Source organism: Streptomyces sp. NWU339 (assembly GCF_003143855.1).
Taxonomy (GTDB): Bacteria; Actinomycetota; Actinomycetes; order Streptomycetales; family Streptomycetaceae; genus Streptomyces.
In genome coordinates this window covers 114,217-171,887 of sequence record NZ_QFRK01000007.1, presented here as the reverse complement: position 1 = coordinate 171,887, position 57,671 = coordinate 114,217, and the positions used below count along the sequence as shown (strand labels likewise).

Sequence of the window (57,671 nt, the reverse complement as noted above, 5' to 3'; positions counted from 1 at the left end):
GCGGCTGGTGGATGGTCACGCGCAGGGCGCGAGTGCGCTCATCCCCCGCAACCATCCAGCTCACCGTGCGCTCGCCATGGCCGGGAATCTTCCCCGGGAGCACCGCTCGACCATCCTGGTTGAAGTCGGTCTCGGACGGCGCCGGTACACGGCCGCGGGCGCTGAGCCAGTCAGCGAGATGCCGGCGGAGACGTTCGTAGACATGGTCCGGCTGGTCCTGGGCGGACTGGACGTCGAAACTGACGGCATACAGTGCCTGCACGGTGGCCCCTCTCCCCGGATGCCCTGTGCAGCGGACCTCGTCCCCCACCGAACGCGGTCAGGGCACCGCTCGGAGAGCCACCGTAATACCGCCCCGCCGAAGTCCCCAATGCCCTGGGCACGCTCAGATCCGGCTGCTCAAGCAGGTGATTGCCGTGTGTCCGGGCTCAGAGGCCCTGGGTCTGTCAGGCTCGGGGAACCGTCGCGCACTCGGCCCACACCGTCTTGCCGGGGCCGGGGCGGTCGCAGACACCCCAGGCGGTGGCGAGGGCATCGACGAGAACCAGGCCGCGGCCGCCGTCCTCGTCCGAGTCGGGAGCTTTGCGCGTCGGCAGGGCGGGATGGGTATCAGCCACCTCGATCCGGACGGTGCCCTGGCCGGCGTCGTAGGACAGTGACAGGGCGAAGTCCCGTCCCGGGACCCGGCCGTGGAGAACCGCGTTCGCGGCGAGTTCGGCGACGATGAGGACGACGGTGTCGTGTGCCTCGGTGCCGTGCGGGTGGCCCCACTCGGTCAGTTGGTGGGCGGCGAGCAGCCGGGCGAGGCGCGCACCACGACGGGTGGCGGAGAAGCGCTGCGTGAACGTCGCGGCCGGGGCGGAGCTTTGTGTACGTGGGGCTGACATGTCGGCCACCCTGCCGGGAGGCGAGGATCCGTCGGCAGGTCTGCCACCGATACAGATCACGCTGTACTGGTTCACTCGCTGGACTGGGTCGGTCGCTGTACGTGACGATGGATGTGCCGAGCGTGGCGCAGCGCGCTCGGCACACAGTACGGAGGGTGCTCGGGCCCGGCACGGACACGGTCCGAGAGCACGTGGGCACAGGGGAAGGCGGCTGCGATGGCGGTGGACAACTGTGGCGGGGTGGGTGGAAGCGCCGGACAGGGCGGGGGCGGAAACTGCGAGCCGGAGCTCTCGGACAGCCTGAAGACGTTCGGCGCGGTACTCAAGGCCCTGCGTGAGGAGGCCCGCCTGACGCAGGAGCAGTTCGCGCCGCAGGTGCGGTACTCGGCTGCTTACATCGCCAAGATCGAACAGGGCAAGCGATTCCCGCCACGGGACCTGTTGGACCGGTCGGAAGAGGTGCTGGGTGCGGCTGCGGCGCGGATTCTGGGGGCGGCGGCACGGAGCCTGACGCGGAAGGCGGGGCTGGCCTCGTGGTTCCGGCAGTGGGCGGGGATCGAGGAGGAGGCGATCTCGCTGTATGCGTACGAGTGCCGGGTGATCCCCGGACTGTTGCAGCCCGAGCCGTACATCAGAGCCCTCTTCGACCGGCACCTGCCACCGCTCACGGAAGAGCAATCAGAGCGACAGGTAGCAGCGCGGTTGGCCAGGCAGCGTCTCCTCGTTGAACGCCCCAACACCACGTTCAGCTTCATCATCGAGCAGGCACTTCTGGAGCGCCGCATGGGAGGCGCAACCGTAACGAAGAGTCTCGTAGACCACCTCATTGCGGTTGGCCGATACCGCAATGTGGAACTGCAGGTCATGCCGCTGACTCAAGAGGAGCACGCGGGCTTCGAGGGCGAGATGTATCTTGCTGAAACGGCGGACCACCGCTGGGTCGGCTACGTTGAGGGGCACGGCACCAGCGTGCTCGCAAGCGATGCAAAAGCCGCGAGTCAGATGCTCCAGCGCTATGGCAAGATGCGCTCGCAGGCTTTGAGCCATCAGGCCACGGTGAGCCTGTTGGAGCAGATGCGAGGAGCGCTATGAGCACCAGCGAACTGGCCTGGTTCAAGAGCAGCTACAGCGGTGGCAGCGGCGACAACTGTGTCGAGATCGCCATGAGTACCGAGGCCGTTATCGTCCGGGACTCGAAGGACACGGACAGGCAAGCGGTGGCCGTATCCCGCGACGCCTGGTCGGCGTTCACGGCGCTGGCGGCCGACTCGCGCGTCTGAACATCCGGTGGGGCAGCGTCCACTGCTGCCCCACCGACCTCTACTGCTACTCGACGTCCAGCGCGGGCTGCTTCGCCACCGCTTTGCGGCCACGCGCCTTCCGTACCGGACGCCAGGCCTTCAGCTCCTCCACACCGACCTGGTGCTTGCGGAGCTGATTCTCGTACTCGGCCTCCAGCTCGTCCGCCGGTACGTCGCCCCACTCGTCGTCGTACTCTCCGTGCCACTGCTTGACCCACGGCATGACCTCGTGGAGGCCGGCGAGCAGCGGAACAATCCGCTCGGAACTCCAGCCGTCTCGCGTGGTCCGGGCGGCCAGTAGCTCGAAGAGGGCCTGTGCCTGATCCTTGTGGTCCCAGCCGGCCCACCCAAGCATCAGCGTCGAGTCGCTGTCGGGCCCGGCTTCAGGGTAGGAGATGAACCGCTCCTTGGGCACGTCGAGCTTGCCGCGATTCGACCAGTAGGAAGCCCGGGCGAAATCGGCGGACGTGTACTTGGGCGGCACGGGGATGTCGAGCCGTTGCCCTGTACGGTCCTCCTCGCGCTGCTGCCGCCAGACCTCCTCCCATTGCGCACGCTTGCGCAGGCCGGGGTCCTTATAACGCATCGCGGCGAGGTAGGGCACGTGTTCGTCGGCGATCACCTCGGTCAATATCTGCGCGAGGGGAAGGTCGGGCTTGCCGAGGTGGTCGGAGGCGTAGAACGCGGCGACGGCGGTGAAGTGCTCGTCCGTACTGAGCTGGTCGGCAAGGTAGTTGACGGTCATCGGGCGGGGACGCTTGAGCCCCTCCCGGAACTCGTACCACAGCTCGGACCTCTCGCACCGATCCAGCAACCAGTTCCGCAGCGCGGCGCGCTCCTTTTTCTCCCACGGCTCGGCAGCCCAGCGCCGCTTGCACTCGGGGCGCTCGATGAGAGCAATGTCCTTGCGGGAATTGATGATATCGATGCGCGCCTGAACGATCTCGCGGTACCAGTCGGGCCAGTGGGCGGGGATCTCATTGATGGGAATCGAGCCATGCCGACGGAACCACTGCTCGACGGCCTCGTCCCGCCTAGCGTTGGGAGCAATAACGAGCTCAAACGCACGTTGCCCCAACTCAATCTCGGGACAATCAGCCAGCTTTTCCGAAGGGATGGTGGTTCTAGCCACATCTGTCGAACTAAGCAGCCCATAGAGACCATAAACCTGCCAGTCCAACTCCTCCTGCAAAGCGATCATGCGGCATCGGGTACGCTCAAAGTTGACACGCGCACCACTAAGCACAGTCCGCAACGGCACTTGCTCCGCAATTACAGCACTGGGATCATATCGCGCAATCTCACTGGCCGCCGAATCCAACATACGTCCGAGCGTAAGCGGCAGTCGCTCAGGAAGGGGAAACTGCTGAAGCTTGGTACCAGTGAACTCATAGAAGCTTTCCCAAGCGTACCGTCCCGTGGACCGCTCACCCCCTCGGTTCCCCTTATCCTGACTGACTTGCTTCAGCCAGAAGCAAGCAGTCGAAGAATTCAGCACTGCCAAAAGTTCGAGATGCTCACGTACGCTCGCACCTTCGGGCATTTTCAAGACCGGGGCTGAGCGATTGAAAGCATCTTCATCCAGGCTCAGCACGAAGTGATTATGCGTCGAAACAAAAGCGAAAGCGATAGCGTACGCGCTCGCTTTATCATCTCGGGGCAGCTGATGCCAAGACCACCACAGTCTTCCATCGCGACGGTAGTTACTCCCGCCAAAAGTGCCACGCATCCACAATTCGGTACGGAACGGCCAAAAATGCCTAACAAAAGTGTCCCCGAGATCTTCATAGTCGAGAATTTTCCTGTCGCTTGAATACGGGATGACCGACAAGTCAAAACCGACGAAACCCCAATCGCGAGTTTGATCACCCCTGCGACTTACTCTCGCGTGAAGCTGTTCCGCGATTCTACTCAGTGGACCGTGCGCCGGAAGCGTGAATGCCTCGTCGGCATGACTGTCCCCATAGAATCCCACACGCGAAAGTCTGTCACCCAGCCTATGGGCGCACACGTTTAGCCGCTTAAAGACCTCTCCCGACTTACCGCCACTCAGCGACCAGGGGTGGGACGAAAAAGTATCGTAGCTCAGATCATCAACACTGACCCATTGAGTCTCGCTGCCCGGATCGCCGAGTTTGCCCACAATTGCATTCCATACACGCCCTTGCGAAGCAATTTCGGGTTGCTCCGACTCACCTTGAATTCCTAGCACGGCCCGCACTGTACGGCCAGGGTTCGGCACCCGATTTCGACCAATGAGGATGACGGTTGGCGTCCCATGGCCTGGAATATAAGCGCCCGACGTGTCAATCACATGCGACAGTTCGACCCGATTTCGAAAGACTACCTCAATGAGCTTCTTGCCGAATTCACGCTTCATGAAGGAATTCGCTGTGATTTGACCGACGAAACCACCACCGCCGCGTCGACCACCCGAACCCTTCACGGCCAACTCAAACAGCCGCTGAGCAAACGGAACTGAAAGCGCATAGGTTCCCGCACAGGCATCGAAGGCGGCGCGATAGTTCTCGTTCTCCTGCTTATCTTTGACCGTGATGTATGGCGGGTTCCCCACGACCACGTGATAAGAACCTCGCCCCAGCAGATCAACCCGCTTCGCGTACTCCCACACATCCTCCGTCGAGTACGCGAACGCCCCCTCTTCACGCCCGATCTGCACCTCTGCGAACAGCGTGTCCAGGTCGGTCTGAATGCCCGCCGCGTCCCGCCCGTGCAGCAGCGAGTCCCCCACCGCCACGTTAATGGGAAACGGCGGCGCGTCCTTCAGCCTCCGCGCCCCCGCCGCCCGCATCGCGGCCACCAACAACCGGAACCGCGCGATGCTCACTGCGTACGGGTTCTTGTCGCAGCCGTGCACTGACTCCAGGGACCGGCGCACCAACGTCCACACATCAGTCCCCGGCTCGGCGGCGCGCCACTTGTCCATCAACCGGTGGAAGATGCCCAGCAGGAAGTGCCCGGACCCGCAGGCCGGGTCGATGGTGCGCAGGCCCCGCCGTTCCTCTCCGTCCGGACCCTCCCACACCGGGTTCAGACCGAACGCGTCCGTGGAGACCGCGGGTTCCAGCGTGAGGTCGAGGATGAACTCCTCGACGAACTCCGGGGTCTGGAGCAGCGCGTACGTCTTGCGAGCGTGCTCGCTGAGGTCCTGGTACAGGTCACCGAGGAAGCGAGTGTCCCACTCAGGGTCGGTGAAGTCGTAACGGATGTCGCCCTCGGCGCCCCAGCGCCGCCAGAACGACAGCAGCTCGGTCGCCGCCTCGTAGCTGGGCTCAATGTCCCACAGCGGGTTGTGGGCCTCGTCGAAGAGGCCGGCCGCCGTGTCGTTCGCCTCGCGGATGGCGTCGAACGCGGCGAACAGCCAGTCACGGTTGTTCTTGGTCGGGTTGTCGCGGAAGAACGCCTCGTGCCGGGCCTCGGCCTCCGCGAGCCGCTCTCCCGGACCAGCGATGAACGGCTCGTCGATGAGGCCGTTGTCCTCGCAGAAGCGGACGAAGACGCAGGCCAGCACCCAGGCCGCGGCAGACTGGGTGACCCGTTCGTCGCGCCAGGCCCCGTATGTCGCTGCCGTGCGCCGGGCCTCCCGGGCGTGCCGGTACTCGGTCTCCAGACGAGCCTGGATCTCCTCCACGGACTCGGTACGCGCCCTCAGGTCGTCCTCCAGGGCCGTGACCTGCCGCTTCAGGTCCTTGAGCAGGGCCTCCGGGTCCACACCAGCCTTGACGTCCGTCACGTTCCGCTTCCTTCTCGATGCACTGCCTGCGCTGCGGTCCACCGCGGCCCCTTGCGCCGGAGCACCAATCCTGCCAGGTGGCGGAGGGCAGGCGGAGGCCACCCGGCATACCGAAACCGCTCCATTTCCCGCGATCACGCCGTTAAAGTGATCGTCGTGACGGCTCCCACCACTCCGAATGTGCCGCCGCCGGCGTTCAGGGCAGCGAGCAGGCACCACTACGACACCGCGCAGCTGGCCACCGGGAAACGGTTACGGACATCCGCCGACCACCTCGCGGGGCTGGCCGCCGAGTGTGCGATCAAGGCCATCCTGCTCGACTACCTCGGGTCCGCCCTGACCGGCAAGGGGCGCCCCTTCCACCCGGACCTGAAGCATGAGGCGAAGGAACGGATGGAGCGCGAGGGACTCGACAGACTCCCGCAGCAGGACTACATGCACGGGCACCTGCCGTGGCTGTGGGGCCAGTTGTGCGCCATCGCCGGGCGGCGGCGGGGCCGCGAAGTGGGTCCGCTGTTCACCCAGCTCATCGCCTCCAACCCGTTCCACGGATGGGCCGTCGAGGGGCGGTACTGCGACGGGACGTCCATCACCGAAGCCGACCTCGCCCGCCATCTGCAAGCCGCATACGACCTCATCGCCGCTCACGAGCAGGCCCGCACGCTAGGAACCGGCACCCTCGCATGACCGCTGAACCCACTCGCTTCGACGAGGCCTGGCAGATCGCCCTCGCCCACGCGGCACGGGCCGCCGAGGGCGGCCGGGACGTCGTCCTCGCACGTGACCTGCTGGGCCGGGTGTCCCTCCTCATCGACGACCGCGACGACCGGATGACGCCCGACGCTGCCGAACTGACGTCGCTGAGGGAAAAGTTCGCTGCGGCGACCCATCCGTTCACCGGACTCGATCCGGTGCAGATCGCCAGTGTCCTCTTCGCCCCCGAGCTGTTCTTCGACGTGCCGGAACTGACCGAGGTCACACCGCGGACGGACGGCGTCGGCAGAGTGGCCGTCCTCGAACGCACCGTCGTCGGCACGGACTGGCTGCAGGACACCGGACCGAACGGCGGGAGCGCCGAGGAGACGGTCGGGACCCGGCAGGACCGCCGCGTCGCGCTGTACGGGTTCAAGGGCGGCGTCGGCCGGTCCACCGCCACCACGGTGCTGGCCCGTCATCTGGCGGACCGGGGCCGCTGCGTCCTCGTCGTCGACCTCGACCTGGAGTCGCCCGGCGTCTCCAACCTGCTCGCCGACCCAGCCGGAATGCCCCGGCACGGCATCGTCGACCACCTCGTGGAGTCGGCCGTCGGCAACGCCGACGGCCTGGAGCTCGTCACCCGCACCTCGGTCCTCCCCTACAGCGGCAACGGCGAGGTGTGGCTGGCACCCGCCGGGGGCCTGCCCCTGGAGGGCAAGCCGTACGACTACCTCGCCAAGCTGAACCGCATCTACAGCGATCTCCCTCCGTCCGAGCCGGGCGGCGCCCCGCGCCCGTTCGCCGTGCGGCTGGAGGACGCCATCGCCGCCTGCGAGGACCAGGTTGCCGAGCTGTCGCGCAGGCCCGACATCGTGCTGCTCGACAGCCGTGCCGGCATCCACGACATCGCGGCGGTCGTGCTGACCCGACTCAGCGGGCTCGCCCTGCTCTTCGCGGTGGACAACCCCTCCACCTGGGAGGGTTACCGGATGCTGCTGTCCGAGTGGCAGCGGCGCCCGGACCGTGCCCGCGAACTGCGCGAGCGGATCCGGATCGTGGCCGCGATGTTCCACTCCGCCGGGGACATAGGGCGGCTGAGCACGCTGCGCAAGCACGCGCACGAGATGTTCACGGAGACCCTGTACAACCTACCGGACGACGGAAACGACGCCGAGCCCTTCCTCGCCCCGGACTGGCAGGAGGACGACAGGCCGTACGCCCCGATCCCCATCCTGTTCGGCAACGACCTGGTGGGGCTCGACCCGCTGCGCAGCCGGGCATGGCCCGAGCTGCCGTTCGTGGAAGCCGCGTACCGGACGTTCGTGACCTCTGTCGAGCGCCTTCTGCCGCCCCCGCACCAGGAGGAAGAGACGGCATGAGCGAGCCGACCGTCCACGACTACCGGACGCTGCTGACCCAGGCACTCGGGACACCGACCGACGCCGACACCGAGGCGCCGGACTTCCACACCCTGTTCACGCCCTCGTCGCACCGCCTCGCCCTGGATCCGGACGTCACCGTCGTGCGGGGGTTCCGCGGCACCGGCAAGACCTACTGGGCCAAGGCGCTCACCGACCCGGAACTGCGCGGGATCGCCGCCGACGCGTACATGATGCCTCGGCTGCGCCGCACCGAGGTGCGGACGGGGTTCGGGACGGACCGGAGCAACAGTCCGGCGTTCCCGGACACGCGCACCATCCGCGGTCTCGTCGACGCCGGTGTCCGCCCCGACGAACTGTGGCCCGCCGTCGTACTGAACGTCCTCGGCACACCCGCGGTACGACAGCTTCCCAACTGGACCGAGCGCGTCCGCTGGACCCGGGAGAACTTCGAGGCCTACGGCGACGCACTGCAACAGGCCGACCAGGAGACACGGAACCGGAAAGAGACCCTGGTCCTGCTCTTCGACGGGCTGGAGCACCTGCACCCCGACCGCAGGCAGGCCGACCTTCTGCTGTCCGGCCTCTTCCAGACGGCGCTGGAGCTGCGGCTCACCACCGGAACCCTGCGCGCCAAGATCTTCGTCCGCCCCGACATGTACGACAGCGCGCCCAAGGTGTTCGCGGACGCCTCCAAACTCGGCGCCAACGCGACCAACCTCGTCTGGAGCCGCGAGAACCTCTACGGGCTCCTCTTCCACAAACTGGGCAACCACGACGGTCCGGAAGCGAAGAAGTTCCGTGAGGCGACCGGGGACTGGCGTGCGGAGGGCGACGGACGGTATCTGCCCCCCGTGGCCCTCCTCGCCGACCAGGAGCAGCAGGAGAAGGTCTTCATCACCCTGGCGGGCCCTTTCATGGGCAAGGACCGTCGCAAGGGCCACACCTACACCTGGGTACCGAACCACCTGCAGGACGGCAAGGGCCAGGTGAGCCCGCGCACCTGGCTCTCCACCCTGGGCAAGGCCGCGCGCATCACCAGCGAGCGGTTCGCCGGTCACCCCGTCCCTCTGCACTACGACGCCATCTCCGCGAGTCTCAGCACCGCCGCGTCCGTCCGCGTGGCCGAACTCAAGGACGACCTCGGATGGGCCGCCCTCGCCGTCGAGCAACTAGAGGGGGAGCAGGTGCCCCTGCAGGCGACCACCGTGCACTACGCATGGCGTGCGGGATCGCTCGCTTCGAAGGTACGGGCACTGCTGGAGAGCGAGAAGGGCGGCAGCGGTCCCCGCAACCTCGACGATCCGGTGGCGCTCGTCCAGGAACTCCACGATCTCGGCGTGGTGACCAAGCGCGGCCCGGACTCCGTCGACCTACCGGACATCTACCGCCTCGCCTTCGACATCGGCCGCCGGGGCGGCGTCCCCCGGATGCCCGTCTGAGCGGAACCGCAGCCGCTTCCGGGGAGCGCCCTTCGCTCAGCGTGCCTGTCGGCGCTGCGCGTTCCGCTCCGCCTGCGGCGGCTCCTCCCCTCTCAGCGTGGCGAATACGAGGTTGCGCTGTCCGCTGAAGCTGCGGATGACCTGCTGGCGGACGAGGTCGGTGCTCGTGCCGGTGGTGCCGATTTGGCCCGTCTCCACCAGGCGTGTGAACAGCGTGTTGTCCAGGTAGGCCGGGACGTTCTTGTAACTGAACCGGACGCCTCGCCCGTCCTTCAGCCGGGCGTCGTCGCACAGCGATTCGAACTGCCGACGGGAGAAGTACATGCCGTGGATCATCTCCGTCGTGTGCGGCAGCACGGAACGCGGATGACAGAGCTTGATCCAGCTCGGGCTGGGATCCAACCGCTGCTCGTCGGCCAGACCGGCGTGCCTCTCCGCGTACCGGTCCAGGCTCCTCATCCGTACCAGTTCCTTGGCGAGGTTCCGATCGCTGTTCGGGTAGTAGACACCGCCTCGTTCGGCGTCGAGCTTCTTGTACTGCACGAGGACGAGGCTGTGGCGCGTGACGTTGTAGAAGATGATGTCGCAGCCCAGGGCCTGCTCCGCCGGGGTGCGGTTGGCGTTCGCGACCAGCAGCGTGCGGCCGTGTTCGCGGAACTCACGCCAGGCCACATGGTTCGTCGCCTCGCTGAGCCACCCGAGCATCGCACGGGTGTCATGCGTGACGAGATGGTCCTCGAGTGCCGGCTGGTTGCTCAGCGCCTTAGTACGGATGGGAGGGTCCTGTGGATCCAACTCCGTTGCATCGAGCAGCTCGTCAGCATGGCGGGCTCCACCCACGAGGTCGAGGAACAACGGGGGCACCGTGTCGTCGTACAGCTCCTCGGCGGGTGGGTCCCATTCGGCCAGGCGAGGAGCCTGCATACCCGCCATGCGCGTCACGGCGAGGGTGGCGTCCCGCTGCAGGGCCACCTCCTGTGCGGCGCGCGAATTCCCGAAGTTCCAGGGTTCGGTGGCTCCCTCGATCACTTTTACGGCTTCGGTGAGTTCGGGCCGGAGTTCCAGCAGCAGGGCACGTATCGCCTCGCCCGTGCCCTTGGTCTGCTGGCCCTCCTCGATCAGATGGCGCCGCTGTATAGCGGTAAGTCCGTCGAGGAGTCCATCGAGGGCGAGGGGCCTGCGCAGTGGACGCACACGGGTGACGCGCAGCTGCTGCTCCTGGTCCTTCGCGCCTCGTCGGCGAACAGACTTTCCCACACGGGTGATCTCGAAGCACCCGTACCGGTCCATGGAAGCGATCAGGAGCAGGTGGCTTCCCTTGGACCACTGGTCACGCCGACGCGTGACCGTCCACTCCCAGTCGTGCCGCCGAGCTTGATGAAGCTGCTCGAGCTGCCTGAGGAAATCGATCTCGTAATCACGGCACTTGATGATCGCCACCATGAGCGTATTCTTGCTGGTCCCTCTGGCAGATGAGGCGCTTTTCCCCTCCTACGCGGGCTGTTTGAGAAACCCCCCGGCCAGGTAGGCCACCTCCCCGTCGTTGCGCAGTGCCTCGACCGGCTGCCCGTCCAGGTGCGGGTCCTGGGTGCGGGACTCCATCGGGCACAGGAGCCACAGGCCGTGCGGCCCCTGTGACGGCCGGCGGGCGGCCCCCTGGAGGGTGACCAGGAACGTGCGGCCGCCCTCGTCCCAGTACCGGGCGATCAGACCCGCGTCGTGGAGGAAGAACACCGTGCGCGGCTCGGTGGAGCGGGCGGCGAGGTCGTCGGCGACGCGCTGCCACACGACGCGGACGAACGTGGCGAGGCCCGGCTTCACCCGGCCCGGCGCGGAGGCCGCGTCGGCGCGCAGGACCGTCCGCCAGTCCTGGCCCTTCTCCTCGACGAGCCGCCTGAACTCCCGCAGGAACAGCGCCCCGAGGTCGACGGGCACCACCGGGAAGCGGGCGGCGATCGTCTCGGCCGTGCCCTGCAGACGGGCGGCCTTGACCGTCAGGGCGAGGAAGCCTCCGCGGCGGGCGCTCTCGGTGAGCTGTTCGCGCAGCTCACCGTGCGGGTCCTCGGGCTCGCGGCGCGCCACGGACCGGACCGGAGGCAGCATGCTGGTGACCGAGCCCGTGGAGGACCAGGGGCCAGTCGACCTCGGCAGCGGAGGGAGGAATCGGCCGGCCTCCTCGTCGTGCCGCAGATCGAAGCGAGCGGCCTGGAGCGCGTCCTCCAGCACCACGGGAGTCGGCTCGCGGCCGTCCGTCAGGACGTCCAGGTCGGGGAACCTGGCACGCACCCGGGCGACGAGTTCGGTCGCGGTGATCCCCCGGTCCGCCCGCACCCCGGCTCCGGCCTGCGAGATGCGCAGCGCGCGTTCCAGGCTCAGGTCGCGCCGGTACAGTTCGAGGCGAGGGGTGTGACGCACCACGGACGACGCCATGGCGGTGGCCAACTGCACCAGACGGGTGTCGGCGAGCGGCGCGAAACTCTCCGGGACGGGCACCGCGCGCAGTTCGCGCACCACCTCGGCACGCCCCGGGAGGGGCTCCCGGTCGGCGAGTTTCTCCGCACTCGCTCCCAACTCGGCGGCATAATCGGCAAGTTCGCGAGGGTTCGGGTCGTCGGTGCCGGGCAGCGACTCGGACGCCAGCAACACCGTGTCGCCGCGCCGGTGCACGGCGAGACGCGGTTCGTGCCCCTCCTCCTCGCGGGTCTCCGCCTCGACGGCGGCCCGGACGACCGCCAGTGCGCGGGCCAGCACACGCTCAGGGGTGTCGTCCTGCGCGCCGTGCAGGGCCCGCAGTTCCTGTGCGGCCTGCGAGGCGGTCATCACGCGGCCGAAGTTGGCCACGATCTCGACCAGTTCGGTGCACACCGCCCTCAGCCACTCGGCCTCGGCCCAGCGCTTGATCTCGGCCCGGTGGTGGCGGGAGACCGGCGGCTGCTTGATACCCAGGTGATCGGCTATCCGTGCCTGCACGGGCCAGGGGCCGAGCGGCGACAGGCCGCCGTCCTCGGGCGGCAGACCGAGGGTGAGGCATACCACGTCGGTACGACGCGAGCCCTTGCGGCCGGACGGCGGGGTCAGCAGATCGACCATGTCGTCAACCGACAGGATGCCGGTCACCCCGGCCTGCGCCTCGCCGTCCTTGACCGGAGAAACCGCCTTGCGCGCAGCCGGTACGGCAGTCTTCCCCCGCAGAGCGGCCACCCACTGGTTGCGGCGGCGGTTCAGCTCCTTGCGCACCAGCGGGCCGGCGCCGCGGGCCTTGGAGATCACGGACGGCTGGACATCCAGCAGTTGGCCCACCGTAGCGGCGCCGAGGCCGGCGGCGACCGTGACCGCACGCGGCGACAGACCGGCCAGCTCCAGTTCCGTGCCGTCCTCGGCGGCCAGCGCCGCCCGGTCCCGTGCCTGCTCCGTGTCCTCCGCCTCGGTGCCCACCGTGGAGGGGGTGGTCGGCGGCCGGTCCGTGTCGGCGTCCCGGAACACCTTCTGCCAGGCGTCCTTCATCTGCCGCAGCGTGTCGAAGCGGTGCTCGATGTCACGGTGCAGGGCACGCCGGAAGAAGGCGGTCAGGCCTGACTGCAACGGCCGGTAGAAGACTTCACCGGCGATGTGCAGTTCGGCGGACTCGTTGGTGAGCGGGTCTATGCGGCCGTCGCCCCACAATGGCCGTTCGCCGCTCGCCATCTCGTGCAGGGTGACGGCCGCGGCGTAACGCTCGGCATGGTCGTCGAAGTGCGGGCGGCGCACCGAACCGAGGAACGGATCGAGATAGCCGCGGGTACCGGCCTTCACATCCCGGTCGGAGGCATCCGTCAGGGAGAAGTCGAACAGTTTCAGCTGCCAGGTGAAGTCCTTGCGGCGCTGGATGCCGAGGTTGTCCGGCTTGATGTCACGGTGGCGGACACCGTGGGCGGCGAGCTGGTCGAGCGCCAGGAACAGGTCCTCGCCGAAATTCTCCAGGTCGTCATAGGTGAGCTGTCCCGTGCCGCGCAGCCGGGCGCCGAGGGACTGCTCACCGGCGTACTCCAGCTGCAGAACCGTGCGCGAACCGATCTCGCGCAGTCCGTCGCCGCGCAACTGGACCACGGCGCCGCCGCCGACCAGCTTCAGGGCGCGTTCCTCCGCACGCAGGCGGTCGGCCTTCTGCTCGTCGAGGGCCACCTTGAAGACGCGTTCCTCGACGCGGATCGTGCCGTCGTCGTCCTCCACGGCGCGTTCCACGAGCAGGGCGCGGGCCGTGGCCCCCGTGCCGAGGACCCGTCGTACCGACCACTCCTCGTCCAGAGCCTGGCCGGGCAGCGCCTCCAGTGGGTCGACGGCCGGCGTCGCCACGGAGTCGGGGACGGTACCGGCCCGTTCCGCCTCGTCGAGGAGGTCCAGGAACTCCTCCGCGGAACTGAGGCGGTCGTTGACGTCGGCGCGGGTGGCTTTGAAGACCAGTGCGTCGAGCGCGTCGGAGACGCCGTCGGCGACCGCGAACAGGTGCAGCCCCGACTCGGTGCGCAGCCGCTCCTTGAGGACGCTGCGCTGCGGGGCCGGCGGCTTGCCGGTCAGGATCAGATAGGAGACGGCGCCCAGCCCGAAGATGTCCAGATCCCCGGGCTCCGGGGAGGGCAGGTCCGTCTCGGGCGCGAGGTAGACGTGGGCGGCGTCCTCGATCAGCGTCGCGTCCAGCGCGGAGCCGCCGATGGACCGGAAGAAGGTGGCGTTGCTGTCGAAGTCGCGGGCCGCGGTCTGCCAGTCGGTGATGCGCAGCTCGGGGTGCGCGCCCTCACCCCGGAAGGACACGTAGACGGAGCGGGCCGCCAGCGCGCGGTGGTACAGCGAGCGGCTGTGGGCGTACCGGACGGCCTCGGCGAGCTGGCGTACGAGGTCCAGGCGGATCTCGGGGGTGAGCTTGTCGCCGTAGGTGTCCAGGTACTGGTCCAGGCGCAGGTCGGTGTGACGGTGGCGGAAGAGGATCGCCGGCCCGCCCTCGTGGTCGCGCAGCTCCATGGCGTCGGCGATGCCGCGGTGCGTGACGCCCTGGAGGACCTGGTACTCGCGGCGGGCCGCGCGCTCCGTCTTCTTGCGGTCCGTTTCCGTCGCGCCCTGGCTGACCAGGTAGATGCGCACCCGACCCTCTCCCTGGGCGAGACCGTCGTCCCGCTTGGCGAGGTGGTCCTCCCACGACGCGCCCGCGTCGAGGGGGTGCGGCTCCATCTTCCAGGCGTCACCGAAACGCAGGTGGCCGGTCGACTGCCGGATGCCGATGGTCTTGAGCAGCTGCGGCAGCCGGTGCCGGGAGAACTCCTCCGTGACACGCCGCTCGGGACGCTCGGGGGGCAGGCCGAGGAAGTCCTGCCAGATGCGGTTCAGGCCGCTCGCGCCGTCGTCACGCCCGTACACGCGGATGCGCTGCACCTCGTCGAGGTGGCTGACGAGGTCGGGGGCCGACAGGAAGACGGCCGGTTCGATGCGCGGGACCATCCGGTCGCTGCGGTAGAGCTTGCGGGCGGCCCACTGGAGCTGACTGCGCAGTTCCTTGGACTTGAGGTCGTTGAAGTGCAGCGGGTTGTTGAGGGTGCGGGTGCGATCCTTGCCGCGGAAGTTCCAGGTCGAACCGGTGTTGTGGAGCTCACCGGGGTGGCTTTTGATCTCGACGAGGAAGAGGCCGGCGGGAACGGCGATCAGCAGATCGCACTCGTTGACCCGGCCCGACTGGGCGGTGAAGGAGAAGGTCGCCCAGGCGCGGTACGGCTCGGCCGCGGGCATGAGACGCCTGACGTGGTCCAGCGCGTCCTGCTCCCAGGAGTAGGGAGAGGGACGCTCCTGAGACCACTGCTGGGCGGGCTTGACCGGCCCCGGCTTGGGCACGGCCGGACCGGGTGTCCGCCGCGGGTCCCCTCCCGTTGCTGCCACTGTGCCGGCCTCCTCACCGCTCCGTCCCTCGGGATCCGAGAAATCCCTGGTGGAGCCTACCGCCATGGACTGACTGCGCGGTTTCTCATGAGGCCGGCCACGCAAGGGTGACGTCACGCCCGGGACCGTTCAGGGTTTGCTTCCGCCCGCCGCACAGCAGGTGTTGGCAGGCCTCCTGGGGATCTCATCAAGAAGTGTCCAAGGGGCTTTCCCCACCTGGTGCACAGGACTGCTCATCACCATCACGGCTTGAGGCCTTTCCATCAGTGCGATTCGGAGGGCCGCTCCTTCCTCAGAGGCGAACACTGATAGCGCACCCCCCGGCTCACCATCCTGAAGCGGTCACGCCCCTGAACCGAGAACGGGTTCGGCAGGTCGAACACGCGGCGTTCCTCCGGGACGAGGGCCGAGGTGATCAGCAGGACGCGGTAGCGGTTGCTGCGGGCGTGGCGGCGGGCCGCGTCCACCTCGGACGGTCCGAGTTCGAACTCCACCCGCTCGGCGGCCCGGTCGCTCAGCGCCTTCACCTCGTACAGCCGGGTGGTGTCACGCCACTTGACCTCGAAGTCGTACCCCAGGGAGTCGGACGCCTCGTCGTCGCCGTTGACGACGGCCGCGTAACCCGAGACCCACCGCACGTCGGGGTAGTGGCGCTGGAGCCAGGCACGCGCGGCCACCTCCCCGACGAGGCCGATGGCGGACCGCTGGTCCTCGGTGGTCCGCTTCGTCTTCGCGACGACGATGCGCGGCTTGGTGGGGGAACCGCCTCCGCTCCGTGGTCGGGGCACGCCGGCCACGGTGTCCAGGCGCACCCTGCCCGACTGGGCGAGGAACGTCTCGTCGATGGTCTTCGAGGCGATGTCCGCGATGGTGGAGAGCTGGTCGCTACCGACCCTGACCTCGGCGGCTCCGATGGTGATCGTGCGCGGGGCGACGGTGGTGGAGCCACCGGAGCCCTGGGTTCGTGGTGCCGTCCGCGCGAAGTCCTTGTCGGTGAGGCCCAGTGCCGCGGGGTCCGTGGCGTGCGGCACTCCGTCGGGCCACCCCACGGCGCGTTCCACCGCGTCGAGCAGATGTTCCTCGCTCAGCGGCAGCAGGTCGCCCAGCCCGGTCGCGTCGATGTGGCTCCTGCATTCCATCAGCACCGCCCCGTGCCATCCTGCGGGCACCTGGACGCCGTGACGGCGGCACCAGGCGGTCACCAGAGGGGGCAGTACCGGGACGAGGGCGTCGAGCGCGGCCGTGTTGCGTGCGCGGAGCCGGTCGACGGGTTCGAGTGCGGTGGGCTGCTCGAGGTCGTCCTCGGCCCCGTGTGCTCGGAGCCATTCCCGCACCCTGTCGCGCATCGCTTCCTCGGGAGGGGCGATGAAACGGGGAAGCCAGTCCGGGTCGGGCTGGAGGTCGTGGAGACCACGGGCCGCGGCGTAGCCGGAGATGTCCTCGCCCTGCTGCGCGGCGGTGGCATACCGCTCGCGGAGCCGGTCGAGGAGGACTCCGGAGCGGGCGCGCACGAAGTCACCGAAGACCTGTTCGTGGCGGTCGGGGTAGTGGTCCGGGGAGTACCCGAGGGCGACCAATGCGGTGTTGAACTGCTGGAAGTCGAGTCCCAGTTCGTCCCTGAGCTCCGCCGGTTTCGTGCAGGAGCGGGCCAGGGCCACCAACTCCGCCGACGACGGCGTCAGGCCGGGGGCGAGCCGGTCGATGATCCCGGCGAGTTCGCGTTCGCCGGCCGCACGGCCGAGGAGATGGGAGGCCTCCTCGTTCCAGGCGTCGGCGGCCAGGCACGCCAGCACCGGGCGGAGCAGCCTCACCGTGTCCTGCACGTCACCGGTGAGGTTGCGCCGGATCTCGGCGACCTTGGCCTCGGTCGTGTCCAGCGCTGCGGCGAGGACTCCGTCGTCGACGAACGTCGGGCTGCCGCCGCCGAAGCTCCGCTCGAGTTTGACCAGGACCAGTTCCAGCGCGTCCTGCAGCCACGGCCTGCCCAACAGCTGTGCGACGGCGGGCGTGGCCGCCTGCAGTTCGTCCCAGCCCTCGTCGCTCCTCCAGACGACCACCGTGGGTTGCTCGTCGTCCGGCAGCGGCAGGGCGCGTGTCGACGGCGGCGGCTCGGCCGGCGTCCCGGAGACGGTGATCTCCACGTCGTCGGCGTGCACGACGCGGAGGGCGCGGAGCCGTTCGAGTGCGGCCCGGAGACCGCGCTCGCTGCGGCGGACGAATGCCCCGGATTTGAGCTCCATGGCGAGCGCGACCACGGTGACCAGCCACTCCCGCCCTTTGGTGAACACCGCTGCCTGCCCCGACGGCGTGATGGGGGCGCCGTCGCGATGGCGTACTTGCACATGGGTGGCCGACGTGCGCTGCGCTCTCAGCCCGTTCGCCCCGGCCAGGTGGACGACGGCGTCACCGGACTCCGCCGGGGCGACGAGGACGGGATGCCCGGCCGGCTCGATGAGTGCTTCCTTCAGGGGGTCCGTCTCGTCGCAGACGATGACCGGTGCTTCGTCGGACGACGGGCTGAAGGTGCCGAGCGTGTGAGCGCGGCTGACCACGAGACGGACCTCCTCATCCGGCGTCCAGGGCCACCGGCCCGTCCGTGCGATGTTCGACCACGCCCGCTCGCAGTGCCGTTTGAAGGAGACACTGAGGTACTCGGGCACGTCGCCCTTGTCGAGCACGTCGGCGAGCTGTTTCACCGCCGCCCCTGCGTGCTGCGGATCGTCCCACCTGCGGAGGCCGAGCCGGAGCATCCGCTCGACGACGCCCCTGTCGCTGAGCAGGCGTCGCGTCGACAAGGGCAAGGCCGGTACGAAGGCCGGGAGCTCCCCGTCGGTGCTGAACCAGGCCCGACGGGGAGTGACGAAGGACGGACCGTCCGGCTCCTCCACGGGCAGCCAGGCCATGCCCCGGAGGTAGGAGGCGAGAGGAGTGGGCCAGGGGTGCGCGTCCTTGAAGGAGTAGGTGGGCCTGTGCACGGTGACGGTGAAGAACTCCTCGCCCCAGGTGCGCAGCCCGTGCATCAGCAGCTCGGCGAACTCACGCCGGGCGGCGGGGCCGAGCCCGGCGACCTCGGCCGCACCCTCCAGGTGGGCGGGTGCGTGTGTGAACTCGTACAGCGTGTAAGGGTGCTGGAACCTGGTCCATCCGCTTCTGACATCGGCGCTCCAGGTATCGGCGAGCGCGCTCCCCAGCCCGAAGTCCGCGGCGAGCCCCGCGAGTCGCAGCTCGTGGCCCTGACGAGCCCCCAGGCGTTCCCCGACGGCTCCCGGCCTCAAACCGTCGCACACGCCGAGGGCTTCCAGGAACTCGACGTAGGCCGCCCGGTCCCGGATCGGCGCGGGCCAGTCGTCGGGGCCGCTGATCCAGTGGTCCCGCTGTGCGGCCAGGGCGGGGATCCGGGATCCCCCTTCGGCGAGGAACCGCTCCAGCCGCCGCGCCCCCTCGGTGCCCCAGGCGGGCGAGAAGGAGCAGCGTGCGGCCCTGTCCCACCGGCCGGGGTCGGCCAGCGGCAGCCGGAAGGGGATACGGGCCAGCCGCCCGCGCTGGGCCTGAGTGAGCAGGGGGTACTGGCGGAAGGCGAAGGTGAGGGCGTCGCGGCTGAGCGCCTCCGAGGAATGGTCGGAGAGCAGGTCGTCCAGCGCGTCGAAGACGCGGTCCAGTTGGTAGGGGCGCACGAGTTCGTTGCGCTCGAGGAATCCGCGTCCGGCAGTGTCCCAGGTGATCGCCGGGTGGGTGAAGGAGATACGGCGCCGGAGTGCCTTGAGGTCGCCCGGGACCCGGGTGACGGCGTCACCGTCCGCGGTGTCGTCGGGCTCGGGGTGGAAGAAGACGGTCGCGTCCTGCCCACCGGACCCGGTCCGGCTGCCGAGGGCGCTTCTCAGCCGCATGTCCTGGGTGAGGATGATGCGCCGGCCCCGCAGCACGCCCTGGTCCCGGGCGAACGCATGGGACAGGTCGCTGTAGAAGTCCGCCCATACCTGTCCCGCCGGTTCCGTACCACCGAGCAGTGACCGGGCCACGGTTTCGGTCCACTCGGCGGCCAGGAGCGCCGGCGGACGAAAGGGCCTGGAGAGGACGGCTCTGCACAGCTTGTCCAGACGTGTGTGGCGGGCAGGACCGACGGACGGGGTCAGCAGGTCGGCTCCGGCCTTCGTGAGTGCCTCGGTGGTGAGGGCGCGCCAGGAGCGCTTGCCGTCGGGCCATCCGTAGGAGTCCTGCAGCGAGCCCCACGCCTCCCGGCCGTGCAGAGGCACGATCGGTTCGGCGGCGAGCCTCCCGTCCAGGGCGGCGTCCAGGCGGTCCGGCACGTCCCAGCACATGAGGTCGAGCACGAGGTCCGCGGCGAGGAGGTGCGGGGTCTGCGAACGGATGCGCCTGCCCAGTTCCACCGTCAGTACGGCGAGCTGGTCGAGGAGGAAGGCGTTCAGGGCCACCGTCTCGCTGATGTCGAGACGGGCCAGCTTGGTGAAGAACGGAGCGTGGGCGTGGCCGGGGAACGGGGCGTGGACGCCTTCGGCCATCGGCAGGAAGGTGTACATGCGGCCGTGGGTGAGCGGCTCGTCGAGTCGCAGCGCGACCGCCACCCATGCCTCGGCGTCCCAGTTCTCCCAGGCGGCGTCGATCTCGCGCGCCTGAACGCTGCGGCTGACCGCTTCGCTCAGGGCCTCCGCATCGAGTGTGCGACGCGCCAGCAGGTAGCGGCCTGCCCCGGCGAGATCGACCTCCCGTACCCAGTCGTTCTCGCATGCGGCGATCAGGTCCGATGCACGCTCGGCACGCGAGAGGACGTTCCGGAAGCCGGTGTCGGAGCCGTCGCGCACCTCGACGAGAAGTTCGGCCACCCGGTCGAGAAAGAGCAGGAGCGGCGCCTCGCCGTTCACCATGTCCTGCGCCTGCGCCACGGCGAGTCCCCAGGCATGCCGGTCGCGCAGCGGCAGCCGGACGACCGTGGAGTATCCGTCCTCGGCGAGTTCCTTGAGTACGGGATCGGTGATGTCGGCCGGTACCGGCAGTGCCAGCGGGGAGATGTCCTCGATCACCCGGGCCGCGAGTGCCGGGTCGTCCACCAGGGTGTGCACATCCTCGGGCCTGGCGAAGCGGAAGCAGTAGCCGTCGAAGTCCGAAGAGGCGGGTGAGGACTTCGAGTAAATCTCCGGCCAGTCCGTCAGTTGCAGCACGCTGCGGAAACCGAGGCCCTTGTTGCCGATCCCCTCACCCGCCGCCTTGCTCGACAGGGCCAGCTCGGTGATGGCGCGGAAGTTCTCCTCGGCGAACACCGCTCCCTCGTTGGCGACGTAAAGGACGCCGCCGCTTTCCCGGGGGACCGCCAGGACGGCGATCTTTCCCGGGTCGGCGTCGCAGAGTGCGTCGTGGCCGTTCTGGACGAGTTCGAGAATCGTGCGGCCCTCGTACTCCTGAGCGGTGTCCTCGCTGACGGACTTCAGACTTTCGGCAAACCGCCATGTCTCGCCGGCGTCCCTGTAGATCTCGATGCGCCGCCGGGTTCGGGCGATCACGGTGCCCCGGAATCCGTCGCCTTCTGCGGCGTCCCACATCGCTGTGATGGCTGTCCCCCTCGTTCGTCACATCCGTACGCACTGGCCAGAAGCCGTGACCGACAACACCATCCAACCGGCCAGAGGTTCCATTTTCCGGTGAATCCCATCATCGGGTGGTGCATGGGCATACTCGGTCATCTTCCGGCTTCCGTCCGGAAGCATCCACGGCGATTCTGGTGGGTACCCGCTTGCACCCGGCCCGACCCACCCGAAGGCAAGCATGCGCAGGCGACCTCTCCCACGCACCGATCCCGGCGGTGCGACCGGGCCTGCCGACGTTCAGACCTCTGCGCCCGCTCCGGCTGACACACCGAGCGGTGAAGGTGGCGGCCTGCGGTACCACCGCCTTACTCATCTCCTGTACGGGCTCGTCGGCCGGGCAGCACGAGGTACGGCAGCCGCAGCGGGCGGCCGCGTCACCCTCCTCTTCCCCGTCCCCGGCCCGGCGCCTCCGACCGCCCGGGAGAACAGTGGCACCGCCCTGTCGCTGATGGCGGGCCAGTGGGGCAACGGCCGACGCAAGGAACCACCGCAGCGCCTCGGTTGGGGACGCCCCACCGAGAAGAACCGGGGGCCGACGCCGGAAAGTCCGTCAGGAGCACGGTCGAGGCCGCGTCCTCCCCCTCGTACGCCTCCTTCATTCTGCACAGCACGATCGACGGGTCCGGTATCCCTGACGAGGACACATGCCGGCAGGAGGTCCTGGCCTGTGAATACGGAATCGACGACCCGGGCTGCCGCATCACGGACGACGGGGACGGCTCGTACACGGTCGAGACCGTGAGCGCGCCGCCGCCGGACCATCCGTACCGCGTCCTGTACGTACGGTGGGCACCGAACCGTCCTGGCAACGAGGGGACCTGGGGCACACGGCAGCTGCCCACTGGCCAGACGGCCCACCCGCGGACCGTGAGCGGCTCGCTTCCCGGGCACTGGCCCGGATCGCCTCGACGGCCGCCGAGGACGCGCGCGTGGACACGACGGTCGACCCGGACCAGCCCGGCGGCCGCCCGCCTGGCGGAAATGCTCACCCCGGCTCGTATCGTCTCCCACCTCGCGCACGTCGAGGCCACCTCACCGGCCTCCGTCCGGGCCACCGTCCGCCCCCTGCGCACCTTCCCGTTCGGTGCTTGGGCCCCGGACGAAACCCTGACGTGCCACTTCACCGTGGATCCGGCCACAGGTGTTCTCGTACGAGCCGAGGCGGCGGCGGAACACCGCACGGTCTTCCGCCATATCGTCACCACATTGGGCCACCAGGGGCACGCCCGGCCGGTGGCCCACGGCTCCGTCGGCCCTTGACCCCGGAGGGTGCGGGCTGCGCGACGTCCGCCCCGACCAGCCAGTTGCAGACTCTCGCCGTGGGCCCTGCCGACGAGCGTCGCGATCGACCGCGCGTCGGTCGCCCTTCAGCAGGGCCCGAGTGAGTCGCGTCGACTCGGACTCACCGTCGGCCTCGGCCGTCCGGCATCTCCTGGATCGACGGATCCGCCGTCGACGCGGCGCCTTCCCGCCCGAGGGTGCGGAGCGCCTCGCGCAGAGCGGGGTGCGGGGCGAGACCATGGGCGGCCCTGAGGGAGCCCGCCAGCAGGGCGATCCAGGCCTCGGCCAGTGCGCCGGTCTCCACGGGACGGCCGTCCCGCAGCCACAGGAGGGACATCTCGTCGCAGGCGGCGCCGAACCCCCGCATGGCCAGGAGGAGTGCGGGATCGTCGGCGTCGAGGCCGAGCATCGTGCAAATGGCCCGGACTCCTTCCTCCCGTGTCGCCTCGAAGGCTTCCGACGCCAGGTCGGCGGCCTGCGCACGGCGCAGGACGAGGTTCAGTGCGACGTCCTCGTGTTCGGCCAGGAAGCGCAGATGCGCGGTGAAATGTCGCCGCAGCCGGTCGACGACCGGGCCTTCGGAGGCGAGCTCCGTGGCGGCCCGCAACTGCCGGTCGACCTCACGCACGACCTCCGCGTAGAGGCTCTCCTTGCCCTTGAAGTGGTGGGACAGCAGTCCGTGCGCGACACCCGCGGTCCGGGCGATGTCCCCCACGGTGACTTCGCCGTACGGACGCCGGGAGAAGTTCTCCAGCGCCGCGTGCAGCAGCTTCCGGCGTGTCTCCTGGGCGGCCGCCTGCCGCCGGGTCGGCGGCTTGGCTGCTTCGGGCGGGGCCACGTCCGTTCCTCCTGGTGATGACGGCGACGACCTGTGATCCAGCAGCGTATGCGAGGTCCGGGCGGTCGCCCGCCCCGGGACCATTGATTGATTGGCATTCAATGACTTACATTCAACGTAAGTCGCGGTATGCCGCCCGGGCGACGCCGCGAGAAGGGACCGCGACATGGTTTTCCGCTTACCGCTCCCCGACAAGGACGACCCGGTCTGGACGTCCGCCAACGGCTTCGTCGTCCGCAAGGACGAGGGGGTCGTCCGGCTCACGGGGCACGAGACGATGTCGGTCAAGGTCACGGGGGAGGAGACGGACGGTGCCCTCGCCTTCATGGACGGACTCGTCGAGCCCGGCCACGGCAACGTCCCGCACATCCACTCGAAGGAGGACGAGGCCTTCTACGTCCTGTCCGGCAAGTTCGAGTTCATCAACGGGTCCGAGAGGTTCACGGCCGGCCCCGAGGACTTCGTCTACATCCCCAAGGGCACACGGCACGCCTTCAGGAACCTGGGGCAGGAAGCGGCCCGGCTCCTGATCTTCTACACGCCCGCCGGACCCGAGTCGTTCTTCCTGGCCCACGGCGAGACGGACCGCGCTCCGGAACCCTGGCCCGACGAGAAGTTCAACGAACTCGTGGACATCCTCGGCGCACACAACGTGGTGCTGCTGCCCGGGGACGACGACTGGCACTGAGCGCCCGCTCCGGGGCACCGGCCCGTTGGCGGCCGGGGGAAGCGTCCGGGCATGCCGCCGCGCGGTGGAGCCGGCTGCCGCGCGGCAGAGCCACTGGAGGCGACCCCCACCACGCCGGGGCGGTCCAGCCGCCGGGGAGCCGGCCGCTCCCGGCCGAACAACTTCCTGGACAGACTCAGTCGCAGGACGCGCGATAGGACAGGTGCGGGAACAGCTGCTCCCACCGTTCCTCGGGGATGTTCGAGGGGTAGGACGCGCACAGGTCCTCGTAGAGACCGTCGGTGTCGAAGTCGAGCACGTAGGTCGCCTCAGGTGTCATACCGGAGGTGCCGTTGTCTCTGACGGCGAGCCATCGGGGGTCCTGCGGTGATCTCGCCAGCGGCACGTGTACCGCGTCCGCGTTCTCCAGCGTGAGGAGCTCGGGGGTGTTCCACCGCCCGTCCTTTCCGATAGACCAGAGGCGATAGGGCTCGCCCGTCACCGCGTAGTGGCCGTCGGATGTCATGTCGATCGACTCGACCTCGTGGTCGAACACGAGGTCGCGGCCTGCCTTTTCGGGACGTGCCGGATCTGAGACGTCCCAGAACTCGACGCTTCCATCGGCCAGCGTCGCCGCCAACTGCCCCTTGCCCGTGGGGAAGTAGCCGCCTGGTGCGGCCGGCAGCAGACCACCCTTGACGGGTTGCGTGGGCCGGGAGAGGTCCCAGAGCTGGATCTGGTCTGCCGTCACCTCGGTGACGAGCAACCGGGACGCGCCGTAGTACATCGCGCCGTCCATCGACGCCGCCTCTTCAATGCGACCGCCCTTGCGGGGGCGGGCGGGGTCGGAGACGTCCCAGAACCTGATGTGCCGATCTTTCTCCGTCGTCGCCAGCGACCGTTCTCCGGCGAACCACAGGCTTCCCGAGCTCCAGAGCGTGCTGCTCGCCCTCACCGCGACCGTGCCCCGGCGCACGGGTTTCGCCGGATCCCGGATGTCCCACAGGGCGGTGTCGGGTTCCTCGTGCGAGCCCACCGCGAGGAGCGTGCCATCGGGACTCACGGCGATGCTCGAGACGTCGGCGGTGTACCGGATACTTGAACTCTTCTTCACGGCTCCGCCGGGCTCCAACTGCCAGATCTGGAGGGTGTGGTCCAGCCCTCCGGTCCAGTGGTGGGCCAGGAACGTCGGCGTCTTGCGCCGTGTCAGGAAGTACTTCGCCTCCCATCCGCTCGGCAGGGTGTACCGGACCTTCGGCGCCTTCAGGTCGCTGACGTCCCACACCCTCGTCGTGCGTCTGCTCGGGCCCGCGTTGCTCTGCGTGGCGATGACCAGCTCACCGTCGGCGCTGAACGGGCTGGTGCCCGTCTGAGGCTGGACGTGAATGCCTCCCGCGAACGTCGGCGCCCAGGGCCGATCGGGCCACACCCGTACCTCTCCGCCCACCTCGCCGACCGCCAGGTACCTGCTGTCCGGGCTGAACGCAACCGACTGGGACGGTTCGCCCGTCGGCAGATTCACCCCGGACATGCGGTTCACCAGATCCGAGAGCTTCCCGGTCGTGTCGCCCCGTCTGACGCCGTTGGCGCGGTCCGCTCCCGCCAGGAACCTGCCGTCCTCGCTGAAAGCCAGGGACGGCATGCCCCCGCTGTCGATACCCCAGGTGTCCCTGTACTCCTCCTCCGCCTCCACGCGTCGCAGGTCCTGCCCGTCCACCACCTCCCACCAGGCAATCTTTCCGTATCCACCGGTTGCGACCACCAGGTCGCGGCGGGGGTCGGCGGCCACCGCCATGACCGTCTCGGCCTGTTCCGTGTCCCGCAGCACGGGCCGGTCCGGGTCCCCGACGTCCCACAGCCGCACCTGTGCGGGCTCGCTGTCCGTCTCCCCGTTTCCGTTGCCTGTGATCAAGTGCCCCCCGTCGCGGGTGAAGGCCACAGAGATCAAGGGCGACGTGGCGACCGTGCGCTGCGCTCGCAGCGTGGGCCGGGCGGGGTCGCTCACGTTCCACAGCCGCAGCAGTCCCTTCTTGCTGCCCGCCGCGAGGGTCCGGCCGTCCTTGCTGAAGGCCAGCGTGTGCGTCACCTGGCGGGCGAGCCGCACCAGAGCGAGCCGCCTCGGCTTCTGCGGGTCCGCGGTGTCCCACAGGGTCAGTTCGTCCGCCGACTGCGCGGCGAGTATCCGTGAGCGCGGATGGAAAGCGATGACCGTACTGCTCTTCAGCTTGACCCGGCCCGCTTCGACGGGCCGGGTCGGCACGGACATGTCCCACAACTGGACGCGGCCGCCGTCGGATCCGTTGCCCCGGTGGCTCGCGGCCAGGACCTTGCCGTCCGGGCTGTAGGCGACGTTGAGAACGGGTACGCGATACCGCTTCTCGGGCACGAGGCTGGTCGGTGTGACGGTCATCGAGGCCGTGTACAGGCTGGAACGGCTCTCAGGAGTCACCGTCGCGCGGTAGGCGGCCAGGCTGAGGCGGAGTGCGGTCTGCGGGTCGTGTTCGCGCAGGGCGTCGGCCCGGGCGGCCAGCTCCCTGGCGATCAGGCTCATCTCCCGGCTCGCCGCCTGCCCATTCTCGTGGAACGCCCATCCGAAGAGAGACGCCGCCACCAGTGCCAGGACCGAAAGGGAGGCGATCCACGCCCGCGTGACCAGGCGTCGCCGGCGCTGCGCCTGGTCGCTGGCGGCGACGAAATCCCGCACCACGTGCGGGACGGGCACGCGGACGACCGCCGGTGCGGCTGCGACGGCCGAACCGCCGGTGGCCGCTTGACGGGCTTCCTGGACCGGTCGGCTGCCCCGGGCCGACGGGGCTTCCTGGGCCGGTCGGCTGTCCTGGACGGGCGGGGCTTCCCGAGCCGGTCCGGTGTGCTCCGTGGTGAGCTTCTTCGCCTCCTCCAGGGCTTCGCCCTCGTAGAGGCCGCTCGGCTTCCGGCCGGCCTCGGCCCAGCCTTCCGCCGCCGCGGTCAGCCGGCGGAGTCTCAGCAGGTCGTCCCGCACTTCGTCGATCCAGCCGCTCAGCCTCGTCCACGCGTGCAGCAGCGAATCGTGGCCGAGTTGTGCCCCGCCCTCCTCATCGACGACGACCAGGCGGGCGTCCGCGAGTCGGCGCAGCAGGTCCTCGCGCCCTGCCAGTTCCGCCGGCAGCACCCGGCGACGGACCAGCCGTCCCTCGCCGTCGGCAACGTGGACCATGGCCAGCAGGAGGCTGCGCAGAGCCGTGCGGCCGGTGTCGTCGAGGGAGTCGTAGATCCTGTCGGCGGCTGTGGCCACCGCGCCCCGGATGCCCCCGGCGGCGGCGTACCCGGCGTATGTCAGCGTCGTCCCCCGGCGCCGCAGCCAGATCTCGGGGAGGGCGTAGGCCAGGAAGGGAAGCGCCGAGGCATCACCCGTGGCGCGTCGTTCCTCGTTCACATCGCGCCGCAGAAGCTGCGGTACGCCCTCCTCCCACCGCAGGCCCGCGTACTGGGCGGGGCGCACGATCGCGGCTTCGACCTCCTCGTCGGCCAGGGCGGGCACGGCGAAGTGGCCCGGCCGCACGACGGGCGCCAGACGGGGGTCGCTCAGGGCGTCGCCGTAGTAGTCGGCGCGCAGGGCCAGGACGAGACGCGGAGCGGGCGTCGGGTCCCCGGCCCTCTCCCCCTCCTCGTCCTCGTCTGCTCCCGCGGTCAGGGCGGCGGCGAACCGTTCGCGTTCGGCCTCGTCCGAGCAGAGCGTGAAGTACTCCTCGAGCTGGTCGATGACGAGGAGCCGCGGTGCCTGCCCGGTCCCGGCCCCCGTCGCCGCGGGCCGGCTGAAACGCCCGCGTTCCAGATCGCGTACGACGTCGGAGGGGGCCCTGCCCACCGCCGCCGCCCACGCCTCGGCGAGGCTCCGGAAGGGCCGCTCACCCGGCGCGGGCACCAGCCGCGCGGGACCGAGCCCAGCCTGCTCCGCAGCCACGCTGAGCCCCGCCCGCAGGAGCGAGGACTTGCCGACCCCCGACGGTCCCACCAGGACCACCGGCTCACCGGGGCGCGCCTGTTGGACGCGGCGCAGCAGCTCCTGGGTCAGCTTTTCGCGGCCGAAGAAGAGACGGTGCTGCTCGGGGAGGAAAGGGAGGATGCCGGGGTAGGGGCAGGCCGCATCCGGATCCGGGGCGTCGGCCGCCCGCTGTTCGGCGGCCAGGCCCGGCAGCGGCTCGTACCGCCGGTTGACGGCGAGGGTCAGCTCGCCCATGCGCGCGGTGCCACCGCCGTACGGGCGAGCGGCGCTGCCCTGGAGCCGCTGGTCGAGCAGCCGGTAGGCGCCGCCCAGCGTCAGCCGCTTCGGGCCGCTCGCGTCACCCTCCCGCAGAAGGCTGAGCAGCTGGCCGCTGAAGAGGGTGTGCTCCGCGTCCGGTGGGGCGTACGCCAAGGCGTTGCGCATCGCCGAGGCGAGCAGATAGCTGCCGGTGGGCCGGGCCCCGGCGAACAGGTCCGCGGCGGCCGGCCGGCCGGGCTCCTGAGCGTTTCCCGCGAAACAGCAGTCGAGGATCACGACCGGGTCGGCGGCGGCGTCGCTCAGGTAGCGCTCGATCTCCGTGTAGGGGACGGAGTGCGCCGTGTCCGTCTGGGACTTGGTGCTCGCTGTCGCCAGGTAGAGCTGCCCACCGGGTCCGCGCAGCCCGTGCCCGACGAAGTAGAGGAGGACGGTTCCGCGCTCGTACCGCTGCTCGGTGGGCTCGGCCCGGCCGATGGCCGTCGCCAGTGCCTCCAGGACATCACTCGGCGACATCGGATCGGTGAGCAGCGTGACCCGGTCCCCCATACCGCACACCGTGCTCAGGGTCTCGGCCACGTCCTGCGCCGACCGGAGAGCGGACGGCAGACCGGGCAGTTGCTGCCCCGGATGGGCGGCCGTCCCGACCACCAGCGCGTGGCAGCCGGCTGCCGCCAGATCCCCTCTCGCCGGTACATCCGGCACGTCCCCCGCCGCCATGGTCAACCCGCTTCTTGGGACGGGCCGACGCGGCCGTCGTCCTCCGCCGTGTCTCGTGTCCCCTGGATTCCTTGAGTCTCCTGCCGCCTTGGCGTTTCCGGCGGCGCCTGTGGGTACCGCTCCTGCTGGAGCGCCACGGCAACCCGCTCGGCCAGCTCACCGGCGCCTTCCGCGGTCAGACCGCGCACCTTCTCCGAGGAGACCACGACCTGGGTACCGTCCGGCAGGGTGAGGGTGACGGTCTGATTGCCCCGGCGGCCCTGCAGCCACACCACGACAGCCGCTCCCACGGCGGCCGTCGGGCCGCCGGGAGCCAGCAGGAGCGAGATCAGCTCCCCCAGGGCGCCCATGGCTCCGTCCGGCGGCGCGGCGGGGACCTCCCGGCGGACGAACACGCGCAGGTCCGGGTCCTGACGGAGCCACTGGTAGAGATCGTCCGAAGCTCCGGCCTCGTCTCCGTCCCCAGCGACGGCCAGTGTCACTCTCATCTCTGCTGCCCTTCAAGTACAAAGCGGTGCAGGAACCCTCAACTGTCGTCTCAAAAACACAAGTTGGCAATGTCATAACGCGCCTCGGTGGCGAACCCGGTTACCTCGCCAGGACGGCTGCACATGCTCAGGCAAAGTCCCGGACCTGACAGGGGAGGGCGGAACCCCGCCAGGAGGTCCCGCCCCTCTTCAACGGGTCAAGCGGCAACGGGCCGTGCGACCGGGCTCAGAAACGGTCCGGGGCACGCTCCGGGAGCGGAGACCCGGGGAGCACGCCCCGCTTCTGGTTCTTCCGTGCTTCCTCGTTCGAGTCGGCCGTCGCCTCGCAGGTCACGTCCTTCACCGGGAACCTGCCGGTGAGCAGGTAGTAGGTGACCGTGCCGTCCGTGCACGCATTGCCGTTCGGGTAGACGCCGTGGCCCTCGCCGCCGAGGACGGTGACCATTTTCGATCCCTTCAGGGCGGTGTGCAGGGCCTGACCGCTGGGCATCGGGGTCTGCGAGTCCCACTCGTTCTGGACGACCAGGGAGCCGACCTTGTTGTTCACCTCGGTTGCCGGTTCCATGGACCTGCCCCAGAACGCACAGGGCTTGATTCTGGACGCGAAGTCACCTTGAAGTGCTCTCCCGGCAGCCGGGACGAGCGCATGGCCCATCCGGTACAGGTGCAGGATGTTCCGGGCCGCGTTGTGGTCGGCGTTGCCGGATCATCCGCGGTCGGGGTTCTTGCACACGAACGTGGCCTGGCTCTGCCGGCTGCCCGGTGTGGTGACACCGCAGGCCGAGCAGCGCAGGGAGGTTCCGGGAGCGGGAACCTTGTGCAGGGCGCCGCCCTGGCGGGCGGTCTTGTACGTCAGCATGGTCACGGTGCGGCCCCATGCCTCCTGGCTGATGGAGCGGTTCAGGCCGGACTTCTGGGCGACGTTCCTGCCGGGTTCCTCGATGGCGCCCCGGGCACTCTTGACCATGTTGTCGCGGCCGTCAGGGCGCCGATTCCTCCGCCGACGATGAGTACGCTCCGGCGTCCGCCTCGCTCCACGACTGCTCCTTCGCCTCGATGAGTGGCCGCACGGTAGGCGCGGCCGGCAGTGGGCGCGATCCGGGGACGGCGGGCGTTGTCCGGATCCGGCAGAAGACCGGGGAGCGGCAGAGGACCGGGGAGGTCAGGGCCGGCTCACCGGCTCCTCCTCGGCGAGGTCGATCAGGCACTGGCGGAACCAGCGGTGTCCGGGGTCGCGGTCGGTCCGCTTGGTCCAGGCCATGATCTCGGTGATGGGCTGGAGTTGGGGGATCGGCGGCTCCAGCAGGCGGATCCCCGCCGCCTCTCCGACCTTGTGCGCGAGCCGTTCGTGGACCAGCGTGATCAGCCGCGTGCCGCTCAGCAGGAAGGGGGCCATGCCGAATCCGGCGGTGATCTCGACGTTGCGCGGCACGCCCAGGAAGTCGAGCTGCATCTCCGACAGGCCCCTCAGATGTCCCGAGGACGCGGCCAGGTACGGGAGGGTCGTGAACTGCTCCAGGGTGATCTCGTCGCCCACCTCGGGATGGTCCTTGTCGACGGCGACCAGATAGCGGTCCTGGAACAGCACCCGGTGCGGGAACTGCTCGTGCTCCTCGAAGGCTTCCCGCGGCATCACCAGCAAGTCGGCCCGGTGCCCGCGCAGTTGGTCGGCGAAGTCGTCGCCGGTCGGGAAGATGTTCAGGCGGATACCGGGTGCCTCGACGGACAGCCGGGCGATGAGCGGCTGAAGGAACGTCATCGTCAGGTAGTCATTGGCTATCACCGAGAAGGTCCGCCGGGCCGTGGCCGGGTCGAAGGCCTCGCGCTGGGCGAGCACGATCTCGATGCCGGTGAGCAGCTCGCGGACCGGCCCGGCGAGCGACTCGGCCAGCGGCGTGGCGACGAGACCGCGCCCTTCCCTGGTCAGGAGCGGGTCGTTGAAGAGTTTCCGCAGGCGGGACAGGGTCGAGGACATCGCCGACTGTCCGATCGAGAGCCGTTGTGCCGCGCGGGTCACGCTCCGCTCAATCATGAGCATGTCGAAGGCCACGAGCAGGTTGAGGTCGACGCGTCGGAGATCCACGGCCCCACATTAATCGATTTCATCAATGCCAAGCATTGCCAGGAATTGTTTGTGCACGGTGATGGGCGTCACTACCTTCACCTGAACAGCGCGTGAACGCGCACCTCGTCACCGCTGTCGTCGCCGCTCAACGAGGAGAAAACGTGACGAAGCCACTGATCACCCATCTGCGCCACGTGGCGATCGCGGCCCCGGACCTCGACCGCCAGCTGGCGTTCTACCGGGACCTGTGGGGACTGACCCCCGTCGAGTCCGACACCGGCGTGCACTTCCTGGCCGCGGAGGGGTCCCCCGAGCAGTACGTCGTGCGTCTGCGCAAGGACGACCAGAAGCGGCTCGACCTGGTCTCCTTCGGAGCCGCCTCGGCGAAGGACGTCGACGCCCTCGCCACGCGGCTGGCCCAGCAGGGTGTCCGGATCGTCCACGAGCCGCGGAAGCTCGACACCCCCGGCGGCGGCTACGGCTTCCGGTTCTTCGACGGCGACGGGCGTGTGGTCGAGGTCTCCGCCGACGTGACCTCCCGGGAGTTCCGGACGATCGAGGCCCGTGAGTCGATCCCCGTCCGGCTCTCGCACTTCGTGGTCAACTCAGACCACCCCGAGGCGACGGTCGACTGGTACGTCAAGCACCTCGGCTTCAAGCTCTCCGACACCCTGTGCCTCGGCGCCCGCGGCGACTTCATGTGGTTCCTGCGCTGCAACGACTGGCACCACTCCTTCGCCGTCGCCCGGGGGCCGCACGTCGCGATCCACCACCTCTCCTTCGAGCTGCGCGGGGTCGACGAGTTCATGCGCGGCACCGGCCGCATGCTGCGCGAGGGCGTCCAGCAGATCTGGGGCCCCGGCCGCCACAAGGCCGGCGACAACACCTACTCCTACTTCCTGGACCGGGTCGGGAACTGCGTCGAGTACACCACCGAGCTCGAGACCGTCGACTGGGACCGGCACCACCCGTCCGTCTACGACGTGACCAAGCCCGACTTCATCGACCAGTGGGGCACCGCGAACCAGATGAACGAGTTCGTGGCCAAGCAGCAGTTCAACGACCCCGACCGCGGCGTGTTCGTCGCGCCCCCGCTCTAACCACTCGTGGACAGGAAGTCAACGATGACTCTCACCAACGAACCCCAGTCGTCGGCGCCGTTCTCGACCCCGCTGGACGTGCTGCTCGACCGTGTCGAGAAGGACATGCAGGAGGATCTCGTCCCCGCCGAGATCTTCAACAACGACGAGGTCTTCCGCGCCGAGATGGAGCGGATCTTCACCAACACCTGGGTCTTCGTCGCCCATGAGAGCGAGATCCCCAAGGCCGGCGACTTCGTCCAGCGCAGAATCGGGCTCGACCCGGTCATCGTGACCCGCGACGGCAAGGGCGGCGTCAACGTGCTGTCCAACTACTGCCGGCACCGCGGCACCCAGGTGTGCCAGACCGACGCGGGCAACTCCCGCTTCTTCACCTGCCCTTACCACGGCTGGACCTACGCCAACGACGGGCGGCTGGTCGGTACGCCGCTGATGCACCGCGCGTACGGCGAGCCGCTCGACCCGAATCAGTGGAGCCTCAAGCGCGCCCCCCGCGTCGAGAACCGCAAGGGCTTCATCTTCGCCTCGCTGTCCGAGGATGTGCCCGAGCTGGAGGAGTGGCTCGGCGGCGGCGCCTGGATGCTCGACCTGATCACCCAGCTCCACCCCGACGGCATGCGCGTCGCCGGACCCCCCGAGCGCTACACGGTCAACGGCGACTGGAAGACGGCCGGTGAGAACTTCGCCGGTGACGTCTACCACCTGCCGACGCTGCACGCCAGCGTCCAGGAGGTCGACCTGATCCAGGGCATCCAGGGCACCTGCGAGATCGGCCGGACCTACGAGTTCGAGAACGGGCACACCTTCATCGGCCACGCCTGGACACAGGCGATCCACCCCGGCTTCACGCTGTGGGGCTACCCGGACGAGTACAAGGAGAAGTTCGACCTCAGCGGCCTGGACGAGACCCAGCGTTTCGTGGTCGACCACGAGCCTCCCACCGTGGGGACGATCTTCCCCAACCTCAGCTTCATCCGGATCTTCTCCCCGCTCCCGGACGGCCCCCCGGCCGTGATGACCAGCTTCCGGCAGTGGCAGCCCGTCGCCCCGGGCAAGCTCGAGCTGTGGAACTGGCAGTTCGTGTGGAACTTCCAGGACGAGGAGTCCGCCCAGCGCGACTACGTCGGCGGCCAGTACTGCTTCGGTTCGGCCGGGCTCTACGAGCAGGACGACACCGTCGCCTGGGAGGGCGTGGCGCGTGCCGCCGCCAGTCCGTGGATGCGCAAGGAAGGGCTGAAGTTCAACTACCAGCAGGGCCACAACTCGCCCGTGGACGACGCCCCGGACCCGGACTGGAGGGGGCCCGGCGTCCACCGCAACACCGGCTACGGCGAGCACGTGCAGTTCAACTTCCTCCGCCAGTGGCTGCGCCAGATGAAGAACGGCACCGCCACCGACGACCAGGCCACCGAAGGGACGCAGTCATGACCGCCGCCGCCGAAGCCCCGGACACCCTCGCGGTGGACCCCACGACGTACGCCCTGGTCGCGCAGTTCCTCGCGCACGAGGCGCGTCTGCTGGACGAGGCACGCGAGGAGGAGTGGTTCGCGCTCCTCGACGACGACCTGCTCTACACCGTGCCGTCGCGCCAGTCGACCGAACCGCGCGACATCGAGGTCAACCGCGCCGCATGGCGCATCCGGGACACCAAGGCGCACATACGGACCCGGATCGACCGGCAGAACACCGGTCACGCCTACTCCGAGGTGCCCCCGTCGCGCACCATGCGGCTCGTCGGCAGCGTCGAGGTACGGACCACGTCCGAGCCCGACGTCGTCGAGGCCCACAGCTCGCTGCTGCTCTACCGGCAGCGCGGGATCGACGTCCACTTCGACCTGATCCCGTGCCGCCGCAACGACCGGATCCGGCTCACGGCCGCCGGTCCGCGGCTCCTGACCCGCGAAGTGATCCTGACCGAGACCAGCCTCAAGACCGCCAACCTGGGGGTGTTCCTGTGACCAGCGTGACCGTCGACCCCGGGCGTTGCACCGCCTACGGAATCTGCGTCGGCATCCATCCCGAGGTCTTCGCCGTTCCGTCCGGCAGCCCGTTCGCGGTCGTCACCCGCGACGTGCTGTCCGAGGACGACCTGGAAGACGTCCAGGAGGCCGTACGGGCCTGTCCCGCACAAGCCCTGCGGCTGGTCGAGGGCTGAACGGTGACTCGTGCCAACGTCGGCGTCGTGATCGTCGGCGCGTCGGCGGCGGGACTCTCCGCCGCCGACGGCCTGCGCGAGGGCGGATACACCGGCCCCCTCACCGTGCTCGACGAGGAGGTCGAGCCGGGGTACGACCGGCCGATGCTCTCCAAGAGCCTGCTGGCCGCCGAGGAGCACGCCGTGCCGGCTCCGCTGCGGACCGGCGAGCACCTGGCCGACAAGGGAATCGATCTCCTCGCCGGCCACGGAGCCATGGGGCTGGACATCGACCGCCGCCTCGTGGTGACCAACTGGGGCGAGGCGATCGGGTGGCGGCACGTCGTCGTCGCGACCGGCGTCACGGCCCGCCCGGTCGTGACGGCCGGCGGCACCGCCCTGCCGACCCTACGCACCCGCGCCGATCTGGCCACCGCCCGGCAGCTCGCCACGAGCGGGCGTCCGGTGACACTGATCGGCGGAGGGTTCATCGGTCTGGAGGCGGCCGCCGCCCTCCGCTCGCGCGGTGTCGAGGTGACCCTGCTGTGCGCGACCGAGCTGCCCCTGGCCGCGGTCCTCGGGGACGAGGTCGCCCGGTGGCTGCACGGACTGCACCTCGCGAACGGGATCTCCTTCGGCCTCGGCAGCGCCGTCACCACCGTCGAGGAGACTTCGCACGGCTACGGCATCCATCTCGCCGACGGGCGGACACGGCAGGCCACGAGCGTCCTCGCGGGAGTCGGTACGGAGCCGGCCACCGACTGGCTGATCGGTTCGGGCGTCGAGCTCGACCACGGTGTCGTCACCGACGCCGCCGGGCGGACGAACGTCGAGGGGGTGTGGGCCGCCGGTGACGTCGCCGCCCTCCGGGACCCGCTCCACGGCCGCCCCCGGCGCTTCGAACACTGGACCCACGCCATCGAGCAGGGGCGGCGGGTCGGTCTCAGCATCGCCCGCGGCGAAGCCACGCCCTACGACGCCGTGCCGTACATCTGGACCGAACAGTACGGCCTGACCCTCCACATGCTCGGCGAGCGCCGGCCCGGCGACACCGACATCGTCGTCGAAGGCTCCCTCGACACCGGCGAGTTCGTCGTCCTGCACGGCACCGGCGACGAACTGCACGGCGCCACCGTCTGCGGACGCGTCCGCGCCCTGCGGACGTACCGGAAGCTGCTCCGTTCCCGCGCCACCCTGAACGACGCCCTGGCCGCGGCGTCCGCCTGATCCTCCCGTCGACTCCCCCCTCAGCAAGGACCCACCATGCAGATGCTCGACAACCATGTCGTCCTCATCACCGGCGGCGGCTCCGGCCTCGGCCTCGGGATCGCCCGCCACTTCCTCGGCGAGGGCGCCCAGGTCGCCGTCCTGGAGATCTCCGCGGACAAACTGGCCGACCTCAAGGCCGAGTTCGGCGACGACGTGCTGCTCGTCCAGGGTGACGTCACCCGCACCGAGGACCTCCTCGCCTGCCGGCAGGCGGTCCTGGACCGCTTCGGCCGCCTCGACTCCCTCGTCGGCGCCCACGGCATCTTCGACGGCAACATCCCGCTGCGCGACGTCCCCCTCGACCGGGTCACCTCGCTGTTCGACGAGGTGTTCCACGTCGACACCCTCGGCTACATCCTGGCCGCCAAGGTCTTCCTCGACGATCTGGAGGAGACGAACGGCTCCATCGTGCTGACCTCCTCCACCGCGGCCTACGCCGCCGACGGCGGCGGGCTCTTCTACACCGCCGCCAAGGGCGCGGTGCGCAGCGTCGTCAACCAGCTCGCGTTCGAGTTCGCGCCCAAGGTGCGGGTCAACGGCGTCGCCCCGTCGGGCATCGCCAACAGCCAGCTCCGCGGACCGCGGGCGCTCGGCCTGGAGAACAACAAGCAGTCCGACATCCCCAAGGAGGACTTCGAGTCGCAGTTCCTCACCCTCGCCCTCCTGCCGACCCTGCCGACCCCGGAGGACTACGCGCCGCTCTACGCGTACCTCGCCTCCCGCAACAACACCACCATGACCGGCCAGACGGTCATCGCCGACCAGGGCGTGTTCAACCGTGCCGTGATCAGCAACGGTGCCGCCGACCGCGTGGGGAAGTGAGACCGTGTTCCGCTACTTCCCGACCAACTACGTCTGGAGCCTGTCGGTCAGCATCGCCATGAACTGCGGTGGCCAGATCGGCGAGATCGAGCAGATCTGCGCCCCGCTCGTGGACGCGGCCAAGGACGGCGACGACGCCGGCACCGAGAAGTTCTTCCAGGCGTGGTGTGCGTTCGCCGACGGGCTCGTCCGGCAGGCCGAGCGGGATCTCGCCGAGGGGCATCCGCTGTCGGCCACCGCGCGCTACTCCCGTGCCTCGGTCTACTACCTGGTCGCCGAGCGCATGCAGAGCCGTCACTACGCACCCCGCGAGGCCGCCTACCGCAAGTCCGTGGAGGCCTGTGGGCTCGCGATCGAACACGGCCGGGACCGCGCCGAGTTCGTCGAGGTCCCCTACGAAGGCGCCTCGTATCCCGCGCTGTTCGTCCCCGCCGACGGCGAACCCCCGGCGGGCGGCTACCCGGTGATGGTCTTCTGCAACGGCCTGGACTCGATGAAGGAGATGCTGTTCCGGCTGGGCCTCCCAAGGGAGTTGGCCCGTCGCGGCATCGCGACGCTCTGCGTCGACCAGCCGGGCACCGGCGCCTCGCTCCGCGAGCGCGGACTACCCGCGGTCCACGACAGCGAGCGCTGGGCGAGTGCCGCGGTCGACTACCTGGAGACGCGCCCGGACGTCGACGCCACGCGCATCGGGATGAGCGGTGTCTCGCTCGGCGGCTACTACGCCCCGCGCGCGGCCGCGTTCGAGAAGCGCTTCAAGCTCTGTGCGGTCTGGGGCGCCAACTACAACTGGGGCGAGCTCCAGAAGCGCCGCCTCCAGCGCGAGGGCGAGAACCCGGTGCCGCACTACTGGGACCACGTCCAGTGGGTGTTCGGCAAGGACAGCCTCGAGGACTTCATGGCGTTCGCCCCGAACATGACGCTTCAGGGCGTGGTCGAGCGGATCACCGTCCCCTTCCTCGTCACCCACGGCGAGGACGACCGGCAGATCCCGATGGAGTTCGCCGTGCCCCAGTACGAGAACGCCGTGGGCAGTCCCGACCGCCACTTCAAGGTGTTCAGCCGCGCCGAGGGCGGATCGTCGCACGCCGGCGCCGACAACGAGGCCGTGCCCGCGCACTACATCGCCGACTGGGTCGCCGACCGACTCTGAAAGGGAGCCATGAACACTCCATCCCCCGCCCCCGGTTGGGCGATCGGCACCGACGTCGGTGGCACGTTCACCGACCTGTGGCTGCGGTCCCCGGACGGCGAGTCCTGGGTGTGCAAGTCCCCGACCACGCCCGACGTGGTGACGGGTGTGGTCAACGCCGTGCACCTGGCCGCCGAGACCGTCGGCCTGGACACCGGCGAACTGTGCTCCCAGGTGACCCGGTTCGGGCACGGAACCACCGTCGGCCTGAACGCGCTGCTGACCGGACGCTCGGCGAGGACCGGGCTCATCACGACCGCCGGCTTCGGCGACGTCCTGGAGATCGGCAGGCTGCGCCGCGGCACGGCCGGTCTGCAGGGCCTGGACCTGGGCGACTACCATCTGCGCGGCCAGGTACCGCCGTTGGTGCCCCGCACCCAGGTCGTCGAGATCGCGGAGCGGATCGACTCGGACGGCGTCGTGCGCACGCCGCTGGACGAGGACAGCGTGCTCGACGCGATCGGCCGGCTGCGGGACCTCGGAGTGGAGGCCGTCGCCGTCTGCCTGCTGTGGGCGACCGAGAACCCGGCCCATGAACTCGCCGTCGCCAGGCTGGTCGAGCGGGAGCTGCCCGACGTCTTCGTCTCCCTCTCCCACGAGATCGCGCCCTCGGTGGGTGAGTACGCCCGTGCCTCGACCACGGTGGCGAACGCGGCACTCGGGCCGGTCCAGGGGCACTACCTCACCCTCCTCGAGCAGCGGCTGGCCGCCCTCGGCATGACCGCCCCCATCATGATGACGACGAGCGCCGGCGGTGTGGTCCCGGCGCGGACGGTCACCGAGCGGCCCGTGTCGAACCTGCTCTCCGGTCCGGCGTCCTGCGTCGTGGCGGGCCAGAAGCTCGGGGCCGAACTCGGCACCTCGCACGTCCTGACCATGGACGTCGGCGGCACCAGCTTCGACGTCGGCGTCATCGCGGGCGGCGTCGCGCTGATGAGCGACGAGGTCACCTTCGGCGGCGCCGACATGCGCGTGCCGAGCATCGACATCGCCTCGATCGGCGCCGGCGGCGGCTCGATCGCCGCGGTCGAGGGCGGCGTGCTCAGCGTCGGGCCGCGCAGCGCCGGTGCCGAGCCCGGCCCGGTCTGCTACGGCAAGGGCGGCACCGAGCCGACGACCACCGACGCCGATCTCGTCCTCGGGGTGCTCGACCCCGAGCAGTTCGGCAGCGGGGGCATCGTCCTGGACCGCGAGGCCGCGCAGCGGGCCATCACGGACAAGGTCGGAACGCCCCTCGGGCTGACCGCAGTCGAGGCGGCTCGGGCGATCCGGGTCGTCTTCGACAACGCGATGGCCGACCTGCTGCGCGCCGTCACCGTCGAACGCGGCCACGACCCGAGGGAGTTCACCCTGGTCGCCGGTGGCGGATCGGGTCCGGCGCACGCCTGGGCCCTGTGCCGTGAGGCGGGCCTGGCCGGCTTCGTCGTACCGCCGACCGCGACCGCGCAGTCGGCCTTCGGCGCCGGCACCTCCGACCTCAAGACCACGGCCTCCCGCACCTGTTACCGGCGCGTGCTCGCCGAGCTCGGTCCGAGCACCGAGGACGCACGGGGCATCGCCGAGGCACTCGCCGACACCCGTGCGCGCGCCCTCGCGACCCTTCCCGACCCGGACCGCGACGGCGCCACGGTCACCCACACGGCGTCCATCCGTTACTTCGGCCAGGCCCACCACGTCGACGTCACCGTGGCCGCCCGCCCCGACCGGGACGCCGTCGCGGATCTCCTCCTCACCTTCGAGAAGGAGTACGAGCAGCTGTGGGGCAAGGGATCCGGCTTCCGGGAGGCAGGGTTCGAGATCCTCTCGGTCCGCTCGGTGGCGGCACTGCCCGAGGCCGGGATCGCCGGTCCCGGCACGGGGGAGCCCTTCACCCGGCTCGGCACGCGTCCGGTCGTGTTCGACGACGCCGACCGGCCCGACGAGACCACCGTGTACGAGGTCCGTCGGCCGACCGCCGGCCAGGAGATCGCCGGTCCCGCGCTCGTCCAGCTCCCCGGCTGCGTGGTGGTGGTCCCCCCGGGTGGGGTCGCCACCACCGACGCACTCGGCCTCATCCACGTGAAGGTGAACTGACATGACCGCCGCAATCGACGTCGCCCCCGTCTCGTTGGACGGCGCCGCCACGGACCCGGTGATCCGCCAGGTCGTGCGCAGCCGCCTCGTCGCCATCACCGACCAGATGCGGCTCGCGTTGCAGTCCGTCAGCGGCAGCCCGACGGTGACCGAGGCGAGCGACTTCTTCACCGGCATCTACCTGCCGGACGGCTCGTTCGTCACGATGGGGCACCAGGTGACCTTCGAGGCGCCCCCCGTGGGATCACTGATCCGGCACCTGCTGAGCAACGGCACCAAGCTCAAGGACGGCGACCGCATCATCGGCAACGACCCGTTCATCGGCGCACTGCACCAGAACGACGTACAGATGTGCGCGCCGCTGATCGTGGACGGCGAACTGCTCGGGTGGGCCGGTGTGATGGCGCACGAGACCGACATCGGCGGCATGGACTTCGCCTCGTGGTCGCCCAAGGCCACCGAGGTGTGGCAGGAGGGGCTGCGCATCCCGGCCGTCAAGCTGGTCGACGGCGGTGAACTGCGGGAGGACGTCCTCGAGATGATCCTCACCGCCTCGCGCCTTCCGGCCGAAGTGGGCCTCGACATCCGGGCCTTCATCGCCACCCTGAACGTCGCGGCCGAGCGCCTCACCGAACTCTCCCACCGGTACGGCAAGTCGACCGTGCTGTCGGTGATGCACACCATGGTCGACGACGCCGAGGCCCTGGTGCGCGCACGCCTGCGCGAACTGCCCGACGGAGTCGTCCACACCCGTGACTTCCTCGAGCACGACGGCAAGCAGAACCTCCTCTTCGTCATCGACTGCGTGCTGACGAAGCGCGGTGACAGCCTGCACTTCGACTTCTCGGGTTCCTCGCCACAGGCCAACGGCTTCGTGAACTCCTCCCGCGCGGGCCTCGCCGGCGGTGTCGCGGGGGCGGTGATCCCCACCCTGGGCTTCGGCATCCCGTGGAACGAGGGCCTGCTGCGCCCGGTGGAGATCTCGGCGCCGGACGGACTGGTCTGCACCGCCGTACCACCGGCACCGGTGGGGTCGGCCACCGTCGAGGCCGTCTGGACGGTCAGCAACGTCGTCTCCGCGGCGCTGAACCGGCTGCTGCTCGCCTCGCCGAAGTACGCGCACCGTGCCCAGGCCGTCAGCAGCGGCACGATGGCGACCTTCAACCTCTCGGGCCGCGACCGGCACGGAAAGGTGTTCGGCCTCCACCTGATGGACCCGCTCGCCGGCGGCTTCGGCGCCTTCGCCGACCACGACGGGCAGAACGCCGCCGGACCGATCAACGCCCCGTGCCCGTCGATCGCCGACGTGGAGGTCAACGAGCAGAAGACCCCGCTCTTCTACCACTACCGGCGTCTCGCCCCCGGCACCGGCGGCGCCGGCCGCCGCCGCGGCGGTCTCGCGGCCGAGGTCGGCATCACCGTCTCCGTGCCTCAGGCCGAGGCACTCGTGATGACGCACGGCGCCGAGGTGCCCAACTCCGTCGGGCTCGGCGGCGGCCTGCCCGGCGCCGTGGTCAGCCAGCGCTTCCGGGCCGCCGGGGAACGGCCCCGGGACCTCGGGCCCAAGCCGGGCTCCTTCCCGATCACCCCGGCGGACCTGTTCGAGGTGACCTGGCAGGGCGGCGGCGGCATCGGCGACCCGCTTGACCGCGACCCCGCCGACGTCCTGGAGGACATCCACTACGGCCTGGTCACACCGGAGGAGGCACGGGAGACCTACGGCGTGGTCCTCTCCGGGGACGGCGGGAACGGCGCGTCGGTCGACGCGTCCGCCACCATCGCCGCTCGCAGGGAGCAGCGCGCCGCCCGGCTGGGCGTCGAACCGGCCGCCGTCACGGACCCGTCGGCGGTCACCGAGGCGGTTCCCGACGACGCGGTACGGCTGGGCGACCGGCTCCTCCTCGTCCGGGACGAGGCCACCGGGCAGTTCCAGGTGCGCACCCCCGAGGGGGTCGTGCTCTCCTCCGGCTCCACCAGATGGCGCGAGGGAGCCCACCGGTTCGCCCTGTCCCTGCCGCCGTCCGTCGGCGCGACCCTCCACGCCGATCTGGCGGTCACCGGCTGGGCCTGCCCGCGGACCGGGGCCCTGCTCGCGGTCGACGTGCACCTGAGCGACCAGGAGCCCTTCCACGACCTCGATCTCGACCTCGCCGCACTCGGCCTCGCCTCACTCGCACACACCGGCACGACCGCTGGAGACCCCCGATGAGCCGCAAGATCATCCTGACCATCGCCCCGACCGGTGGCATGGCCACCAAGGAGCAGAGTCCGCACCTGCCCGTCACCCCGCAGGAGATCGCCGACGACGTGGCCCGTTGCTGGGAGGTCGGCGCAAGCGTCGTGGCCGTCCACGCCCGCCGCGCGGACGGCCTGGCCACCTGCGACCCCGAGGTCTACTCCGAGATCAACTCCCTGATCCGGGCCCGGACCGACATCGTCATCAACAACTCCACCGGCGGCGGCATCCACGGCGACATGCCGGTGCGGCTGAGCGACGAGCTCTGGGAACTCGACTGGAGCGAACGGATCAAGGGCATCGAGGGCGTGGGCTGCGAGATGGCCACCCTCGACTCGCACACGATCACGGCCAGCACCGCCGAACGCGAGTACCTCGTCACCACGACGCCGAAGCGCTCCCGCTGGCTGCTGGAGGAGATGACCAGGCGCGGCATCAAACCGGAGTGGGAGGTCTTCGACCTCGGGCACATCCTGTCCGACTTCACCACCCTGACCGCCGAGGGCCTGGACTCCCGGCCGTACTACTGCAACATCGTGCTCGGCGGCCAGCGCGGCTTCCAGGGCGCCCTGCCGTACACCCCCAAGATCCTCCAGATGCTCGTGGAGCACCTTCCCGAGGGCACGGTGTGGGGGGTCTCCGGCATCGGGCCGACCCAGCTTCCGGCGACGACCCACGGTCTGCTGCTCGGCGGCCACATGCGGGTCGGCCTCGAGGACAACCTCTACTACGCGCGCGGCCGGCTCGCGACCAACCTGGAGCTGGCCGAGCGCGCCGTGCGGATCATCCGCGAGCTCGGCTACGAGATCGCCACCCCGAGCGAGGCGCGCGAGATGCTGGGGCTCAAGCAGCTCGACGAGGTGCCGGCATGAGCGTCCACAGCACGTCCGGCGTCGTCGCCTTCTCCGACACCGACGCCTCCGGCCGGTTCCACCACACCGCCGCGTACCGGTGGGCGGAGAACACCGAGCACGCGTTCTACCGTTCGGTGCTCCCGGACGTCGACATCGGCCGGTTCCCCCGCCGCTCCACGTCGGCCACGTACGAGCGACCGCTCACGGCCGGTGACGCGTACACGGTCGACCTCGCACTCGACCGCATCGGGAACAGCTCGATCACCTACACCTGGACGGTCACCGGCCCGGCCGGTGTCTGCGTACGCGGCGCACACGCCGTCGTGCACGTGGATGCCACCGGCCGCCCGGCACCGGTCCCCGGGGTGCTGCGCGACCGTCTCGCTCCGGCCGCAGGGGCGGTGGCGTGATGGACAAGGTCGTGGCCTCGGCCGCCGAGGCGGTCGCCGACATCCCCTCGGGCAGCACCCTCGCGGTGGGCGGCTTCGGGCTGTGCGGCATCCCGGCGGTACTGATCCGGGCCCTGCTGGAGACCGGCGCCGACCGGCTCGAGACGGTGTCCAACAACGCCGGCGTCGACGACTGGGGACTGGGCATCCTGCTCGGCGCGGGCCGTCTGCGCCGGGTGGTGGCGTCGTACGTCGGGGAGAACAAGGAGTTCGCCCGGCAGTACCTCGCCGGGGAGCTGGAGGTCGAGCTGACTCCGCAGGGCACGCTCGCGGAGCGGATGCGGGCCGGCGGCTCCGGCATCGCGGCGTTCTACACCCGCACCGGCGTGGGCACCCAGGTCGCCGAGGGCGGCATGCCCTGGAAGTACGCGGCCGACGGCAGCGTCGAACTGACCTCCCCGGCCAAGCCGGTGGCGGCCTTCGACGGCCTCGACCACGTGCTCGAGCGCGCGATCGTGGCCGATTTCGGACTGGTGCGGGCCTGGAAGGGCGACCGGCACGGCAACCTCGTCTTCAAGGACGCGGCCCGCAACTTCAACCCGCTCGCGGCGATGTGCGGCCGGACCACCGTCGCCGAGGTCGAGCACCTGGTCGAACCCGGCGACATCGACCCCGACCAGGTCCACGTCCCCGGCGTCTACGTCCACCGGGTCGTCGCCCTCACCCCGGAGCAGGCCGCCGAGAAGCGCATCGAGAAGAGGACGGTACGGGCATGAGTGAGGAAGGGGCACGCGCATGAGCTGGACGCGTGAGCAGATGGCCGCACGCGCGGCCCGGGAACTCGAGGACGGCGACTACGTCAACCTCGGCATCGGCCTCCCGACCCTCATCCCGAACCATGTGCCGGATGACGTCGAGTTGGTGCTGCAGTCGGAGAACGGCATCCTCGGCACGGGCCCCTACCCGACCGAGGACGAGGTCGACCCCGACCTCGTCAACGCCGGCAAGGAGACCGTGACCGTGCGCCGCGGCGCGAGCTTCTTCGACTCCGCCCTGTCCTTCGGGATGATCCGCGGTGGCAAGATCGACGCGGCCGTCCTCGGCGCGATGCAGGTCTCCGCCACCGGCGACATCGCCAACTGGATGATCCCCGGCAAGATGGTCAAGGGCATGGGCGGGGCCATGGACCTGGTGCACGGCGCCAAGAAGGTCGTGGTCCTCATGGAACACGTGGCCCGGGACGGCAGCTTCAAGATCGTCGAGGAGTGCTCCCTGCCCTACACCGGCAAGGGGGTCGTCCAGCGGATCATCACCGACCTGTGCGTCCTGGACGTCACCCCCGACGGCCTGCGCCTGGTCGAACTGGCCCCGGACGTCACCGTCGAGGAGGTCAGGGCCAAGACCGAACCCGCGGTACTCGGGGCCGCCGTACCCGACTGACTGAGCATCGCCTGGCCGTCCCGTCCGCATCCGGGGCGGCCAGGCGGGTGAATGCCGCGGGGGCCCGGTGCAGGGCGGCAGCCGGGCGGCCTCCACGGGCGGCCGGCTCACCGGGGCCACGTCCGGCACTGCCACCGCCTTCGACACGAGCGTCAGGAATCCTCACAGCCGGGATCCGCCCGAGGCGTCGATGCACTGGCCGGTGATCCACCGCGACGACTCGGACGCCAGGAAGGCGACGATGTCGGCCACATCGGAAGGCTGTCCCAGCCGTCCGAAGACGGACAAGGACGCCAGGTCCGCCGCAGCTTCCCTCGTACGCCGCTTCCCCGCGTTCATGTCCGTCTCGACGAATCCGGGCCGGACACAGTTCACCGTGATGGCGCGCGCCCCGACTTCCTTGGCCAGCGCCAGGGTGAAGGTGTCGACCGCCCCCTTGCTCATGGAGTAGACGAGGGACTCCGGATAGGCGACGCGGGTCACCGCTGACGAGATGTTGATGATGCGGCCCCCGTCCGGCATGCGTTTCAGGGCCTGCTGCGCCATGAACACCAGGGATTTGGTGTTCACCGCGAAGATCCGGTCGAAGAGTTCGGGCGTCACCTCGCCGATACGGGCGGACCCGCTGACTCCGGCGTTGTTGACGAGTACGTCCAGACCCGGACTCGTGCCGTACCGTGTCACTCCGGCGTCGAACCGGGCGTACAGACTCTCCACTCCCCCCGGCTCGCCGAGGTCCGCCTGTACCGCGAAAGCGCGTCCGCCGCTGTTCCGGATCGCCTCGAGGGTTTTCTCGGCCGCGCTCTCGTCCTCGCGGAAGTGCACCGCCACCAGGGCGCCGTCCTGCGCCAGTCTCTGCGCGATGCCCCGCCCCATCCCCCTGCTCGCACCCGTCACCAGTGCCGTCTTGCCTGCTAACACGCCTGTGTGTCTTCCTCTTTGGGGCTGCTCTGGATCTCAGCCTGGGCAAGTAGTAGCACGCGCCCGTGACGTGAGGTGTACCCCGGAGCGTCGTGATTCTGACGCGCTGGAGGCCGTCCCCCCGTCCGTGCGGCACTCGACAGGTGGGGCGTGGTTCTCCCGCCTGTGCCGCAGTTTGGAAACCGGTCGAACGACTTGTCAATAAAAACCGGTCGACTGGCTTATGAAGCGGCTACCGGTGATGCGCTCGGGAAACGAGGGTGGGTCGCCAAGAGTCGTCGCCGTCTCCGATCCCGCGGTTGCACACCGTCGGGACAGGGTGCCGCAGCGCCTCGGTCGCGCGTCTTCAGGAATCCTCGTCTCCTCGGTCTTCGGGGGACCGCTCCGCGAGAACCGTGACGAAGGCCGAGGCGACGAGGGCGACGGCGGGGTCGTCGTCGCGGGCCAGTTGGCGCAGGACCTCCCGCACGGTGGTCCCCGACAGTTCGACCAGCGCCTGGGCCAGACGTATCCGTGTCGCGGAGTCCGCGGTGGGCGCGGCGAGTTCATCGACCAGTGCGGTCATGATCCGGTCCGCGCACCCGGGGTCCCGGGACAGTGTTCCCAGGACCTCCGCCGCTTCGACGTCGTGGGAACCCTCGACCACCATGCCGACGAGTGTCGGCACGGTCGCGGTCACCCCGCGCCTGCCCAGAGCCAGAGCGGCGTGCCTGCGCACCGCCGTGTCCGGGTCCCCGAGGGCGTCCGCGAGCACCGCGGCCGCCCCCGGGGCCTCGGCCATCTCGGCGATCGCCGACACCGCGCGCCGCCGGATGTCGACGTCCTGCGAGCGCACGCCGTCAGCCAGTGCCGCCACGCCGTCGCCGCCCGACCGGGCGAGCGCCCAGCGCAGGGCGCCGGCGACGTTGGGGTCGGATTCGGCCAGGACCGCCCCGACCAGCAGCTCGGCGGGGGCCGACGCACTCCCAGGCCGGGCCAGGACGGCCTGCTGCCTGCGCGCGGCGCTGGTCGAGTTGAGCCCCTGCATGAGTTCGACGATGCGCAGGACGTCCTGCCAGCCGGTGGGCGCCGACGCGTCGACGGCGCGGAGCCGCTCGAGCAGCTCCCGTTCCCGCTCCAGACGGTCTTCCGTCCACCGGATGAGGTCGCCGACCAGGGCGGACGGTGTGAAGGCCGGGTCCTCCAGCGCGCGCCCGATCTGCTTGAGCGAGAGCCCGAGGGACCGCAGGCTCTCCACGTGGAAGATCCTGCGGACGTCCTCGGCGGAGTACTCGCGGTAGCCGCCGACGGTGCGACCGGTCGGCCGCACCAGCCCGAGGGCGTCGTAGTGCCGGAGCATCCGGGTGCTCACCCCCGAGCGGCGGGCCACCTCACCGATCAGCACTCCGCGGTCTCCGCGGCGACCTTCGCGACCTTGGCACCCTCCACCGACCTGGTCGTCTCCGCAGGCTCGGCGGTCTCCGCAGTCCCCGCGACTCCCGGCGCAGCCGCGGCGGCGGCAGCGGCTCGTTCCGGGCCGAGTGCGACGACTCGCTTCGCCTCCTCGACGGCCGCGTCGAAACCGGTCTCCGGGCTCTGCCGGAGCAGCTCGGTGGCACGGGCGTGCGTGGCCACCGCCGGATCAGGGCTCGCCACGGCCTTCTCCAGGGCGGGCTCGGTCACGTCGCCGAGCTCGACGAGGGCCCGGCTCAGGCTCAGCCGCACATCGCGGTCACCGCGGCCGAGCTGCATGACCAATTCGTCGACCAGGTCCCCCTTCTCGCCCTCGGGCACGAGGACGACCGCGACCCGCCACGCGGTCCGCGCGACCTCCTCGTCGGGGTCGCGCAGCAGGTCGCGCGTGATCCAGGCCCACGCGCTCCTGTCACCGGTCTTGGAGAGCGTGTGCAACGCCTGGCTGCGGGCCTGAGTCCGCTCGGAGGCGAGTTCCCGGCGGATCCGGGGCAGGGTGATCTCCGGCGGGAGGCGGGTCAGCGCCCAGGACAGCATGTCCCGCACGAAGAAGTCCGGCTCGACCGCGCACCGCTCGACGAGCGTTTCCAGGAAGCCGGGGTCGGGGTTCGAGCCGGCCGCCAGGGCCGCCTGCAGCCGGACCGACGGGTTCTCGGCGCTCAGGGCGTCGGCCACACGGACGTTCTGCGGGGTTCCGTTGGTGGGGTTGATCGAAACCACCTCCTGCACCCAGGGGACACCTTGTCACCGTGTCAAGGTCAAGTCCGTGACCGGCAATCCAGAAGAACTCGCAGGTCAGGCCCCTTTGGCGGCCGGCTCCAGAATCGCCACGCACTCCACGTGGTGCGCCCTCGGGAACGTGTGCGATTCCACGCTGCCGAAGAAACCGCAGGTCAGTTGGGGTTTCTGACCTCTGCGCGGTGGAATTCTGGGTCTGGAGCGTCAGTCGGGGCAGGCGGGTCGTTCAGCGGGTACCGGGCCGGTGCTCGGTGATCCAGCGGGCGGCGAGCAGCCCGGAGGCGGCGGTGAGGACGGCGGCCGCGACGAGGGTGGCGTTGAGGCCGAGGGCGTCGGCCAGGACGCCGGCGACCCGCCAGAACCGGTAGGTCCCGAGGGCGTTGGCCCGCCAGGCCGGGTGGGCGTGGTCGGTGAAGAGCACGGGAGACGCTGACCTGAACCGGCGGCGAGGAAGCGAAGCGCCCCACCTCGACAAGGCGGGGAGTCGGTACAGGACTGCGGCTGAGCAGCTCCGTAAGCACGGCGGTGGCCTGCACGGCCCCTTCAGGGAGCCTCGCGCAGGAACAGCGCACCGCAGGTGTGGCAGAACGGCCTGGCGGCGTCGGTACCCCATGCGTCGGAGGGCATCTCCTTCGCCGACGGGTCGACTTCCCGGCCACACATGGCGACGTCCTGGCCGCTGCGGACCATGTGCCACTCCTTGAGGGCATCACCCCCGGGTTCAGTCATCTCGGCCACGATGTGGTGTTCCATCGTCTGCTGCTCCTTGATGGTGGAGGGCCTGCCCCACTCACGGAGGCGGCCGGGTGAAGTCACGCGCAGCAGGCCGTCTGCAAACCCGCCAGGCCAAGGACGCGCCACCACCCGCGGAAGCTTCCTCCCACACGACTTGGACGTTGCTGTGAACCTCAGGCTAGCGCCCATATGCCCCGCGCGATCTCACAGCAGCCCGAAGATCCCCGAACAGGTCCAACCTTCGACGCCGAGCCGACCTGTCGTACACGCGGAGCCCAAACAGGAGGCGCCGGAACTCTCCCGGTCCAGATCGCCGGAGAACTCGCGACCGCCCCCGACACCGGTCGTCCAGAGAACCCCGAGCGAGTACGTCTCTGCTGGTCTCGTGGGAGACGAGCACACCGCGCTCGAGCAGCAACTCCTCGACCTCCCGGAACGACAGCGGGAAGCGGAAGTACAGCCGTACCGCGTGTGCGATCACCTCCGCCGGGTACCGGTGGTCCTTGTACGACAGCGACGCGGACGACACGAACGAACCCTCCCCGGCACGACCAACTCCAAGATCATCCCAGGCCGGTCAGCCAACGTGACAACGCCCGTCGGCATGGCGGCCCGGGTCCGGGGCACGCGGGGCGGTGTACCACCCATGTGAATGGCGGCGAAAAGGGAGGCTCCCGATGCTCATGGCACACCCCGCGGTGCTGCGGAACCTGATCGAGCAGCACGACGCGCTGCGCATCCTGCACGCCGAGGACGGCAGCCCGGAGGCGCGCCGGCGCATGGACGACGTCGCCTACACGCTGTGCGTGTCGACCGGCACCCGCGACATCGACGCCGCCCTCGTCGCCGCCCGTCATCAGCTTCCCGGCGCCCGCACCGAGGACGACTCCCTCCTCACGACCTGACCGCTGCTCGCATCGACCCACCATGAGCACCACGGCGGACCTGCCGACTCTCACCAGCCTTGAGGAACTGACCCGGCTGGTCACCAGCCGCCGCGGACTGTACGTGCGCTGGTCCCGGGGCCCGGAACGCGACCTGCCCGATGTGACCAGCACGGACGACCTGACCGGAGTGAAACTGCCGGGCTTGTCGGCCAGCCCTCTGGACGTCGAGGCCTGGTGGAGAGATCGCCCCGTGCGCATCTGGGTCGCGCGGCGGCTGTACGACTACTGCCACCTTCCCCGCGTGAAGGACCGCCGCACCCGGCCCTGGGTCCTGCACGGCTCCGAGGCTGCCCGGGGGCCGGACAACGAACCCCTGGTGACAGATGTCGAACCGCTCGGCTGGATCGCCGACCGCGTTATCGACGAGGCCCGCCACGTCGTCACCGACCAGCCTGGGCGCTGGGGCCCCCTCGACCGCAACGGAACGACGTGACAGGTAGCACCGCCCGCCCGTCGTCGGCGGACGTGACACCGACGACGACCGGTCCGGGTCCCGTCAAACGGTCCTTGCAGTGACCAGGAAGCCGGCCATCCGGGCCATGGCGGTTCGAAGGAGAGGGAGCCTTTCGGAACTCGCCGATCCAGTTGAGGAACTCCGCCCACGGGGGCACGGCGCGGGACGTCCTGAGACCGGTGATACGGCTGATGTCGAGAATCACGGAAGAAGCCGGGGGTGAATTTCGGACATGCATATGCCGAGCCGGCTGTCCTCTCGGCTGACCCACCAGAGGAAATCCTGCGACCTGGGGGCACGAGCGGTGGCCCGAATGCGCGCATGGAGGAACAGACCGCTGCCGCGGCCGGGCGGCACCCTCAGGTCCATGCCGCGTTTTCTTCGATCGCGCGTGGGGACTCGCCGCCCGTGGTGGCATATGGAGCGGAGCAGCGGGTGCGTCTGCCCGCATTGCGGGCCGGCTGGCTGACGCAGACGTTCGTCCACTGGCCCTTCCGGCCGGAGGCGGTACAGGCGCTGCTGCCCGAGGAACTGGTCGTGGACGAGTATGACGGCGCCGCATGGGTGGGACTCACGCCCTTCGTCATGGCGGACGTACGCCTGCCCGGCGTCCCGGCCGCGCTGATCGGCCTCCCGACGTTCGCGGAGACCAACCTGCGGACCTACGTCCGCCACCGTGACGGACGGGACGGGCTCTGGTTCCTGTCCATCGAGGTGGCCTTCCCCCTGATGCTGGTGGCCCGCGCCATCGGCGCGCCGTACAACCCGGGCAGCCTCAGCGTCTCCACGGACGGGGACGCCGTCGCGTACTCCGGTACGAGAGGGAACAGGGACGCCTCCTACCGCGTTCTCGTCCGCCGCGGCGAACCGGTCGAGCCGACGGAGCGGGACGTGTGGCTGACCTCGCGCTGGCGGGCGTACACCCGTCGGCTCGGCATGCTCTGGGAGACGCCCGTCGAGCACGAGCCGTGGCCGCTGGCCGGGGCCGCCGTCGACGTGCTGGAGGAGACACTGACCACTGCGGCGGACCTTGGGGAGGCTCCGCTCGGCGAGCCCGTGGTGCACTTCTCGGAAGGCGTCAGGCATGTACGACTCGGGCTCCCCAGGCCCTGCGCCCCAGGGCGTGCCCGCCGGCCTTCCTGACCTCCCGGCAGACCCTTGCCGGGCCGGGGCGCCGCAGGCCCGCCCGGGTGGGCACGGGCGGATGAGCCGGGTTCTCGGCGGAATCACGCGACGCCCGAGGGTGCGCTTCGAGGGCTGGATCGCGGGCATGGGCACCTCCTCCGGTACGCGGATCGTGCTCGGACACTGGCACCGGTCGCCCTTCGGAGCGTTCAGCGACGTGATGCTGGAACGGGCCGACGGGGAGAGGCTGCTCCTGGCCCCCACGCGGGAGGCAGCGGACTTCATCAGCGGCACCTACGTCTTCGACACGGTGCGTGTCGTCCCGGTCGCCGTGAGCGTCACGGATGCCACCTGGACCGTCACCGCGGGGCCGCTCGACCTGCGCTTCACCACCGGCCGGCGCCGGCTTCTGGGCCTTGTGCTGCGTGCCGTTCCCGGCGCGCTCGCCCGGCATCCGGCATGGAGCGCGCTGACGGACCGCCCCGCCCGCCTGCTGCTGCCGGGAGTGCGCACCCGCGGCAGCGCCGGTGGGGGCCGCCGCGAGTGGTACGGCGCCCGGGACCTGCTGCCGATCCGTGCGGTGTCGGCGGCCTTCGAGGGGACGGCCCTGGGAGGGATGGCGCTCGTCCAGCCGCCTGTGCACTTCGGGTTCGGTTCGGCGCCGAGGAACCCCGCCGTCACCCGGGTCACGACGACGGTGGCGCTTGTCCCGCAGTAAGGGCACCCGGCACGGAGGACCCGGCCGATCCTCACGAAGGGAGACTCCTCCCCTGGGCAGGACCAGAGTGCGAGAGTCCGCCGGCACGGTTGCGGTCGCGCACGGCGTCCTCAACGTCGTGGGCGGACTGTGGCCGCTGCTGCGCCTGCGCACGTGTGGGTGGGTTTCTTCCTGAACCTGGGGATCTTCCAGCTGTTCGACGGCATCGTGGACCACAAGCTGCTGCGCCTGCACCAGATCCGCTGCGGCGTGGATGTCACCCCGTACGACTGGGCGTGGAACATCGCCGGTCTCGTCCTGCTGCTCATCGGTGTGGGTCCGGCCGCGCGCGCGGCCCGCCGCAATCGGGCGGGATCGGCACGCTGACGCTCCCGCACCCCTGTCCCGGCGCAGCTGCTGGACGAGAACTTCGGGCCGCCCCGCACCGTTCCCTCCGCAGCCGGGTCACTCACCGGTTGTCTTCTCGACCAGCGCGCCGTATGCCAGTTGCAGCGTGTCCGCCCCGGCCACAGCGGCGAGCGCGCCCATGGCGGTGCGGGTCGCGCGCGGCCAGAGCAACTGACCGGCGGTCAGGGTCGAGGTGATCCAGACGCTCATGCAGAAAGGACAGGTCGCCAGCTCTCCGGCAGTGCGCTTGCCGTCCTCGGGCTGCGCCTCCTCGTGCAGTTCGCCCGGGCCCTGTGGACCGACGTACCGTGTGAAGGGGGCCCGCAGCGGACTGGTCACCGATGCCTTGCTCAGCAGCCGACTGAGCCGAAAAGTGGCGACCGAGGTCAGGACCACGTCCCACGGCTCGGGCCGGTCGGGCAGCGGGCGGCCGCGCAGCCGTACCGCCGTGGCCCAGGCCGCCGTGTACGCCGCGAAGCCCGTCATGGCCACGAGGTAGCCGCCCAGCGGCTGGTCGTTCCCTGCTGAGTAGCTTCGTCCGGTGCGCTGGAGAAGCCGGTGCAGGCGTCCTGCGAAGCGGCTTTCAGCTGCTGTGTCCATGAGCTGCACCCGTTCCTGTTCCGGCCCGTTGCCGCTCCGCTTCCCGGCCGTTCGGCACTCGCTCGCCCCGGTCGGCTCGGCGCAGACGCACCTCGACGTGCCCGTCGAGGACCCGGGTGTCGAAGGCGGGCTGCGGCGCGGTGGCCGGACCGCGGACGTTCCAGCCATCCGAGAGCCGGAAGACACTGCCGTGCCACGGGCACCGGACACATCCGTCGGCGACCGTGCCCTCGGACAGCGGACCGGCGAGATGGCTGCACCGCTCGGCCAGTGCGTGGATCGCCCCGCCGGACTCCCGGACCACCAGGACCGGCACATCGTCCACGACGCGCCGCACGGGCTGCCCGGCCGGGAACCCGGCCACCGCACCGACCCGGTGCCAGCCCTCCCGGACCACGTGCGCCACCTCTTCCGCATGGTTGGCCCCGGACGCCTGCCGGTAGGCCAGGTGGCCGCCCAGCATGCCGCCGAGCCCCACCGCCGTCAGCCCCAGCAAGCCGTACACCCGGCCGGCCCCCGTGCGCCCCCCCCTGAGCCGGCAGGCGAGCGAGGTCGCGTACAGGCCCACGGCCGCCCCGTTCGCCACGGCGTGCACCAGCCCCACCCGCGCCTGCTCGCGGTGCAGCTCCGCCCAGTCGACGGCGCCCGCCAGCGCGGCGGGCGCGGCCGCGGCCAGGCCGACCCCGACGAGCAGTGCCGCCTCGCGGGAGCGGCCGGGCACGGTGTCCAGCACCGCCGCGGACAGCCAGCTCCCGACCGGCACCTGCACCATCAGCGGATGGAGCGGGTGCCCCAGCCATCTGCCGTGCAGCACGTCCCGTCCGCGCCCCAGCGGCAGGGAGCGGACCGCCGACCGAAGAGCGTCGATCGCCGGGTCCGCCCGGGACGCCCGTTCCAGGCGGTCCAGCAGCGACAGCACTCGGTTCTGCCGCATCCGGCGGCGTGGCGTAGTGCTCATGGTCGGCCGGATCCCCGCCTGTGCGGACGGCAAACGAAGCGGCGGGGGCGGCGGGCCCCGGACTCAGTGCAACGCAGGAACGAACCGGACCTCACCGGATGGTTCCGACCCTCACTCGTGATGTACGGCGGACACCGTGTCGTTGGTCGAGAAGCTGCTCGATGCCCACCCCCGACGACCCCGCGCGGGGCGAGCCATCGCGTCCCTGACGCAGAGGCTCAGCCGGCTGTTATGGCCAGTACTTCCTCGGCCTGGAGGAACTGACGGCCCGGGTGGAGGAAGAACATCAGCAGATCAACTACCTCGTCGCGGACACCGACCGTTCTCCTGTCGGCGATCCCGGACGGGAGGACAAGGTGCAGAGGGCCTTCGCGCTGATGCGGCAGGACATCAGGGACTCGGAAGATTCCTTCCGCCACGAAGAAGGTGATCACCGGCCTGGTCGGGATGCTCGCCGCCGCCCCCTCGATCGTCTCGGCGCAGTGAAAGCAGTGGAAGCGGCATTGAGCGCCCCGACCCGCTCACGCCGTAAGCGGTAACCACCCGTCCCAGGCACGCTGAACGGATTTCGTCGAACGCCGGACCCGTCGACAGGGGAGAAACGCGTGAGCGATCAGCCAGCCGGAGTGGCGTAGGCGTCCTGGTTGGTGTTCGAGGTGTTCAGCTCGTACGCGAAGCCGTCCCGTATCGTCTCCGCCACCCACTTCCGCAGCTGTTCCATGACGTTCTCGGCACGCCGGCCGGGTGCCAGGCGGAAGGTGAGGCCGGCGGAGGCTACCGCCGGGACGACGCCGCGGGCCGGATCGTCGGGGTCGCCGCCGAGGAGAGTGACGGCTTCGGCGGCGGGCCGGGTCCAGATGCGTTCCAGGACGCTGCAGCCGCTCTCGCCCTGGCTCCCCGATCGGCCGATCCGGTGGGGCGGGTTTCAGCTGCGCTGTGTGTACGGTGCCCTCATGCCCGCTCGGGCTTTGCCGGACTCGGCTGCACGGGTGGCTGCGCTGGCAGCCAGGGCCAGCAGAGCGGCTATCGCTCCTGTGATGACGTTGTTGACGATGGTCTTCGTGGTGCTGACGTTACCCGCCACCACCCACGGTGCGATGATCGTCCAAAGACCCAGGGCACACGCACCCCACGCCATACCGTGGGTGCGTTCGTAGGCTCGGCCGAACCCGCCGCTCATGAGCAGTGCGTAAGCGAGACCGACGAGAAGATTGTTGACGGCGAGCGTCGACAGGCCGTTGAAGCCCGTGATCCACGGGGAAGCCGCCAGGTAGATACCGGTGAGGAAGGCCAGTGTCCCCACGGCCTGCCCCTGTGGCGTGCTGGTCGCACGCTCGGCCATCTCATGGCGCTCACGCATCTCGATGATGTCCGGGTGCATCTTCATGGATGGCCGGGAAGCGGAAGTGGACATGACTCTTGCCTCCTGTTCTCTCTGCCTGCGGGTAGCGAGTTGTTTGCTCCTCACCATCGGCCCATGGACTTCACGGGCCCTGCCTGGGCCGGGTAGCTACTTACGGAGCATTTACACGCGACTTTGAGGATTTTAATGACGAAAAGGGCGAGTTTCTCTTCCTGCTCAGGGCCCCGCACCCCGCCGGTACCGGACGGGCGACGCGACTGGTCAGCCAGTGCGTGAAGACCGAAGCCCCGGGCTCAGTCCACCTGACGGCTGCGTGAAAACGGGTGGAGGTGCCACCCCGATGGACCTCTCTCCAGGTAAATCTGCACCCATGAGGGCCGGGCCTGTCAAGGGGCGCAGACGGTCCCCGCCTGCGGCTTTCGGTGGGATGCCGGGGCGTTTTCCTCGTGGCTCTTCCTCGTGTCTGTCTGCGGGGCCGCCGCGTGGGAGGGGTCCAGTTGGAGCGCCCGGAGCCCCGCGAGGAACGAGCGGGGCGAGGACGAACGAGCTGGAGGCCGACGAGCGGCGGCCGACAATGGGGGCCGAGGAAGCGTCACGGATGTTCGCGGATACGGTCGTTGCGATCCCCGGAGTCCGTGCTGGTCGGCGGAGTGGTCTCACAAACACCCATTCGGCATCCGGCCGCACAGGCCGGCGCCATGACCATGGTGCGGGGATCCGGGCTGCTCAGTCAGGTCATCGAGCGCGGCCATCGGGCCGTCTCATGCAGCTTTGCGAGCTCACCCGGGGTCTGCGACCGCCCCTGGCGGTTGTCATCGGCTGCTGTCATCGCACCCCCTGTTGATCCTGCACGGCGCGCAGTAGGTGATAGGCACGCGTGAGCAGTCGGCGAGCCACCGCCGTTGTGGCGATCTTCTTGCCGCGGCGGTGGGCGAGGCTCTGGTAGGCGGCGGCGAATTCCGGCGACCGCTTCGCACTCTGCGCGGCCTCGCACAAGATCCACCGCAGCCAGGGCGMGCCCTGCTTGGAGATGTGGCCGTGCCGCACGGTTCGATCGGATCCGCGGACGGTGGGCGTCAGCCCGGCCCAGGCGGCGAGCTTGCGCGCGGAGGGGAAGCGGGTGATGTCCCCGACCTCGGCCACGATCATCAAGGCGGTGAGCGTGCCGACCCCCGGCAGCCGGGTGAGCGCCTTGACCTGGGGGTCGCCCCGCGCCTGCGCGAGCAGCTGCCGGTCGAGGGCGTCGATCGGCTCTTTGAGGACGTCCATCAGGCCCAGCAGATCGTCGATCACGCGACGGGAAACGTCCGGCAGTTCCAGGCCGCCCAGCCAGGCCCGCCCCGGGGCGGTGAAGCAGCTGCCGGGCCGGTCGCAGCCGTGGTCCGCCAGAACGGCGTGGACGCGGTTGCGCAGCCGGGTCCGCAGCCGCACCAGCYGGCAGCGGTGCCGCAACAACGCGCGTTGCTGCCGTACGTCCAGCGGCGCGATCCATGCCTCCGGCAGCAGATCCGCCCGCAGCAGCTGAGCYAGGGTCGCGGCGTCCACCTTGTCGTTCTTCAACCGCGCCGAGGCGATCGCCTTGCACCGCAGCGGATGCACCAGGTGCGGCTCAAAGCCGTAGTCCTCCAGCAGCTCCACCAGCCACCCCCACCCGTAGGCGGCCTCGAAGGCCACCGGCGCACCGATCGGCAGATCTCCGATCACCGACAGCACCGTCTTGACCCCGTTCGGCACATTCCGGTTGACCTGCACCGCACCGTCGTCCTCGACCACGGCGATCTGCGAACGCTTGCGGTGCACGTCGATACCGACGTAGACAGACATTGAGGGCCTCCTTCCCGAGCCCGTACATACCCGGACAGTAGGTACCGCCGGGCTGAGCAGGGAAGGGGGCCCGGCCCTCATAGGGTCAGGTCAGGCCGTGGATGCCTAATCGGGCCCAACCCGCGCGGCGGCCGTACGAAGGGCCGCGAGCACCGGGGCCATCGGCGACGTACGTCCGGTCGGACCACGTGCGGTGGAACCAGCAGGTGAAGACCCGGGCGGGCCTGGCCGCGGGTGAGGCATGCCGCGCCCTGGTGACCCAGCAGCAGAGCACGGGCCGGGGCCTGGCCGAACCTCCATCAGCCCCGGAGCGGTTCAGTGCGGCGTCCAGGTCTTCCCGAACACCGGTGCCGTCGACCGGCTCGCTACCGCCTTCCTCGTCGAACTCCATGACGCGTGGAATGCCTTCCCCCCGGCCGCTACCTGTCCATCGAGAGCATGGACAGCCTCTTTCCGGACAGCACCCCCCTCCTGCCCGGCACGACCGGGTGGTCACCTACACCACGTCGCGGGACATGACCCGGTCGACCAACCGATCGCCCGGGCCGACAGTGATGAAGCAAACCCGCGGAGACCGCTCCCGGGAGGTACGCCCTCTCCGCACGGCGCGGGCAACAGTCCGGCCCCGGTCCCGCGCGTGCGTGTCACGGGGCCGGACTGTCGTCAACGACGCGTCAGCAT

The 57,671-nt window shown here is 69.9% G+C and carries 47 protein-coding genes and 2 pseudogenes (2 of these 49 only partly in view); 25 read left to right on the top strand and 24 right to left on the bottom strand.

What is annotated here, in order from left to right; all coding sequences use genetic code 11:
• Together DIZ27_RS11230 and DIZ27_RS11225 are read right to left on the bottom strand one after the other, a co-directional pair.
• Positions 1-262, bottom strand: partial view of a hypothetical protein gene (locus DIZ27_RS11230; protein ID WP_109378204.1) — the 5' end (the start) only. Its footprint begins 1,331 nt before the window's first position; 262 of the gene's 1,593 nt are visible here — the first part of the coding sequence; the start codon lies at positions 260-262; its stop codon lies beyond the left edge, outside the window.
• Positions 263-446: 184 nt separating this feature from the next.
• The gene (locus tag DIZ27_RS11225) at positions 447-887 is read right to left on the bottom strand and encodes an ATP-binding protein (protein WP_109378262.1); all 441 of its coding nucleotides are present in this window, start codon (positions 885-887) and stop codon (positions 447-449) included.
• Between the two features lie 216 nt (positions 888-1,103).
• Here DIZ27_RS11225 and DIZ27_RS11220 point away from each other — a divergent pair, with 216 nt between their 5' ends.
• Together DIZ27_RS11220 and DIZ27_RS11215 are read left to right on the top strand one after the other, a co-directional pair.
• On the top strand, positions 1,104-1,979 hold the full coding sequence (locus DIZ27_RS11220; protein ID WP_109378203.1) for a helix-turn-helix transcriptional regulator: 876 nt from the start codon (positions 1,104-1,106) through the stop codon (positions 1,977-1,979).
• Entirely contained in the window at positions 1,976-2,167 is a 192-nt protein-coding gene (locus DIZ27_RS11215) for a DUF397 domain-containing protein (protein ID WP_109378202.1), read from the top strand. Before DIZ27_RS11220 ends, DIZ27_RS11215 begins: the two co-directional genes overlap by 4 nt.
• Before the next feature lie 46 nt (positions 2,168-2,213).
• On the opposite strand, the gene pglX is transcribed toward DIZ27_RS11215, so the two are convergent.
• Positions 2,214-5,942 (bottom strand): BREX-2 system adenine-specific DNA-methyltransferase PglX, encoded by a 3,729-nt coding sequence (gene pglX, locus DIZ27_RS11210; RefSeq protein ID WP_109378201.1) that lies wholly within the window; start codon positions 5,940-5,942, stop codon positions 2,214-2,216.
• Positions 5,943-6,098: 156 nt separating this feature from the next.
• On the opposite strand from pglX, the gene DIZ27_RS11205 reads away from it, so the two are divergent.
• From DIZ27_RS11205 to DIZ27_RS11195, 3 genes are read left to right on the top strand one after another with little or no spacing between them, the layout of a single operon-like run.
• Complete coding sequence (locus tag DIZ27_RS11205; protein ID WP_146228931.1) at positions 6,099-6,629, top strand: hypothetical protein; 531 nt, start codon at positions 6,099-6,101, stop codon at positions 6,627-6,629.
• Positions 6,626-8,017 carry a KGGVGR-motif variant AAA ATPase gene (locus tag DIZ27_RS11200; protein WP_109378199.1) on the top strand — a complete coding sequence of 464 codons (1,392 nt, stop codon included), beginning with the start codon at positions 6,626-6,628 and terminating at the stop codon, positions 8,015-8,017. The genes DIZ27_RS11205 and DIZ27_RS11200 overlap by 4 nt, the downstream gene beginning before the upstream one ends.
• Positions 8,014-9,459: a hypothetical protein gene (locus tag DIZ27_RS11195; protein WP_109378198.1), complete on the top strand. Its 1,446-nt coding sequence runs from the start codon at positions 8,014-8,016 to the stop codon at positions 9,457-9,459. The genes DIZ27_RS11200 and DIZ27_RS11195 overlap by 4 nt, the downstream gene beginning before the upstream one ends.
• A gap of 36 nt (positions 9,460-9,495) precedes the next feature.
• On the opposite strand, the gene DIZ27_RS11190 is transcribed toward DIZ27_RS11195, so the two are convergent.
• The 3 genes from DIZ27_RS11190 to DIZ27_RS11180 form a co-directional block, all read right to left on the bottom strand.
• Positions 9,496-10,902 (bottom strand): hypothetical protein, encoded by a 1,407-nt coding sequence (locus DIZ27_RS11190; protein ID WP_109378197.1) that lies wholly within the window; start codon positions 10,900-10,902, stop codon positions 9,496-9,498.
• 48 nt (positions 10,903-10,950) lie between these two features.
• A complete protein-coding gene (gene pglW, locus DIZ27_RS11185; protein ID WP_258308331.1) occupies positions 10,951-15,360 on the bottom strand; it encodes a BREX system serine/threonine kinase PglW in 4,410 nt (1,469 codons plus the stop codon).
• Positions 15,361-15,623: 263 nt separating this feature from the next.
• The gene (locus DIZ27_RS11180) at positions 15,624-20,876 is read right to left on the bottom strand and encodes a sacsin N-terminal ATP-binding-like domain-containing protein (RefSeq protein ID WP_181383481.1); all 5,253 of its coding nucleotides are present in this window, start codon (positions 20,874-20,876) and stop codon (positions 15,624-15,626) included.
• 585 nt (positions 20,877-21,461) lie between these two features.
• Between DIZ27_RS11180 and DIZ27_RS11175 the strand changes: the two genes are divergently transcribed.
• Positions 21,462-22,220: a hypothetical protein gene (locus tag DIZ27_RS11175; protein ID WP_109378194.1), complete on the top strand. Its 759-nt coding sequence runs from the start codon at positions 21,462-21,464 to the stop codon at positions 22,218-22,220.
• A 142-nt stretch (positions 22,221-22,362) separates the two neighbouring features.
• Here DIZ27_RS11175 and DIZ27_RS11170 read toward each other — a convergent pair whose 3' ends face one another.
• On the bottom strand, positions 22,363-23,079 hold the full coding sequence (locus DIZ27_RS11170; RefSeq protein WP_181383480.1) for a TetR/AcrR family transcriptional regulator: 717 nt from the start codon (positions 23,077-23,079) through the stop codon (positions 22,363-22,365).
• A gap of 166 nt (positions 23,080-23,245) precedes the next feature.
• On the opposite strand from DIZ27_RS11170, the gene DIZ27_RS11165 reads away from it, so the two are divergent.
• Entirely contained in the window at positions 23,246-23,767 is a 522-nt protein-coding gene (locus DIZ27_RS11165) for a cupin domain-containing protein (protein ID WP_109378192.1), read from the top strand.
• A gap of 175 nt (positions 23,768-23,942) precedes the next feature.
• Here DIZ27_RS11165 and DIZ27_RS11160 read toward each other — a convergent pair whose 3' ends face one another.
• The 4 genes and pseudogenes from DIZ27_RS11160 to DIZ27_RS11145 form a co-directional block, all read right to left on the bottom strand.
• Entirely contained in the window at positions 23,943-28,706 is a 4,764-nt protein-coding gene (locus DIZ27_RS11160; RefSeq protein WP_109378191.1) for an AAA family ATPase, read from the bottom strand.
• A 2-nt stretch (positions 28,707-28,708) separates the two neighbouring features.
• Complete coding sequence (locus DIZ27_RS11155; RefSeq protein ID WP_109378190.1) at positions 28,709-29,194, bottom strand: hypothetical protein; 486 nt, start codon at positions 29,192-29,194, stop codon at positions 28,709-28,711.
• A 226-nt stretch (positions 29,195-29,420) separates the two neighbouring features.
• Positions 29,421-30,164, bottom strand: a pseudogene (locus DIZ27_RS48420) (alpha/beta hydrolase); the annotation flags it as partial.
• 192 nt (positions 30,165-30,356) lie between these two features.
• The gene (locus DIZ27_RS11145; protein ID WP_109378189.1) at positions 30,357-31,277 is read right to left on the bottom strand and encodes a LysR family transcriptional regulator; all 921 of its coding nucleotides are present in this window, start codon (positions 31,275-31,277) and stop codon (positions 30,357-30,359) included.
• 143 nt (positions 31,278-31,420) lie between these two features.
• Between DIZ27_RS11145 and DIZ27_RS11140 the strand changes: the two genes are divergently transcribed.
• Genes DIZ27_RS11140 through DIZ27_RS11080 form a run of 13 tightly spaced genes read left to right on the top strand, consistent with a single transcriptional unit; the run spans position 31,421 to position 44,768 of the window.
• Complete coding sequence (locus DIZ27_RS11140; RefSeq protein ID WP_109378188.1) at positions 31,421-32,359, top strand: VOC family protein; 939 nt, start codon at positions 31,421-31,423, stop codon at positions 32,357-32,359.
• Between the two features lie 24 nt (positions 32,360-32,383).
• A complete protein-coding gene (locus DIZ27_RS11135) occupies positions 32,384-33,787 on the top strand; it encodes a Rieske 2Fe-2S domain-containing protein (protein ID WP_109378187.1) in 1,404 nt (467 codons plus the stop codon).
• Complete coding sequence (locus DIZ27_RS11130) at positions 33,784-34,317, top strand: aromatic-ring-hydroxylating dioxygenase subunit beta (RefSeq protein WP_109378186.1); 534 nt, start codon at positions 33,784-33,786, stop codon at positions 34,315-34,317. The genes DIZ27_RS11135 and DIZ27_RS11130 overlap by 4 nt, the downstream gene beginning before the upstream one ends.
• A complete protein-coding gene (locus DIZ27_RS11125; RefSeq protein ID WP_109378185.1) occupies positions 34,314-34,514 on the top strand; it encodes a ferredoxin in 201 nt (66 codons plus the stop codon). The genes DIZ27_RS11130 and DIZ27_RS11125 overlap by 4 nt, the downstream gene beginning before the upstream one ends.
• Positions 34,515-34,517: 3 nt before the next feature.
• Positions 34,518-35,720 (top strand): NAD(P)/FAD-dependent oxidoreductase, encoded by a 1,203-nt coding sequence (locus DIZ27_RS11120; RefSeq protein ID WP_109378184.1) that lies wholly within the window; start codon positions 34,518-34,520, stop codon positions 35,718-35,720.
• Positions 35,721-35,756: 36 nt separating this feature from the next.
• Positions 35,757-36,584 (top strand): SDR family oxidoreductase, encoded by an 828-nt coding sequence (locus DIZ27_RS11115; protein ID WP_181383479.1) that lies wholly within the window; start codon positions 35,757-35,759, stop codon positions 36,582-36,584.
• Positions 36,585-36,588: 4 nt separating this feature from the next.
• Positions 36,589-37,737 carry a S9 family peptidase gene (locus DIZ27_RS11110; protein WP_109378260.1) on the top strand — a complete coding sequence of 383 codons (1,149 nt, stop codon included), beginning with the start codon at positions 36,589-36,591 and terminating at the stop codon, positions 37,735-37,737.
• A gap of 9 nt (positions 37,738-37,746) precedes the next feature.
• Positions 37,747-39,849 (top strand): hydantoinase/oxoprolinase family protein, encoded by a 2,103-nt coding sequence (locus DIZ27_RS11105; protein WP_109378183.1) that lies wholly within the window; start codon positions 37,747-37,749, stop codon positions 39,847-39,849.
• Between the two features lies 1 nt (position 39,850).
• The gene (locus DIZ27_RS11100) at positions 39,851-42,058 is read left to right on the top strand and encodes a hydantoinase B/oxoprolinase family protein (protein ID WP_109378182.1); all 2,208 of its coding nucleotides are present in this window, start codon (positions 39,851-39,853) and stop codon (positions 42,056-42,058) included.
• The gene (locus DIZ27_RS11095; protein WP_109378181.1) at positions 42,055-42,957 is read left to right on the top strand and encodes a 3-keto-5-aminohexanoate cleavage protein; all 903 of its coding nucleotides are present in this window, start codon (positions 42,055-42,057) and stop codon (positions 42,955-42,957) included. Before DIZ27_RS11100 ends, DIZ27_RS11095 begins: the two co-directional genes overlap by 4 nt.
• Positions 42,954-43,349 carry a thioesterase family protein gene (locus DIZ27_RS11090; protein ID WP_109378180.1) on the top strand — a complete coding sequence of 132 codons (396 nt, stop codon included), beginning with the start codon at positions 42,954-42,956 and terminating at the stop codon, positions 43,347-43,349. The genes DIZ27_RS11095 and DIZ27_RS11090 overlap by 4 nt, the downstream gene beginning before the upstream one ends.
• Positions 43,349-44,104: a CoA transferase subunit A gene (locus DIZ27_RS11085; protein ID WP_109378179.1), complete on the top strand. Its 756-nt coding sequence runs from the start codon at positions 43,349-43,351 to the stop codon at positions 44,102-44,104. The genes DIZ27_RS11090 and DIZ27_RS11085 overlap by 1 nt, the downstream gene beginning before the upstream one ends.
• Positions 44,105-44,123: 19 nt before the next feature.
• Positions 44,124-44,768: a CoA transferase subunit B gene (locus DIZ27_RS11080; RefSeq protein WP_109378178.1), complete on the top strand. Its 645-nt coding sequence runs from the start codon at positions 44,124-44,126 to the stop codon at positions 44,766-44,768.
• A 162-nt stretch (positions 44,769-44,930) separates the two neighbouring features.
• Here the strand turns inward: DIZ27_RS11080 and DIZ27_RS11075 are convergent, their stop codons facing one another.
• From DIZ27_RS11075 to DIZ27_RS11050, 6 genes and pseudogenes are all read right to left on the bottom strand, one after another.
• Positions 44,931-45,689: an SDR family oxidoreductase gene (locus tag DIZ27_RS11075; protein WP_258308330.1), complete on the bottom strand. Its 759-nt coding sequence runs from the start codon at positions 45,687-45,689 to the stop codon at positions 44,931-44,933.
• Positions 45,690-46,035: 346 nt separating this feature from the next.
• On the bottom strand, positions 46,036-47,073 hold the full coding sequence (locus tag DIZ27_RS11070; protein ID WP_109378176.1) for a HEAT repeat domain-containing protein: 1,038 nt from the start codon (positions 47,071-47,073) through the stop codon (positions 46,036-46,038).
• A complete protein-coding gene (locus DIZ27_RS11065) occupies positions 47,067-47,870 on the bottom strand; it encodes a HEAT repeat domain-containing protein (protein ID WP_109378175.1) in 804 nt (267 codons plus the stop codon). The genes DIZ27_RS11070 and DIZ27_RS11065 overlap by 7 nt, the downstream gene beginning before the upstream one ends.
• 235 nt (positions 47,871-48,105) lie before the next feature.
• A complete protein-coding gene (locus DIZ27_RS11060; protein WP_219933605.1) occupies positions 48,106-48,300 on the bottom strand; it encodes a hypothetical protein in 195 nt (64 codons plus the stop codon).
• A gap of 122 nt (positions 48,301-48,422) precedes the next feature.
• A complete protein-coding gene (locus DIZ27_RS11055; RefSeq protein ID WP_109378174.1) occupies positions 48,423-48,632 on the bottom strand; it encodes a hypothetical protein in 210 nt (69 codons plus the stop codon).
• A 355-nt stretch (positions 48,633-48,987) separates the two neighbouring features.
• Positions 48,988-49,143, bottom strand: a pseudogene (locus DIZ27_RS11050) (IS6 family transposase); the annotation flags it as partial.
• A 148-nt stretch (positions 49,144-49,291) separates the two neighbouring features.
• Here DIZ27_RS11050 and DIZ27_RS11045 point away from each other — a divergent pair.
• The 5 genes from DIZ27_RS11045 to DIZ27_RS11020 all read left to right on the top strand — a co-directional run bounded on the left by DIZ27_RS11045 (position 49,292) and on the right by DIZ27_RS11020 (position 52,224).
• Complete coding sequence (locus tag DIZ27_RS11045; RefSeq protein WP_109378173.1) at positions 49,292-49,519, top strand: DUF5133 domain-containing protein; 228 nt, start codon at positions 49,292-49,294, stop codon at positions 49,517-49,519.
• A 22-nt stretch (positions 49,520-49,541) separates the two neighbouring features.
• The gene (locus tag DIZ27_RS11040) at positions 49,542-49,994 is read left to right on the top strand and encodes a DUF6098 family protein (protein ID WP_109378172.1); all 453 of its coding nucleotides are present in this window, start codon (positions 49,542-49,544) and stop codon (positions 49,992-49,994) included.
• A 429-nt stretch (positions 49,995-50,423) separates the two neighbouring features.
• On the top strand, positions 50,424-51,158 hold the full coding sequence (locus DIZ27_RS11035) for a YqjF family protein (protein WP_109378171.1): 735 nt from the start codon (positions 50,424-50,426) through the stop codon (positions 51,156-51,158).
• A 61-nt stretch (positions 51,159-51,219) separates the two neighbouring features.
• Entirely contained in the window at positions 51,220-51,858 is a 639-nt protein-coding gene (locus DIZ27_RS11030) for a hypothetical protein (RefSeq protein WP_109378170.1), read from the top strand.
• 159 nt (positions 51,859-52,017) lie between these two features.
• On the top strand, positions 52,018-52,224 hold the full coding sequence (locus DIZ27_RS11020) for a DUF2243 domain-containing protein (protein WP_375231953.1): 207 nt from the start codon (positions 52,018-52,020) through the stop codon (positions 52,222-52,224).
• Between the two features lie 78 nt (positions 52,225-52,302).
• Here DIZ27_RS11020 and DIZ27_RS11015 read toward each other — a convergent pair whose 3' ends face one another.
• From DIZ27_RS11015 to DIZ27_RS10980, 7 genes are all read right to left on the bottom strand, one after another.
• On the bottom strand, positions 52,303-52,845 hold the full coding sequence (locus DIZ27_RS11015) for a DUF1360 domain-containing protein (protein WP_109378168.1): 543 nt from the start codon (positions 52,843-52,845) through the stop codon (positions 52,303-52,305).
• The gene (locus tag DIZ27_RS11010; RefSeq protein ID WP_109378167.1) at positions 52,829-53,779 is read right to left on the bottom strand and encodes a Rieske (2Fe-2S) protein; all 951 of its coding nucleotides are present in this window, start codon (positions 53,777-53,779) and stop codon (positions 52,829-52,831) included. Before DIZ27_RS11010 ends, DIZ27_RS11015 begins: the two co-directional genes overlap by 17 nt.
• Positions 53,780-54,021: 242 nt before the next feature.
• The gene (locus DIZ27_RS11005) at positions 54,022-54,237 is read right to left on the bottom strand and encodes a hypothetical protein (protein ID WP_109378166.1); all 216 of its coding nucleotides are present in this window, start codon (positions 54,235-54,237) and stop codon (positions 54,022-54,024) included.
• Positions 54,238-54,416: 179 nt separating this feature from the next.
• A complete protein-coding gene (locus tag DIZ27_RS11000) occupies positions 54,417-54,662 on the bottom strand; it encodes a peptidase dimerization domain-containing protein (protein ID WP_258308333.1) in 246 nt (81 codons plus the stop codon).
• 66 nt (positions 54,663-54,728) lie between these two features.
• Entirely contained in the window at positions 54,729-55,190 is a 462-nt protein-coding gene (locus DIZ27_RS10995) for an SPW repeat protein (RefSeq protein WP_109378164.1), read from the bottom strand.
• An 801-nt stretch (positions 55,191-55,991) separates the two neighbouring features.
• The gene (locus tag DIZ27_RS10990; protein ID WP_109381976.1) at positions 55,992-56,990 is read right to left on the bottom strand and encodes an IS110 family transposase; all 999 of its coding nucleotides are present in this window, start codon (positions 56,988-56,990) and stop codon (positions 55,992-55,994) included.
• Between the two features lie 674 nt (positions 56,991-57,664).
• Positions 57,665-57,671, bottom strand: the final stretch of a protein-coding gene (locus DIZ27_RS10980; RefSeq protein WP_181383478.1) for a hypothetical protein. 491 nt of this gene lie beyond the right edge of the window; the window shows 7 of its 498 coding nt (coding positions 492-498); its start codon lies off the right edge, out of view; its stop codon occupies positions 57,665-57,667.

Coding starts and splice junctions, on each gene's coding strand:
- DIZ27_RS11225 (WP_109378262.1), bottom strand. CDS start 887: ATGTCAGCCCCACGTACACAAAGCTCCGCCCCGGCCGCGACGTTCACG.
- DIZ27_RS11220 (WP_109378203.1), top strand. CDS start 1,104: ATGGCGGTGGACAACTGTGGCGGGGTGGGTGGAAGCGCCGGACAGGGC.
- DIZ27_RS11215 (WP_109378202.1), top strand. CDS start 1,976: ATGAGCACCAGCGAACTGGCCTGGTTCAAGAGCAGCTACAGCGGTGGC.
- DIZ27_RS11200 (WP_109378199.1), top strand. CDS start 6,626: ATGACCGCTGAACCCACTCGCTTCGACGAGGCCTGGCAGATCGCCCTC.
- DIZ27_RS11195 (WP_109378198.1), top strand. CDS start 8,014: ATGAGCGAGCCGACCGTCCACGACTACCGGACGCTGCTGACCCAGGCA.
- DIZ27_RS11190 (WP_109378197.1), bottom strand. CDS start 10,902: ATGGTGGCGATCATCAAGTGCCGTGATTACGAGATCGATTTCCTCAGG.
- DIZ27_RS11165 (WP_109378192.1), top strand. CDS start 23,246: ATGGTTTTCCGCTTACCGCTCCCCGACAAGGACGACCCGGTCTGGACG.
- DIZ27_RS11160 (WP_109378191.1), bottom strand. CDS start 28,706: ATGGCGGCGGGGGACGTGCCGGATGTACCGGCGAGAGGGGATCTGGCG.
- DIZ27_RS11155 (WP_109378190.1), bottom strand. CDS start 29,194: ATGAGAGTGACACTGGCCGTCGCTGGGGACGGAGACGAGGCCGGAGCT.
- DIZ27_RS11135 (WP_109378187.1), top strand. CDS start 32,384: ATGACTCTCACCAACGAACCCCAGTCGTCGGCGCCGTTCTCGACCCCG.
- DIZ27_RS11130 (WP_109378186.1), top strand. CDS start 33,784: ATGACCGCCGCCGCCGAAGCCCCGGACACCCTCGCGGTGGACCCCACG.
- DIZ27_RS11115 (WP_181383479.1), top strand. CDS start 35,757: ATGCAGATGCTCGACAACCATGTCGTCCTCATCACCGGCGGCGGCTCC.
- DIZ27_RS11105 (WP_109378183.1), top strand. CDS start 37,747: ATGAACACTCCATCCCCCGCCCCCGGTTGGGCGATCGGCACCGACGTC.
- DIZ27_RS11100 (WP_109378182.1), top strand. CDS start 39,851: ATGACCGCCGCAATCGACGTCGCCCCCGTCTCGTTGGACGGCGCCGCC.
- DIZ27_RS11095 (WP_109378181.1), top strand. CDS start 42,055: ATGAGCCGCAAGATCATCCTGACCATCGCCCCGACCGGTGGCATGGCC.
- DIZ27_RS11090 (WP_109378180.1), top strand. CDS start 42,954: ATGAGCGTCCACAGCACGTCCGGCGTCGTCGCCTTCTCCGACACCGAC.
- DIZ27_RS11085 (WP_109378179.1), top strand. CDS start 43,349: ATGGACAAGGTCGTGGCCTCGGCCGCCGAGGCGGTCGCCGACATCCCC.
- DIZ27_RS11080 (WP_109378178.1), top strand. CDS start 44,124: ATGAGCTGGACGCGTGAGCAGATGGCCGCACGCGCGGCCCGGGAACTC.
- DIZ27_RS11055 (WP_109378174.1), bottom strand. CDS start 48,632: ATGGAACACCACATCGTGGCCGAGATGACTGAACCCGGGGGTGATGCC.
- DIZ27_RS11045 (WP_109378173.1), top strand. CDS start 49,292: ATGCTCATGGCACACCCCGCGGTGCTGCGGAACCTGATCGAGCAGCAC.
- DIZ27_RS11040 (WP_109378172.1), top strand. CDS start 49,542: ATGAGCACCACGGCGGACCTGCCGACTCTCACCAGCCTTGAGGAACTG.
- DIZ27_RS11030 (WP_109378170.1), top strand. CDS start 51,220: ATGAGCCGGGTTCTCGGCGGAATCACGCGACGCCCGAGGGTGCGCTTC.
- DIZ27_RS11015 (WP_109378168.1), bottom strand. CDS start 52,845: ATGGACACAGCAGCTGAAAGCCGCTTCGCAGGACGCCTGCACCGGCTT.
- DIZ27_RS11010 (WP_109378167.1), bottom strand. CDS start 53,779: ATGCGGCAGAACCGAGTGCTGTCGCTGCTGGACCGCCTGGAACGGGCG.
- DIZ27_RS10995 (WP_109378164.1), bottom strand. CDS start 55,190: ATGAAGATGCACCCGGACATCATCGAGATGCGTGAGCGCCATGAGATG.